At 35.5% G+C, this 57,671-nt stretch carries 59 protein-coding genes and 1 riboswitch (1 of these 60 running past the window's edge); of the genes, 29 read left to right on the plus strand and 30 right to left on the minus strand.

What is annotated here, in order from left to right; all coding sequences use genetic code 11:
* Positions 1-184: 184 nt before the first annotated feature.
* From H6W52_RS09215 to H6W52_RS09245, 7 genes are all read right to left on the minus strand, one after another.
* The gene (locus H6W52_RS09215) at positions 185-1,189 is read right to left on the minus strand and encodes an MvdD family ATP-grasp ribosomal peptide maturase (RefSeq protein ID WP_116097905.1); all 1,005 of its coding nucleotides are present in this window, start codon (positions 1,187-1,189) and stop codon (positions 185-187) included.
* Positions 1,182-2,138: an MvdC/MvdD family ATP grasp protein gene (locus tag H6W52_RS09220; protein ID WP_116097903.1), complete on the minus strand. Its 957-nt coding sequence runs from the start codon at positions 2,136-2,138 to the stop codon at positions 1,182-1,184. Before H6W52_RS09220 ends, H6W52_RS09215 begins: the two co-directional genes overlap by 8 nt.
* 84 nt (positions 2,139-2,222) lie before the next feature.
* Positions 2,223-2,441 carry a microviridin/marinostatin family tricyclic proteinase inhibitor gene (locus H6W52_RS09225; RefSeq protein ID WP_087709517.1) on the minus strand — a complete coding sequence of 73 codons (219 nt, stop codon included), beginning with the start codon at positions 2,439-2,441 and terminating at the stop codon, positions 2,223-2,225.
* Between the two features lie 27 nt (positions 2,442-2,468).
* Complete coding sequence (locus H6W52_RS09230) at positions 2,469-2,687, minus strand: microviridin/marinostatin family tricyclic proteinase inhibitor (protein WP_087709515.1); 219 nt, start codon at positions 2,685-2,687, stop codon at positions 2,469-2,471.
* A gap of 116 nt (positions 2,688-2,803) precedes the next feature.
* Complete coding sequence (locus H6W52_RS09235; protein ID WP_116097901.1) at positions 2,804-3,583, minus strand: alpha/beta fold hydrolase; 780 nt, start codon at positions 3,581-3,583, stop codon at positions 2,804-2,806.
* 96 nt (positions 3,584-3,679) lie between these two features.
* The gene (locus H6W52_RS09240) at positions 3,680-4,399 is read right to left on the minus strand and encodes a pyridoxine 5'-phosphate synthase (protein ID WP_116097899.1); all 720 of its coding nucleotides are present in this window, start codon (positions 4,397-4,399) and stop codon (positions 3,680-3,682) included.
* A 78-nt stretch (positions 4,400-4,477) separates the two neighbouring features.
* Positions 4,478-5,746 carry a mechanosensitive ion channel family protein gene (locus tag H6W52_RS09245; protein ID WP_116097897.1) on the minus strand — a complete coding sequence of 423 codons (1,269 nt, stop codon included), beginning with the start codon at positions 5,744-5,746 and terminating at the stop codon, positions 4,478-4,480.
* Between the two features lie 166 nt (positions 5,747-5,912).
* On the opposite strand from H6W52_RS09245, the gene H6W52_RS09250 reads away from it, so the two are divergent.
* The 3 genes from H6W52_RS09250 (at position 5,913) to H6W52_RS09260 (ending at position 8,157) form a co-directional block, all read left to right on the plus strand.
* Entirely contained in the window at positions 5,913-7,088 is a 1,176-nt protein-coding gene (locus tag H6W52_RS09250) for a carboxypeptidase-like regulatory domain-containing protein (RefSeq protein ID WP_116097895.1), read from the plus strand.
* Positions 7,089-7,166: 78 nt separating this feature from the next.
* Complete coding sequence (locus tag H6W52_RS09255) at positions 7,167-7,658, plus strand: DUF456 domain-containing protein (RefSeq protein ID WP_116097893.1); 492 nt, start codon at positions 7,167-7,169, stop codon at positions 7,656-7,658.
* Positions 7,659-7,665: 7 nt separating this feature from the next.
* A complete protein-coding gene (locus H6W52_RS09260) occupies positions 7,666-8,157 on the plus strand; it encodes a hypothetical protein (RefSeq protein WP_116097891.1) in 492 nt (163 codons plus the stop codon).
* Here H6W52_RS09260 and H6W52_RS09265 read toward each other — a convergent pair.
* Both H6W52_RS09265 and H6W52_RS09270 read right to left on the minus strand, forming a co-directional pair.
* Complete coding sequence (locus tag H6W52_RS09265; RefSeq protein ID WP_116097889.1) at positions 8,144-8,785, minus strand: uracil-DNA glycosylase; 642 nt, start codon at positions 8,783-8,785, stop codon at positions 8,144-8,146. The two genes, H6W52_RS09260 and H6W52_RS09265, sit on opposite strands and share 14 nt — an antisense overlap.
* Before the next feature lie 156 nt (positions 8,786-8,941).
* Positions 8,942-9,445 (minus strand): GNAT family N-acetyltransferase, encoded by a 504-nt coding sequence (locus tag H6W52_RS09270; RefSeq protein WP_116097887.1) that lies wholly within the window; start codon positions 9,443-9,445, stop codon positions 8,942-8,944.
* A 489-nt stretch (positions 9,446-9,934) separates the two neighbouring features.
* Here H6W52_RS09270 and H6W52_RS09275 point away from each other — a divergent pair, with 489 nt between their 5' ends.
* The 4 genes from H6W52_RS09275 to H6W52_RS09290 all read left to right on the plus strand — a co-directional run bounded on the left by H6W52_RS09275 (position 9,935) and on the right by H6W52_RS09290 (position 14,345).
* Positions 9,935-12,082: an endonuclease MutS2 gene (locus H6W52_RS09275; RefSeq protein ID WP_087709499.1), complete on the plus strand. Its 2,148-nt coding sequence runs from the start codon at positions 9,935-9,937 to the stop codon at positions 12,080-12,082.
* On the plus strand, positions 12,083-12,574 hold the full coding sequence (locus tag H6W52_RS09280; protein WP_087709497.1) for a YcxB family protein: 492 nt from the start codon (positions 12,083-12,085) through the stop codon (positions 12,572-12,574).
* Between the two features lie 85 nt (positions 12,575-12,659).
* Complete coding sequence (locus H6W52_RS09285) at positions 12,660-13,271, plus strand: hypothetical protein (RefSeq protein WP_123891956.1); 612 nt, start codon at positions 12,660-12,662, stop codon at positions 13,269-13,271.
* Positions 13,272-13,676: 405 nt separating this feature from the next.
* Positions 13,677-14,345 (plus strand): ATP-binding cassette domain-containing protein, encoded by a 669-nt coding sequence (locus H6W52_RS09290; protein ID WP_116097881.1) that lies wholly within the window; start codon positions 13,677-13,679, stop codon positions 14,343-14,345.
* A gap of 1 nt (position 14,346) precedes the next feature.
* On the opposite strand, the gene H6W52_RS09295 is transcribed toward H6W52_RS09290, so the two are convergent.
* From H6W52_RS09295 to H6W52_RS09305, 3 genes are read right to left on the minus strand one after another with little or no spacing between them, the layout of a single operon-like run.
* The gene (locus H6W52_RS09295; protein WP_116097879.1) at positions 14,347-14,673 is read right to left on the minus strand and encodes a helix-turn-helix domain-containing protein; all 327 of its coding nucleotides are present in this window, start codon (positions 14,671-14,673) and stop codon (positions 14,347-14,349) included.
* A complete protein-coding gene (locus H6W52_RS09300; RefSeq protein WP_087709487.1) occupies positions 14,649-15,077 on the minus strand; it encodes a transposase in 429 nt (142 codons plus the stop codon). The genes H6W52_RS09295 and H6W52_RS09300 overlap by 25 nt, the downstream gene beginning before the upstream one ends.
* Before the next feature lie 25 nt (positions 15,078-15,102).
* Complete coding sequence (locus H6W52_RS09305) at positions 15,103-16,488, minus strand: hypothetical protein (protein ID WP_185216656.1); 1,386 nt, start codon at positions 16,486-16,488, stop codon at positions 15,103-15,105.
* Between the two features lie 229 nt (positions 16,489-16,717).
* Here H6W52_RS09305 and H6W52_RS09310 point away from each other — a divergent pair, with 229 nt between their 5' ends.
* The 3 genes from H6W52_RS09310 to H6W52_RS09320 all read left to right on the plus strand — a co-directional run bounded on the left by H6W52_RS09310 (position 16,718) and on the right by H6W52_RS09320 (position 19,310).
* The gene (locus H6W52_RS09310) at positions 16,718-17,680 is read left to right on the plus strand and encodes a helix-turn-helix domain-containing protein (protein WP_116097877.1); all 963 of its coding nucleotides are present in this window, start codon (positions 16,718-16,720) and stop codon (positions 17,678-17,680) included.
* Positions 17,681-17,777: 97 nt separating this feature from the next.
* Positions 17,778-18,575, plus strand: coding sequence for a hypothetical protein (locus tag H6W52_RS09315; protein WP_228459450.1), 798 nt, complete (start codon positions 17,778-17,780; stop codon positions 18,573-18,575).
* 60 nt (positions 18,576-18,635) lie between these two features.
* A riboswitch (cobalamin riboswitch) is annotated at positions 18,636-18,817 on the plus strand.
* Between the two features lie 109 nt (positions 18,818-18,926).
* Entirely contained in the window at positions 18,927-19,310 is a 384-nt protein-coding gene (locus H6W52_RS09320) for an acyl-CoA thioesterase (protein WP_076392338.1), read from the plus strand.
* A gap of 90 nt (positions 19,311-19,400) precedes the next feature.
* Here H6W52_RS09320 and H6W52_RS09325 read toward each other — a convergent pair whose 3' ends face one another.
* Positions 19,401-19,991, minus strand: coding sequence for an HD domain-containing protein (locus H6W52_RS09325; RefSeq protein ID WP_087709479.1), 591 nt, complete (start codon positions 19,989-19,991; stop codon positions 19,401-19,403).
* A gap of 303 nt (positions 19,992-20,294) precedes the next feature.
* Between H6W52_RS09325 and H6W52_RS09330 the strand changes: the two genes are divergently transcribed.
* The 8 genes from H6W52_RS09330 to H6W52_RS09365 all read left to right on the plus strand — a co-directional run bounded on the left by H6W52_RS09330 (position 20,295) and on the right by H6W52_RS09365 (position 28,813).
* Positions 20,295-21,635: a cytochrome P450 gene (locus tag H6W52_RS09330; RefSeq protein ID WP_116097873.1), complete on the plus strand. Its 1,341-nt coding sequence runs from the start codon at positions 20,295-20,297 to the stop codon at positions 21,633-21,635.
* 213 nt (positions 21,636-21,848) lie between these two features.
* Complete coding sequence (locus H6W52_RS09335; RefSeq protein WP_072952756.1) at positions 21,849-22,178, plus strand: PadR family transcriptional regulator; 330 nt, start codon at positions 21,849-21,851, stop codon at positions 22,176-22,178.
* A 10-nt stretch (positions 22,179-22,188) separates the two neighbouring features.
* A complete protein-coding gene (locus tag H6W52_RS09340) occupies positions 22,189-23,907 on the plus strand; it encodes a PspC domain-containing protein (protein ID WP_116097871.1) in 1,719 nt (572 codons plus the stop codon).
* Between the two features lie 317 nt (positions 23,908-24,224).
* The gene (locus tag H6W52_RS09345) at positions 24,225-24,821 is read left to right on the plus strand and encodes a 1-acyl-sn-glycerol-3-phosphate acyltransferase (RefSeq protein WP_116097869.1); all 597 of its coding nucleotides are present in this window, start codon (positions 24,225-24,227) and stop codon (positions 24,819-24,821) included.
* Between the two features lie 143 nt (positions 24,822-24,964).
* The gene (locus H6W52_RS09350) at positions 24,965-25,399 is read left to right on the plus strand and encodes a PaaI family thioesterase (RefSeq protein WP_194304386.1); all 435 of its coding nucleotides are present in this window, start codon (positions 24,965-24,967) and stop codon (positions 25,397-25,399) included.
* Positions 25,400-25,795: 396 nt separating this feature from the next.
* Positions 25,796-26,911: an RNA polymerase sigma factor gene (locus tag H6W52_RS09355; protein WP_116097867.1), complete on the plus strand. Its 1,116-nt coding sequence runs from the start codon at positions 25,796-25,798 to the stop codon at positions 26,909-26,911.
* A gap of 15 nt (positions 26,912-26,926) precedes the next feature.
* Complete coding sequence (locus H6W52_RS09360) at positions 26,927-27,820, plus strand: hypothetical protein (protein WP_116097865.1); 894 nt, start codon at positions 26,927-26,929, stop codon at positions 27,818-27,820.
* 21 nt (positions 27,821-27,841) lie between these two features.
* Complete coding sequence (locus H6W52_RS09365) at positions 27,842-28,813, plus strand: chorismate-binding protein (RefSeq protein ID WP_116097863.1); 972 nt, start codon at positions 27,842-27,844, stop codon at positions 28,811-28,813.
* A gap of 349 nt (positions 28,814-29,162) precedes the next feature.
* Here H6W52_RS09365 and H6W52_RS09370 read toward each other — a convergent pair whose 3' ends face one another.
* The 11 genes from H6W52_RS09370 to H6W52_RS09420 all read right to left on the minus strand — a co-directional run bounded on the left by H6W52_RS09370 (position 29,163) and on the right by H6W52_RS09420 (position 38,413).
* Positions 29,163-29,357, minus strand: a complete 195-nt coding sequence (locus H6W52_RS09370) for a hypothetical protein (RefSeq protein WP_076392320.1) — start codon at positions 29,355-29,357, stop codon at positions 29,163-29,165.
* 5 nt (positions 29,358-29,362) lie between these two features.
* Complete coding sequence (locus tag H6W52_RS09375; protein WP_087709463.1) at positions 29,363-29,965, minus strand: MarC family protein; 603 nt, start codon at positions 29,963-29,965, stop codon at positions 29,363-29,365.
* Positions 29,966-30,009: 44 nt separating this feature from the next.
* A complete protein-coding gene (locus tag H6W52_RS09380; RefSeq protein WP_228457559.1) occupies positions 30,010-31,716 on the minus strand; it encodes a BatD family protein in 1,707 nt (568 codons plus the stop codon).
* Positions 31,717-31,748: 32 nt separating this feature from the next.
* Complete coding sequence (locus H6W52_RS09385; RefSeq protein WP_116097859.1) at positions 31,749-32,486, minus strand: tetratricopeptide repeat protein; 738 nt, start codon at positions 32,484-32,486, stop codon at positions 31,749-31,751.
* Between the two features lie 100 nt (positions 32,487-32,586).
* The gene (locus H6W52_RS09390; RefSeq protein ID WP_116097857.1) at positions 32,587-33,594 is read right to left on the minus strand and encodes a vWA domain-containing protein; all 1,008 of its coding nucleotides are present in this window, start codon (positions 33,592-33,594) and stop codon (positions 32,587-32,589) included.
* Positions 33,594-34,586 carry a vWA domain-containing protein gene (locus H6W52_RS09395; RefSeq protein WP_087709457.1) on the minus strand — a complete coding sequence of 331 codons (993 nt, stop codon included), beginning with the start codon at positions 34,584-34,586 and terminating at the stop codon, positions 33,594-33,596. Before H6W52_RS09395 ends, H6W52_RS09390 begins: the two co-directional genes overlap by 1 nt.
* The gene (locus H6W52_RS09400; RefSeq protein WP_194304385.1) at positions 34,579-35,475 is read right to left on the minus strand and encodes a BatD family protein; all 897 of its coding nucleotides are present in this window, start codon (positions 35,473-35,475) and stop codon (positions 34,579-34,581) included. Before H6W52_RS09400 ends, H6W52_RS09395 begins: the two co-directional genes overlap by 8 nt.
* Positions 35,476-35,584: 109 nt before the next feature.
* A complete protein-coding gene (locus tag H6W52_RS09405; protein ID WP_116097853.1) occupies positions 35,585-36,448 on the minus strand; it encodes a DUF58 domain-containing protein in 864 nt (287 codons plus the stop codon).
* A gap of 81 nt (positions 36,449-36,529) precedes the next feature.
* Positions 36,530-36,985: a GNAT family N-acetyltransferase gene (locus H6W52_RS09410; protein ID WP_116097851.1), complete on the minus strand. Its 456-nt coding sequence runs from the start codon at positions 36,983-36,985 to the stop codon at positions 36,530-36,532.
* Positions 36,986-37,014: 29 nt separating this feature from the next.
* A complete protein-coding gene (locus tag H6W52_RS09415) occupies positions 37,015-37,398 on the minus strand; it encodes a DUF2750 domain-containing protein (protein ID WP_116097849.1) in 384 nt (127 codons plus the stop codon).
* A 10-nt stretch (positions 37,399-37,408) separates the two neighbouring features.
* A complete protein-coding gene (locus tag H6W52_RS09420) occupies positions 37,409-38,413 on the minus strand; it encodes an AAA family ATPase (protein WP_076392594.1) in 1,005 nt (334 codons plus the stop codon).
* A 251-nt stretch (positions 38,414-38,664) separates the two neighbouring features.
* On the opposite strand from H6W52_RS09420, the gene H6W52_RS09425 reads away from it, so the two are divergent.
* From H6W52_RS09425 to H6W52_RS09460, 8 genes are all read left to right on the plus strand, one after another.
* A complete protein-coding gene (locus H6W52_RS09425) occupies positions 38,665-39,135 on the plus strand; it encodes a DinB family protein (protein ID WP_076392302.1) in 471 nt (156 codons plus the stop codon).
* 51 nt (positions 39,136-39,186) lie between these two features.
* Positions 39,187-39,579 carry a four helix bundle protein gene (locus H6W52_RS09430; RefSeq protein WP_116097847.1) on the plus strand — a complete coding sequence of 131 codons (393 nt, stop codon included), beginning with the start codon at positions 39,187-39,189 and terminating at the stop codon, positions 39,577-39,579.
* A gap of 98 nt (positions 39,580-39,677) precedes the next feature.
* Positions 39,678-40,421, plus strand: a complete 744-nt coding sequence (gene rlmB / locus H6W52_RS09435; RefSeq protein ID WP_116097845.1) for a 23S rRNA (guanosine(2251)-2'-O)-methyltransferase RlmB — start codon at positions 39,678-39,680, stop codon at positions 40,419-40,421.
* Positions 40,422-40,446: 25 nt separating this feature from the next.
* Entirely contained in the window at positions 40,447-41,499 is a 1,053-nt protein-coding gene (locus tag H6W52_RS09440; protein WP_116097843.1) for a DUF6263 family protein, read from the plus strand.
* A gap of 72 nt (positions 41,500-41,571) precedes the next feature.
* Positions 41,572-41,805: a hypothetical protein gene (locus H6W52_RS09445; RefSeq protein WP_116097841.1), complete on the plus strand. Its 234-nt coding sequence runs from the start codon at positions 41,572-41,574 to the stop codon at positions 41,803-41,805.
* A gap of 36 nt (positions 41,806-41,841) precedes the next feature.
* Positions 41,842-44,376 (plus strand): hypothetical protein, encoded by a 2,535-nt coding sequence (locus H6W52_RS09450; RefSeq protein ID WP_185144405.1) that lies wholly within the window; start codon positions 41,842-41,844, stop codon positions 44,374-44,376.
* 31 nt (positions 44,377-44,407) lie between these two features.
* Positions 44,408-44,815: a GxxExxY protein gene (locus H6W52_RS09455; protein WP_116097837.1), complete on the plus strand. Its 408-nt coding sequence runs from the start codon at positions 44,408-44,410 to the stop codon at positions 44,813-44,815.
* 85 nt (positions 44,816-44,900) lie between these two features.
* Positions 44,901-46,196, plus strand: a complete 1,296-nt coding sequence (locus tag H6W52_RS09460; protein ID WP_116097835.1) for a glycosyl transferase family 1 — start codon at positions 44,901-44,903, stop codon at positions 46,194-46,196.
* Positions 46,197-46,651: 455 nt separating this feature from the next.
* Here the strand turns inward: H6W52_RS09460 and H6W52_RS09465 are convergent, their stop codons facing one another.
* The gene (locus H6W52_RS09465) at positions 46,652-47,290 is read right to left on the minus strand and encodes a hypothetical protein (RefSeq protein WP_116097913.1); all 639 of its coding nucleotides are present in this window, start codon (positions 47,288-47,290) and stop codon (positions 46,652-46,654) included.
* A gap of 176 nt (positions 47,291-47,466) precedes the next feature.
* Here H6W52_RS09465 and H6W52_RS09470 point away from each other — a divergent pair, with 176 nt between their 5' ends.
* Entirely contained in the window at positions 47,467-48,429 is a 963-nt protein-coding gene (locus H6W52_RS09470) for a YpdA family putative bacillithiol disulfide reductase (protein WP_116097833.1), read from the plus strand.
* 85 nt (positions 48,430-48,514) lie between these two features.
* Here the strand turns inward: H6W52_RS09470 and H6W52_RS09475 are convergent, their stop codons facing one another.
* From H6W52_RS09475 to H6W52_RS09485, 3 genes are all read right to left on the minus strand, one after another.
* Positions 48,515-50,533, minus strand: a complete 2,019-nt coding sequence (locus H6W52_RS09475; protein WP_185216659.1) for a TonB-dependent receptor — start codon at positions 50,531-50,533, stop codon at positions 48,515-48,517.
* A 446-nt stretch (positions 50,534-50,979) separates the two neighbouring features.
* The gene (locus H6W52_RS09480; protein ID WP_116097829.1) at positions 50,980-52,152 is read right to left on the minus strand and encodes an MFS transporter; all 1,173 of its coding nucleotides are present in this window, start codon (positions 52,150-52,152) and stop codon (positions 50,980-50,982) included.
* Positions 52,153-52,367: 215 nt separating this feature from the next.
* Positions 52,368-54,041 carry a glutamine--tRNA ligase/YqeY domain fusion protein gene (locus H6W52_RS09485; protein ID WP_116097827.1) on the minus strand — a complete coding sequence of 558 codons (1,674 nt, stop codon included), beginning with the start codon at positions 54,039-54,041 and terminating at the stop codon, positions 52,368-52,370.
* Positions 54,042-54,703: 662 nt separating this feature from the next.
* Between H6W52_RS09485 and H6W52_RS09490 the strand changes: the two genes are divergently transcribed.
* A complete protein-coding gene (locus H6W52_RS09490) occupies positions 54,704-54,853 on the plus strand; it encodes a bacteriocin-like protein (protein WP_157967241.1) in 150 nt (49 codons plus the stop codon).
* Here the strand turns inward: H6W52_RS09490 and menC are convergent.
* Both menC and fbp read right to left on the minus strand, forming a co-directional pair.
* Positions 54,850-55,854 carry an o-succinylbenzoate synthase gene (gene menC / locus H6W52_RS09495; protein WP_116097825.1) on the minus strand — a complete coding sequence of 335 codons (1,005 nt, stop codon included), beginning with the start codon at positions 55,852-55,854 and terminating at the stop codon, positions 54,850-54,852. The two genes, H6W52_RS09490 and menC, sit on opposite strands and share 4 nt — an antisense overlap.
* Positions 55,854-56,870 (minus strand): class 1 fructose-bisphosphatase, encoded by a 1,017-nt coding sequence (fbp, locus tag H6W52_RS09500; protein WP_116097823.1) that lies wholly within the window; start codon positions 56,868-56,870, stop codon positions 55,854-55,856. Before fbp ends, menC begins: the two co-directional genes overlap by 1 nt.
* Before the next feature lie 313 nt (positions 56,871-57,183).
* Between fbp and H6W52_RS09505 the strand changes: the two genes are divergently transcribed.
* Positions 57,184-57,671: the beginning of an aspartate kinase gene (locus H6W52_RS09505; protein WP_116097821.1), read on the plus strand. It continues 751 nt past the right edge of the window; 488 of the gene's 1,239 nt are visible here — the first part of the coding sequence; it begins with the start codon at positions 57,184-57,186; its stop codon lies beyond the right edge, outside the window.

Consider the following 57,671-nt stretch of genomic DNA (forward strand, 5'->3'; position numbering starts at 1 on the left):
TTAGTATTTGTTCAATTCTAAAATATTAATTTTAGACATTAAGCACCTCATGTTTTTCTCCGAATTCACGTTAATATAATACTATAAATCAATTACTTAAATTCATTTCTTATCCCGAACTGAAGATAAATAAAAAAAAACGGACTTTCGCCCGTTTTCTGTATTATCATTTGTCAGAAGAATTTTAGACCAAAACCATATTGTTTCTTCTTGGAGCTTTATCGCATAAAATATCAGCAATGCTTTTTGAAATAAGGTTTCCTTCGGTGAGATTATCCAGCCAGAAGAATTCTCCGGCACAATTGATCTCAATGAAATAATATTCGTCTTCGGGCGAAACGATCATATCAATAGCTCCGTAATCGATGTTGTAAACGTCTAAAAGTTCCAGCAATTTTGCTTCGATGTCTGTCGGAAGTTCCGTCGGAATCCATTTATCAATAAGATTTACTCCGTCTTTTCTCCAGTCTATTTTTGCAGCTTCCGACTGTTGAGAATCGATTTCGAAAGCATAAACATCTCTTCCTACAATGGTGATTCTAAGTTCTTTTTTCTTTTCAATTTTTTTCTGGAACTGCATCGGACAGTACAAAAGCGTATCAAGTTCTTTCAGTTTATCTTCCTTTACCACATTGGTGAAGACCACACTTTCTACACCGTCTTCATAAATGGCAAATCCTGTCTGCATTTTGGCAACCACATTTTTATGTTTTACAATGAATTGTTTTGCCTCTTCCGGATTGTTGGTAAGGCAGGATTCCGGAATCCTGAGTCCAATTTTATGAGCTATTTTCAACTGTTCTTCCTTACTGTCTACTCTTCTGTAAACACTTGGTTTTCCGAATGCATAAACATCAATAGACTCTAAAAATCCAAATAGTGTCGTCCTGATCTCTCCCATCGCAGCTCCGTAAAATTTAGAATCCAGTTCTTCTTTCAGACCAGATCCAATATTGTAGGCTCTTCTGTACCAGACTGCGGAAATATCGTCTAAACGATGTTTTTTTTCTGGAGTTTCTAAAATACTGATCCACTTTCCGTCTTCAAAACGGGTAGATAATTTATTTTGCAAAGGGTATAAATCTACATCAAAACGGATGACTTCACAATTGTTCTCAGCAATATATTCTGTTACTTTTTCTATAGAAAAATTATCTCCTGTATGGGTAATTATTAAAATTTTATTCATTGGTATTCATTCTTTTTATAAGGTTATCGGCAATTTTTTCAGCAATCGGGAAATTAAGTTCTTTTTGCAGCATTCCCCATTCTCCCTGCGGATTTACTTCGAGGAAATAATATTTTCCATCTCTACCTTTTATCATGTCGATTGCTCCGATGTACAATCCCATATCTTTCATCATTGAGGTAAGACCGGTCTTCATATGTTCCGGTAAATGGTATTCTGACCAAAAATAATTTTCGTTGGCTATTCTCCAGTCTGCGTTTTCGCTGTTATTGATTTTTCCGGTAAAAAATTCTCCTTCAAGATACAGTATTCTCAATTCATATTCTTTTTCGATGTAGGGCTGAAAAATCATGGGACAGTATTCTATGTCTTCTATATTTTCGAGAGAATTTTCGTCGATGATGTTGGTGGAAAGGAAATTTTCGCCGCTCATTGTTTTTGAAAGCGCACCATGAAGTTTTGCCACCATTTTTCCATTGCATTTCTGATGGAAAAACTCAGTTATTTGTTCTGAATTGTTCGAAAAAATAGTTTCGGGAATAGTAAGGTTGTTTTTTTGGGCGATCTTTAATTGATACATTTTGTTGCTATCAATCTTATTTTCATTTTCAAACGGATTGATCCACGGAATTTCTTCCAGCAAGGTGAAAAGATTGTATCTGAGAGCAGCATATTCTTTCAGAAAAATTTTTGTGTAGGTTTCATCCAGTTCCTCAGGAACAGAAATTCCCCATGATTTTCTATGCCACACCGCTTTAATTTCATTTGAATTAACGGTATTTCCGAGTTCATCGGTTAATTCAAAAAAGTTTTCGCTGATGCTTATTTTCTGATAATGATTTATTTTATCAGAATTTAGTCTGAAAAAAGGAATATTTTTAGATTTTAAATATTCAAAAAAGATATCAATATTGTAAAAATCCTGAGAATGTGTAATGCAAAGAATCATCTGCCATTTTTATTAAAAAAGGAAACTTAGAGTGTAAGTTTCCTTTTAGTATGATTTTTTTAATGTGATCGAGATAAAAATCCATTAAATCGATGGAGAATCATCATCCCCATCAGAAGGATATTTCATTGTCTGCGCCATATCATAGATTGGCTTTGTCACAGTATCTACAGCAGGTTTTGTAACCGTATCCTGCGAAGCAATTGTTACATTTGCTCCTCCTTTAATTTTTTCAGGATCCTGTAATTGTTTCTCTAAAAATGAAGCAAAAAATGGCTTCTTCTTTGAATCTTTGTTTTTCATAGTTGTTTTATTTTGGGTTGTTCGTTTTTAGATTTCTGTACCTCCTTCATCGCCATCGGAAGGATATTTCATGGTAACATTATCATTGGAAGGTTTTGTAATGCTGTCCTGAAGCGCTGTTGTAACATTATCTTTTAACGGAGCTGTGGCAACAGTTTCAGATCCTCCTTTGATTTTTTCCGGTTCTGCGATTTGTTTTTCTAAAAATGATGCGAAGAACGGCTTTTTGTTTTTCTTATTTTCCATGATGTTAATATTTAGTGATTTAGCTTCGACTAAAATATTAAAAAATATCACACAAAGAAGAATAAATTCAAAATTTAAGAAAACTTTAACAATTCAATCAAAATAAACACTTTATGCTATATAATATTCAAAAATTCTTTGACAATTTTAGCAAAATCGACAGGATTTTCAGCCTGAACCCAATGTCCTGCGTTTTTTACCGTTGAAAACTGAGCTTTTGGGAACTGCTGTTTGATGGCAAATTTGTCCTGAGGAAGAATATAATTTGATTTTTCGCCTGCAATAAACAACGTTTCACCATCAAAAACGCCAAATTTAATGGCATTCGAAACAAACTGATTGTATTTTTCAGACAGAGTTTTTAGGTTAAATCTCCAGTTGAGTTTTTTATTATCATCCCAATACAGATTTTTTGTGAGGAATTGTATGGTTGATCTTTCAGGAATATACTGGCTCAAAACAGCTTCCACATCATTTCTGGAATTTACCGTATTGAAGTCTACCGTTTCCAAAGCTTTGATAATTCCTTGATGATGTGGAGGATATGCTTTCGGAGAAATATCCACAACGATGAGCTTTTCCACTTTTTCAGGATATTTAATAACAAACTGCATCACTGCTTTTCCGCCTAAAGAATGCCCCAGAATATGAGCTTTTTCTATTCCGTAATGATCCATATACCGAAGAATATCATCTGCTAAATCGTCGTGAGACATCTCATCGGAATGAAAACTTCTCCCGTGATTGCGGAGATCAATAAGGTGAGTCGGTACAAATTCTCCGAAATCTTTCCCGAAGGTTCCCCAATTATCAAGCATTCCAAATAAACCGTGAAATACCAAAAGCGGTGTAGACGAAAGATTTTCGCCAAATATTTTTGAATTTAAAATTTCCATGCGTTTTGTTTTTAGGATAGAAGTGGGTTCCGGAAGCAGATAGTTCAGACAATACTTATCAAACCTTTGGCTTTACACACCCAACTTCCAGCCTTTTTACCATTTTGCCAGTCTCTTCAGATAAGCCTGAACTGTATTTTCCATCCCCATATATAATGCTTCGGAAACCAAGGCATGACCAATCGAAACTTCAAGCAAATTCGGGATGGTATCTGCAAAATATTTTAAATTTTCTAAACTTAAATCGTGTCCGGCATTAATTCCCAATCCAAAATCTGTAGCAACAATCGCAGTGTCGTAGTAAGGTTTTATGGCAGCTTCTTTATTTAAAGTATAATTTTTAGCGTAAGCTTCGGTGTAGAGTTCAATTCTGTCGGTTCCTGTTTTGGCAGCATATTCTACCAGTTCGGGAGTCGGATCCAAGAAAATTGAAGTACGGATTCCTGCATTTTTAAACTCTGCGATAATTTCCGTCAGAAAATCAAGATGTTTTTTGGTGTCCCAACCGGCGTTTGAAGTAATGGCATCATCTGCATCGGGAACCAGCGTTACCTGTTCCGGTTTTACCTCAAGAACCATATCGATAAAAGAACGGTGAGGATTTCCTTCGATATTGAATTCCGTGGTTACCAAAGGTTTCAGATCATAAACATCTTTTCTTGTGATGTGTCTTTCATCGGGTCTTGGATGGATGGTGATACCCTGTCCTCCAAACTCCTGAATTTTTACGGCTGCCTCCGTTACACTGGGTGTTTCTCCTCCTCTTGCATTTCTCAGCGTCGCAATTTTATTAATGTTTACACTTAGTTTTGTCATACTGCAAAAATAAAAAAACCCAACTTAAAATTGGGTTTATTATTTCATGAAATTTTACATTAACATAATAAGCTTTCATTATACCTTCACACTGATCTGCATCACCTGAAGATCAAATTCCTTTGAAGCTACGAGTAAATGATCAAAAATATCTGCCTGAATCTGCTCAAAATGTTCCCAACGCGAATCATTGGCGAAACAGTAAATTTCTAAAGGCAGACCTTGCGGAGTAATATCCAACTGACGAACCATCATTGCCCCATCCTGATCTACATCGGGATCATTCTGGAGATATTTTTCTGCATAATATCTGAAAACGCCAATATTAGTAAGCTGTCTTCCGTTCACTATTTTATCACTGTGCTTCAAAGTTTCTTTTTCTTTTTTCAGCTCAATGCTTTTTCCTTCAAGATATTCTGAGATCAGATTAATGTCTTTCAGACGATCAATGTCTTCTTCCGTTAAAAATTTAAAGGAATTGATATTAAAGTAGATTGATTTTTTAATTCTTCTGGTGTTGGATTCCGACATCACCTGAAGATTTTTAATCTCAGTAGTTAAAAGATCATAGGTTGGAATTGAAGAAATGGTTTTATCAAAATTCATGATCTTCGTCGTTAAAAGACTAATGTCTGAAATATTTCCTTCGATATTGTATTTAGGAATACTGATCCAGTCTCCTACTTTAAGACTTTTAGAAGTTGAAACATGGATTCCGGTTACAAATCCGAGAATGGTATCGCGGAAAACCAGTACCAGAACTGCTGTAATTGCCCCTAAACTTCCAACAATGGTAGCTCCTTTAATCCCGAAAATAACACAGATTCCTACAATGGAAAAAATGAAGATTCCTAAAATTTTCATTGTTTCAGAAATCGCATTCAAAGCCATAATTTTGTAATAATCCTGTTTAATGGCGAAATAATTTCTGAAAGCAGTAAGACCACGATAGAGCATTCCGGCAAGAATTAATACAAGTCCTAAATTAATGGAACGTATAATAAAGATATTGGTTCTGGGAATTGCTTTTGGCGGAAATATAGAGGTCTGAATTCCCAGTACAATTGCCAAAGCAAAAAGATGTGCAACAGAATTTGTTATTCTTGACTGATAAATTGATTTTATGATGGGATATTTTTCTTCATTATGAAAAAAACGGAAGATAAGATTGATTACCGGTTTTACAAGAAAGTCTATCAGCAAAAATACAATAACAAGAATCGCAAGTTTTGTAAAGGCATGAAAAACCCAATCCAGACCTGCCGGAGAAATTTTGGTAATGTATAAATAAAGCTGTTCGCTTAAATCCTGTATGAAATTTTTGGTTTCCTGTAACTGATCATTCATTCTAACAAATTTAGTAAAAAAATTAAATTCACTCAATATCGATTAAATAAGGATTTTTCATAAAATATTTCAATTTCAATTAACGATTATTTAAAATTATTCTAAAATTAAGATATTTATAATAATAATATTGTTAATTTAGTGATGTAATTAAACGCTAAAACTTATGAAAAAACTAAACCTCATTTTTATTTTTATTATCTTATTGTCTGTGGGTTCCTGTCGCTCAGATGCTCCATCTACAGAAGCTACGGTTGATAATACAGTAAAAACCGGAAAAATCTCCGGAAAAGTAATGTCACAGAACGGAGCCAAAGCCATTGGTGGCGCATCCGTTTTTACTTTCGATGACAAATATAAGATCTACTACACTACTTCCGATGCGGATGGTAATTTTACATTGGACGCTCCGGTCGGTAATCATACCATTCATATTCAGACCGGGAATGGAAGCAATTTCCGGACAGAAGTTACTGCAAATGTAAAAAATAACGAAACTTTAACGCTAGATCTGTCTCAGACCAAACTGAATCAGGTAGCTAAAATTGCTTATGTAAAAGGTTCGTATGATAAAATTGAAGATATTATTCTTTCTTTAGGATATACTGCAACGGAAATCACGAATAATGATCTTGCAAATTTAACGGCTATAGCGCAGTATGATATTATTTTTCTGAACTGCGGCTCCAGAAAATATTCCACCAATCAGGCTCTTTTCCCTGCAATTGATGCTAATCTTGCAATCTTCGTTGCTAATGGCGGAAGTATCTATGCTTCAGATTGGGATGTTTCTTATTTAGTGGGTGGTACAGACAATACTTCAAGCTGCGCTCCAGCGGGAGGATTTGTTCCCGATTCAAAACTTTGTTCTACGAACACAGGAAATTCGGGCATTGTTCCGGCTGTGGTAAGCAACGCAGGATTGTCTTCGGCACTTGGTTTCAACAATCTTAATATTGATTTTGATATGGGAGCATGGCAAAAAATTACAAATTACGATCCTTCTTACTGGGAAGTTTTAGTAAAAGACGGTTCTAATCAGGCTTTAATGCTGAGAACGAATCATTTTACAGCTACAGGAATTCCGGTAACGCCTATTGGAAATGCTCCGAACACAACTTTTGTTCCGGTTTGCATTACTATTCCGGGAAGCAGTATTCAGATCACGATTTCGGTTCCGCAGACTTTGGTTCCTTATCTTGTTGCATTGGGTGCAACTGTAGGTTCTTGCTCTGGTTCTTCAAACAGCGGATATATCTATTATACAAGTTTCCATAATCATGCTGCAGGAAACATCGGAAATGCGGGTGTGATTTTACAGTATGTGATCCTGAATCTTTAATCATATTTTTTTCATTACTATATAAAGTGGCTCTTTTTGGAGTCACTTTTGTTATATATTGCAAATAAATTTCAAATTATGGACACGACATTAATTAATATCCTTTGTCTTATTCTTTTGTTTCTGGGGATTTTAGGAACGTTTCTTCCTGTTTTGCCGGGTTTATTGCTGAGTATCTGCGGACTTTTAATTTATAAATTCGGAACAGATGCAGATCTTCCTATGATTTATGTTTGGGCATTCGGAATTCTGACGGTAGCTTCTGTAGTTTTGAATTATGTAATTCCGGCAAAAACCAATCAGAAATACGGGGGAACGCGTTGGGGAAGCATCGGTTCGATTATCGGAACCATTGTCGGAATATTTTTACCTATTCCTTTGGGTTTTCTGGTGGGAATGTTTGCAGGAGTGTTTATCGGAGAACTCCTTCACGACAGCAAGGATGTGAATAAAGCCCTGAAATCAACAAAAGGGGCTTTTATAGGATTTATTTACGGAACAGGTTTCAGTCTTGTGGTAGGTGTGGCAATGTTTTTGGTGGTATTATTAGATATGCTTAATATTATATAAAAAAATTATGCTACATAAAATGCTTATCCTGAGTTTAGGCTCATTGTTTTTAATGAACTGTAATGCTCAAAAAGAAAATAAATTAAAAGTGAACACGGATAAAACAGGCGTTACAAAAGTAACCAGTAAAGATGGCGGAATGATCTATTTCAACGAGGGTGAAAACAAATTCCTTGAAGAATATCAGATGAATGTAACTTTCAAAGGAATTTCTGAAGACAGCCGTTGCCCAAAAGATGTAAACTGCATTTGGGCAGGTGTTGCCGTGGCACAGGTTGAAGTAATGGGAACTGCAACCCGACCGGTGGTTCTGAATTTAGCTAGTATGGACAATGAAGGCAGAAACTATCATCAGTCGGCTGCATTTAACGGATATACTATTTCTTTAACGGATGTTCAGCCTTATCCTGCTTCGGCAGACGGAGCAAAGGCTTTGAACGGAAAGTACAAAATAGGAATCACCATTAAAAAAGGAGGAGAAAATCCTACCATGAAATAGGCTTTTTCCCTTTTGAAACAAGATATTCATTAATTTTTGAAAAAGGTCTGCTTCCGAAAAATCCCCTGTACACAGAAAACGGAGAAGGATGCGCAGATTTTAAGATAAAATGTTTAGCCGGATCGATGAGTTCGGCTTTTTTTTGTGCAAAAGCGCCCCAAAGAACAAAAACAACGTTTTCTTTTTTATCTGAAATTTCTTTGATGATGAAATTTGTAAATTTTTCCCATCCCAAATCTTTGTGTGAATTCGGAGAATGCGCACGAACGGTTAATGTTGCATTCAACAGTAAAACGCCTTGTTTTCCCCAATCGTCCAATTCTTTTGAAGTTCTTTCAACACCCAAATCATCTTTTAATTCAATAAAAATATTTTTCAGAGAAGGCGGCGCGGCAACCTGTTCAGAAACGGAAAAGCACAGACCATTTGCCTGATAATCATTATGATAAGGATCCTGTCCTATGATCACCACTTCGATATCTTCAAAAGGCGTAATTTCCAACGCTCTGAAAATCTGATTTTTTGGTGGAAAAACTTTAGTGGCTGCATATTCCTGCTTTACTTTTTCCCATAAATTAGTAAAGTATTCTGTATTTTTTATCGGGGCTAATATTTCTGTCCAGGTCATATTTTAAATTTGAAAATTTGAGAATGAATTAATTTAAAAATTCAATTTTTACGCCAACTGTCATTCTGAATGAAGCAAAGCGTAATGAAGAATCTAACGCAAATTTAATGATTAAAATAAAAAAAGATTTCTCCTTCGTCGAAATGACAAAGAAAATTATTTCTTCAAACTAAAAACCAGATTCTCCGGAAAATCTTCATCCTTTCTATCCTCCTGCAATACAAAATCATGTTTCAAAAGAAGTCCTTTTGAATTTTCGTTGAGTTTGTGCGTCATCGCAACAATTTCCTGCAAATGTAAATTTTTAAATGCAAAATCCACGACTGCAGCCAAAGCTTCCGACATGATGCCTTTTCTGTGATACTCCGGTAATAATTCATAACCGACTTCTGCTTCTTTCCGGTCTTCGGAAAAATTCCAGAGACAAATGGTTCCAATCAGATTCGGGTGGTCTTTTAACGAAATTCCCCAATAAAAAGATGTCTGATTTCGGGTATTTTCTTTAATGGTTAAAATAAACTGAAGCGCATCATAATTGTTTTTAGGAGGATTTCGGTGTACGAACTGGTTGATGGTTTCATTGCTTCTGATCTTTAGAATGTCTTCCGTATAACTTTCGTCGATGGGTTTGAGAATTAATCTTTCGGTTTCTAGCTTCATAGTTCAAACTTACATAAATTTAGTAATTAAACTTATTAGTCTCGACCAAAAAAAACACGAAAATTTTATTCGAAAAGTCAACCCAAAGTCCAAAAATTAAATCTAATTGTTAAATAGCGGTAAACCTCACAGGTTTTAAAAGAAATTTAGTAATTAAACTAATCAATTTCTATCACAAAAATTACGAAAAATTTTACTAAAAGAAATTTTAAAATTCAAAAATTCAATTTAGTTGTTAAACAATGCTAAACCTCACAGGTTTCGGAAACCTGTGAGGTTTTAAAATTAAAATCAAACATTTATCTAATTATACAGCACATTAATGATTTGAGAAAAGCTTTACAAAAAGATAACATCCTGAATACAATCTAAGCGTTACAAAATATCAAACTGGACTTGCCGAAGCTTATATTAATAAAAGAGATCAAATCAATAAATCATTTTCAAATTCTCAAATTATTTCATTTTCAAATTAATTATCTTTGCACTGTGTATATAAATAAAGAAGATTTAAACGAATTAGAGTTTCCGCAATTGCTCGCGGAAATTTCTCCCTTTGCGTATTCTCCGAAAACAAGAGAAAAAATTCTTCAACTTCGTCCGATGGAAATAGACGAGGCAGAACTTTCATTGAAAAAAACTTCCGAATATCTTTCGAGTTTTGAAAGTTCAAATGCAATTCCGTTTGATGAATATGAAGATATCGAAAGTGAGCTGAAGCTTATGCTGATCGAAAATTACCGCCTGGAAAACAGCGCTTTCATCAAAATCAAAACCATCACGGAGCAAATCGGGAAACTGCAGAAGTTCTTCCCGACCATGCCGGAAACCTTCCCTACTCTCATGGAAGATGTTTCTGTTCTGGAATTCAGAAAAGAGATTATTGATAAAGTTGATAAAGTGTTCAACCGTTTCGGTGAGGTTAAAAGCGAAGCTTCTCCTGTTTTAAAAGGATTAAGAAGTGAAATTCAGCACGCGAAAAAAGCGATTCAGGAAAACTTCAACCGTGCGTTAACGACTTATGGACAGAGTGATTTTCTGGATGATATCCGCGAAACGATTATTGATGACCAAAGAGTTTTAGCGGTAAAATCGGGATTCAAAAGAAGAGTTCCGGGAAGGGTTTTAGGACTTTCAAAAACAGGTTCCATCACTTATATTCAGCCGGATTCCGTAGTAAAGCATTATTTCAAACTTCGTGAAAGTGAGGAGGAAGAGAAAAAGGAAATTGATAAGATTTTAAGACAGCTTACCGCAGAACTGGCGGAATTCCAACCTCAGCTCTGGAGATATCAGAAGTATATTTTCGATCTTGATTTAACGAGAGCGAAGGCTAAATTTGCAGAACTCATCAATGGTGTTTTACCAAAAATCAACCGCCATAAAACGTTAAGATTAAGAGAAGCATTCCATCCTTTGCTGTTTTTAAGAAATAAAGCGGAAAATAAAACGATCTATCCTCAAACGCTGAGTTTAACGGAACACAACAGAATCATCTGTATTTCCGGACCGAATGCGGGAGGAAAATCCATTACGCTGAAAACAGTTGGTTTGCTTCAACTGATGATCCAGAGCGGAATTCTGGTTCCAACCCATCCAAAATCGGAAATGTTTTTCTTTGATAAGATCATGACCGATATTGGGGATAATCAGTCGATTGAAAATCACCTTTCGACGTATTCATCAAGATTGAAGAAAATGTCGGGAATCATTCGTGAAGCTGAAGCGAATACGCTTTTACTAATCGATGAATTCGGTACAGGTTCCGATCCTGAACTGGGAGGTGCGTTAGCAGAAAGTTTCCTTGAGTTTTTCTATGACAAAAAAAGTTTTGCGATCATTACGACGCACTACACCAATATTAAACTTGTTGTAGAACAGCTTCCGAATGCCCAGAATGCCGCAATGCTATTCAATGAAGAAACGCTGGAACCGATGTACAAACTGGAAGTGGGACAAGCGGGAAGTTCATTTACTTTTGAGGTGGCGGAAAAGAATAAAATCCCGAGATTCATTATTCATTCTGCCAAGAAAAAGGTGGAACATGATATTGTAAATCTGGATAAAACGATTGTAAAACTTCAGCAGGAAAAATATGAAGTGGAAAAGCTTAAAACCGATCTTGCCGAAAGAAAGGAATCTGTAGAAGATAAGCGCGATAACCTTCAGAAACTGAATGAACAGCTTCAGCAGAAGCTATTCAATTTCCAGAAATTATATGAAGAAGAGCACCGTAAACTGCAGTTCGGGAACAAAATTGAGGCTTTTATCGACAGCTATGTAAAAGGAAAATCCAGAAAAGATGTGGTAAAAGATTTTGTAAAAATTCTTGAGCAGGAAAAATTCAGAAAACTGGGTGCGGATAAAGATGAATCTAAACGTCTTCAGGTTGTAAAAAGAAAGATTACCCAACAGCTTAAAAAGGAAGAAGTGATTGAAAAAATTACGGAAACCAATGAAAAACTGGAGGAAAAACGCAAAACCGACCGCGCTCTTTGGATGAAAGTCGGGCAACGTGTCCGTATTTCCGGCAGCACGAGTGTGGGAACGATTGAAAAGATTTCGCGAAATAAAGTGATCGTGAATTACGGAACATTCAAAACTACGATTGACGCAGACGAACTGGAAAGAATTTAAATGATAACGGTAAAAACTCATATCAGTTTTAAGGATTTTCTGATGTTTCATCTCAAAAGTTCTTTAATAAGGCTTATTGCTTTTCCTTTGCTGATTGTGCTTTTCTTTATTGTAAAACTGTTTGCAGATGGCAATTCTGAACAGGAAATTTTGCTTTCAGCTTCAATGTGGCTTGGAATTATGTTTCTGTTTATCGTGATCCGGTCTTTTTTACGGCTGAAATTTGCTTTCAGCTCCAATAAAAAGATTCAGGAAAATATTACATATATTTTTACGGAAGAGAAAATCCGTACAGAAGGAGAAACTTTTGATGCAGAATTTGCATGGAATACGGTTTATAAAGTGAAGGAAAATAAAGAATGGTTTCTGATCTACCAAAGCGCACAGACAATGAATATGGTCCCGAAAAAGTATTTTACGAAGGATGAGATTACCGGATTACGAAGAATGATTACAGAAAACAATGTAAAAGCAAAACTCAGAAAAGAGTAATGTACTTACAAAATATCTCATGAGAGCGTCTGTTCAGGACGCTCTTTTATTTTAAATTTTATATTTTTACCCCAAACAATAATTTATGAAGAACTTAAAAATGCTGTCCGACTTTCTGCCGATACCGAGCTATACTGTAATTATCCTTTGTTTTTTATTTCCCTTTTTCCTTGTGAAATGTGGCAATGTTACTTTGATGTCTGTAAAGGGAACTGATCTGATAACGGGAGTTTCTAAGCAAAAAATGGACGAAAGAATGAGAGAAAGCATTAAAAAAAGTTCTCCTTATGCATCTTCCGTAAGCAATCAGGAAGATCATTCAACGTCATCAGATGATTCTCAGGAAGAAAGTGACAAAGGTGATATTTCGCCAAATCCGTTTGTTATTCTTTCTTTTCTAATGGCGATTGCGGGAATTGCTGTGCAACTGATGAAAACCATACGAAACAAGTATCTTTATCATCTTGGGGTTTCTTTAACCGGACTTCTTGGGTTTTTAGGATTTTATCTGAGTTTTAAAGCTAAAATGGAAGATATGGAACATACCACAGGAATGGGAATGGATGGAAAAATAAATATTGCGTACAGTTTCGGAGATGCTTTTTATATTGCTGCCGCTGTATTTTCAGTTGTTTTTGTTTTCTTTGGAATCTATTCTTATCTGTTTTTGTCAAAAAAAGATCCGGAGAAAATTTAACGATATTTGGTTATCAGTTTCTAAAAAATTTCAGATTTTTATTCTTTTGAGAGCTTAAGATATTTTAGTAAAAGCTTTATAATCAATTGATGTAACTTTGGTTGAATTCAAAATTAGTTTAAACAGATATATGGTTAAAAATATAAGGATTCTATGGATTTTCTATGTAAAATTATTGATTCCTGCTGTTCTATTTTCTTTGTTGATGAATGCCCTACTTGGTTTTACGGCTGACAATTTCGGATTGTGTTTTTTGGTATTTTTTCCGGCTTTTCATTATCTGATTTATGAATTAAGATTTAAAAATGAATATTTTTTCTTTGCCAATTTCGGGTTTTCAAAAGTTTTTCTTTGGATCTTCACTTTTTCAGCAGGGGTAATTGTTAATGTGATTACAAAATTGATATGAGCAAATTGCATGTTGACAGTGTTACAAAATCTTTTAACGAAAAGAAAATTCTGAGAGATACCTACATGGGTTGTGAAACAGGAAAGATTATCGGATTGCTGGGAAGAAACGGTACGGGAAAATCTACTCTTTTAAAAATTATTTTCGGAACAGAGAAAGGCGATTCTCAGTTTGTAAGAGTGGATGATAAAATTTTACAAAACCAAATGGACAGGAAAGGAAGGATTGCTTATTTACCTCAGCATTCTTTTCTTCCAAGGGGTGTAAAAATTAAAAAACTGATCTCACTTTTCTGTAATAAAGAAAATGCAGATCAGCTCATTGGATCAGATTTGTTAAAACCTTTTTTAAATGATACTTCTGGAAGTCTTTCCGGCGGTGAGAAGAAAATTATTGAGGTTCTTTTAATTTTATATTCCGATTCAAAGTTTATTCTTCTGGATGAACCTTTTAACGCTTTATCTCCAAAAATGATTGTTGAAATTCAGAAGATGATTAAGGATCAATCGCGACAGAAAGGAATTATTATTTCAGATCATCGCTATAAGGAAGTTTTAGATGTTTCAGATGAAATTTATCTTCTTTCTGATTGTTATTTAAGTCAGATTAAGGATTTAAGAGAATTACAAGATAAAGGTTATCTTCCGATCTCTTATTCAGATTAATTCAGAAGAATATTTTTTTCCATTTTCCCACTGTATTTCTGCTCATTTTAAACTTAATAGCCAGTTCAGTATTGTTTAAATTATTTTTTTTCTGATAATCCAGAATTTTTAAAATGGTAGATTTATCATATGATTTTAAATTCTGATCTGCCTTATTGGGTTTTAAAATATTATTAACTTCTAAAACATCCAGAAAACCCAGCTCTTCTTTTCTGAGTATATGTTCGCACTGCTGAAGTTTTTCAGGATATTTCATTGTAATAAGATCCTGATATATCTGTTTATAGTCCGGAGTTGTTTTCTTTATTTTTTTCTCTTTGATATCCATTTGTATAGTGTTGTGCTTGGAATTTTATATTTTTCGTAGATTTCATGTCTTGACAGTTTCTTTTCTTCCATCAATTCGAGAATAAAATCAATAATTTCCTGAGTATAAATATTTTTTCTGAAGTTTGATTTCAATACTTTATGTTTAGTCTGTGACTGTGGTTTCAGATTTGAAGACGGAGGCGCGTAAAATATTAAATGCTGAGTATAAAGTCTAAAGAAGTCATAATTAAGAAGTTTACTCCAGTTCAGCAGAACAGTACAGTCTATATGCGACGAGCTGAACATTTTGTATATATCTTCTTCTTTCAAATTAAAATAATTACAGATGTGGGAAATTTCCATCCCACATTCTGTAACCTTAATTTCAATAAACTTACCAATATGGATGTCCTTGAAATTCATTTTTCATCAATGTGTATTATATTTACTATTGTCCTGTAATCTGTTCGATTTTAATAAAAACTTTTTGTTTGGTTACCTCTGTTGCAGTAGCCGAAGGATCCATCCCTGCCATTACAGTTGCAGTGTAAGCTACTTTGGAGGTTGTGGAAGTATCAATCCAGGAATAGTATCGATATTCCGGTCCGCTATTAAATGCGTTATAAATCCCCGGATTTCCCCAAGCGCCTGCATTAGAAGTGGATAATGATCTCCATGTATTTCCGTCTCCACCACCCGGAGTTTGTGACGGAACTACTAAACTTCCTCCGGCATCAGTAATCTGTCCTCCATAAAATGTAGAGTAATTCCACATAATGGTTTTGGATGTACTGGAGTTATTTCGCAACAGTACGTTGTTTTCTGCTCCACTTGCAGTAGAAGTTGTGTTATTGGTAGCAGTAGCGGTAGCATTCTGAATAGAGTGTCTCATAAAAACTTTTACTGTGTAAAGACCATCCGGTGTCTTTGCTTCTACTACAAATCCTTTTACTCCCGTGTCCGGATCTGTTACAAATTTCATATAATCCATAACCGCTACTGTTTTAATATCAGCATTCACCTGAGTTCCTACAGTAACAGAGCTACAGCCTGTAAGTCCGGAATTTGCGGTAATAAAAGGAGTCAGATCAAATGTAATTCCCACCGGTGACGTTTGCGAAGCAATAGGAGTTCCCTGTACTGCAAATGCTAAAGAACCGGATCCAACCTCAAGCTTTCCGCCGGTAATGGTTGCCGTAACTCCCGGATTTCCTACTGAATATAATGTAATTCCACTATACTGACCGCCGTTTGCTCCGGAGTATGGAATTTTCATCACAGTTCCTGAAGTAATTGCAGTAGGCGTATTTCCATCAATTAACTGCGATGGATCCAATGCAGCAGCATTACAGTTTAAAACAGCAACTGCACCTACCGGAGAAGTGTCTTCCATAAGACGCCACTCGCTTCCGTTCCAGTAAACATACCCGGAATAGCTAAATCCTGAATTTGTTCCTAAATTATACACCAATAATCCTGTTGCCGGATTCGGAATTGTTGTAATATCCGTTCTGGATGTTAAAGCCATTCTTGGAATAAGAAGTCCTTTTTTGCTTCCTGAAGAAAGTTGATCCACATTCATATCCAGTATAGCAGAACCATCTGGAGTTACTGTACCAATACCTACACTTCCATTGCTCTTAACAACAAAGTCGTCGGAAGACTGTAAAGCTGTTGGTGCGTTATCCGGATCATTGGTTGTGGCAGAAGAAGATTTTCCGTCTACATGGAATACACCTTGCGATTTTGTGGTATTAATACCAACCTGAGCGAAAGATTTAAATCCCAAAACAGAAATAGCAATGAGAAGAAATAATTTTTTTTTGTTCGTCATAATATATGTTTTTAAAGGGGGTTATCAGATATTTATATTATCAATATTTAAAGATTAAATTTTTATTGTAATTTTGCTAACTGAAAAACAAATTGCAAATATAGAGTCACATTTTTGAGTAGAAAACAAGAGATAAATGATAAATGACTTTTCATTGCAACTAATATAAAAAACTGATAATCAATATATTTTATAAATGATTTTCTGAATTATATTATATTAGAATATTATGGGGAAAAAAAATACTGAAATTGAAGTGCTGGATCTGAAAAGAGAACTCGCTAACCGATATATTTATGTACTGGCTGTAACTTTTATTACATGCATCCTGATTTTTTCATTTTACATGAAAGATCCGATAATGGTTTACTACCTCATCGGAGGTTTTTTTTCATTACTCCTTCCTTTTTACATATTGGGAAATCATTACGACCTTCTTAAAGTCGTGAAGGTTTTCATTCTTGTAATGCCTCTTTACAACTTGTTTATAGTATTCAGGTTCTGGAATATTTCAGTCTGCAGTTTAATATGGATTGTAGCCCTGCCCTTTTGGGCAAATATCTTTTTTTCGAAAAAAGAAGTGGTTATCTTCACGGTATATGCTATTTTTCTCATAAGTTTTTGCTGCATATTTGCCGGAAACGACTATTTCGGGTATCCTTTTAATGATCTTAAGAAGGGAAACCTTACAGACGCTTTTATATTTACTGTTAACCTTATACAGATATTTTTAGGAACATATTATAAAAGCCTGATTCAAAATATAAAGAGTAAAGAGGTAATTATAGAGAAAAAGGTTTCTCAGACTGCTGCTCCTGTTGCTGATAAAGATTTGCAACTTGCTGAAAATATTTTTGAGAAAATAGACAATGAGGTAATTGGCAATAAACTCTTCAGAAATGCAGATTTAACGATTTCCGAGCTCAGTAGTACAATTAAAGTGAATAACAATTATATTTCCAAAGCCATAAAAATCAACGGATTCGATAATTTTAATCATTACATCAACACACATCGTGTGGTATACGTAAAGAATAAACTTCATAGTGATGAACTGAAAACGATGACTTTGATGCACATCTATTCTGAAGCAGGATTTAAGAATCAGTCAACTTTTAATAAAGTATTTAAAAAAATAGAAGGGGTAACTCCAAGTGAATATATACAGAAAACCAGTACAAAGGTTTCATGACGGCTTTTTAAGTTTAAATTAATCAGTTTACTTTTATATTTTTGAAAAGTTTAAACAAATTTTAATTTATATATTTGAAGCGTCAAAAAATTTCATGATGATGTCTCTACGTAAAGCATTTTATCTTTCAGTTTTCAGTGTTTTTTCTTTTGCATTGGCGAAAGGTCAGAATAAAGTTCCTTTCGGTGTTGTAAAAGCTGAGGAAGGTTATGCCATGGTGCGTGTTCATAAAGACGATTACCGAAAAATCGTTGATAAGATCCGTATGAAAACAGGAGATGTTTTTATTTATGAAAAACCTGCTCCGGGAGAAACAGAATGGATCTGGATAAAATATCCTGAAAAAGAGGATACAGAAAAACCTTTCGTACGATACGACAGCATCACCAAAGAAGGTATGGTTAATAAAAACCGTGTGGTTTTTGTAGATAATTTACCAAAATTTACACCTTCAAAATCGAAAAACGGAAAATCTCTGATCTTTACAGACGACACTAATCCTAAAATTCCCGGAAACCAAAGAACAAAGGTTATTATTGACGTTTACCCTTCTTATGCACACATTAAGAAGCAGGAAAAAGATGCCAATGGAAACATTACTAAAGTTGACAAAGTAAAAGCCTGGGGCGTAGGAAAGGAATTGCCTGAAGGTTTAACCGAAATAAAATCTGTACGCGTTCAGCAACCGGGAAGAGGTTCTGTTTTTGTAAGAGATGCTATTAAAAATATGTTTCAGCCAACGATGGATTTCAATAACGTGGGTGTAACCGCCATCGATAACGATCATATTTTTCTTTATATGATAAATGGCTCCGGTGAAAACCGCTATACAACAATCTGGACGATCAAACAGGGAAAAGCTGAAAGCCAGATCATTTATAAAACTCCTGAATAATTCATTAATTATCATTATTTTTGTACCCGAAAAGCATGAGTATGGACTCTTTTCCAGGCTGTGACTTTTCAGGAAACTGGTTTTGCTTAACTGCAGATTAAAAGGGAATCGTGTGAAAATCACGAACTGTCGCGCAACTGTAAGTAACTAAAGTCTTTATAAAAAAAATCCACTGTGTAATTCATGGGAAGGGAATAAAGATGTTACAAGTCAGGAGACCTGCCTTTTTCTTCATAACAAAAAACTTTCGCGATTTGAAGTTTGTTGATCTAATGGATACTCAGAGATTTCTGTCTCTGCTTTTTCTATTGTTCTTCTATTTTTTCATCTCGCTTTAATTAATAATGATATATGACTACAGAAGAAAGAATTGAAGCATCTGAAACCCGAATTTTCAAAGCGGTTTTCCCGAACACAACCAATCATTACGATACGCTTTTCGGAGGTACAGCAATGCAACTGATGGATGAAGTGGCTTTTATTGCTGCCACCAGATTTGCAAGAAAACGTGTGGTAACCGTAAGCAGCGATAAAATTGATTTTAAAAGGTCTATTCCTGCCGGAACCATTGTTGAACTGATTGGAAAAGTGGTTCATGTCGGAAAAACGAGTATGAAAGTAAATGTGGAAATTTTCACGGAACAGATGTATTCGTATGAAAGAGAAAGAGCAATCGTAGGAGATTTTACTTTTGTAGCGATTGATGAATTCAAGAAGCCAATTCAAATATTATAAAAAAGGTTCCGGCGACCTTCGGTCGCCGGAACTCTATATTTTCAATGTTCTTTAAAGCGGTTTCGGCGGGCTTTGCCCGCCGAAACCTTTCTATTTCAATACCTTTTCAGTTTCCAGATTCTTCAGCAGCAGCAACTGAAAAGCCTCTCCCAGTTCATCGGAAGCTCTTACAATGGCATTTTCCAGCATATTTCTTATTTGCTTTTCTGTAACGCCGGCTTCTGTCCAGCTCTTTCCTGAAGTGTGGGAATTTAAGATAAAAGGCATAATACGATCGATTGCGCAGGCAAAAATTGCATCAGGAGTCTGCTCTTCCTCAAATTCCAGCCAAAGATTAAAAAATTCAGAGCGCAGCGGTTCATCTAAAATTCCGAAAATTTTCTGAGCTGAAACTTTCTCTCTTTCAAATTTACCTGCCATTGCCGCTTCATCAAATAAGAAAGTATCTCCTGCTTCAATTTCTACCAGATCATGAATAGACAACATTCTGATTACTCTTAATAAATCGATATCTGCTCTGTTCTTTGCATATGGGAAAAGGATCTGCGCCAGAATAATAATCTGCCATGAATGTTCCGCCGTATTTTCTCTTCGTGAATCGTCTGCATTGTAATTTCTTCTTTGTACGTTTTTCAGGGCATCAACAGCCAGAATAAAATCGATTTCTTTTTGTATTTTCATTGTATATAATTATTTCGAGACCATCTATTTCTCAATCACTTAAAAAAAGTTTTGACAATTTTTCATTTAAAAGATTCACATTTCTAAAAAAATATCAATTAAAAAGATCCCAGACTTTTATGCTTACGAGAATAATGTTTATTTTGATAATGAGTTTATGATAAATCTTTCGTCTGCTTTATGGTTAAAATTTAAAAAAGCATAAAATTAAAGCGAGTAAAATGGCAATACAAAAATAAGACTTTTAGCTTTAAACCTATTCTAATTCACAGATTAGTATTACTTTTATTATAAATATTCTACATGACTCCAAATTACAATTATCCTACAGAAATTAAAGGAAAAAGAAAACTGTACTCTCTTTTTTATGGTGTAAATAATCCCTTAAAAGTCATCAGCGGAAATCATAACATTGCCGGAGACACTTTCCATCTAAAAGCCAGTGTAACAAATACTGATTTTATCTTTTCTCAGGATAAGGAATTTATTGAATATGTTCTAAAACAAAACCATAAAAACTATTCTAAATCTGATATACAATCGGTTGTGTTAGGAAAATATCTCGGGAAAGGACTGCTTACCAATAACGGAAAAGACTGGCTGAAACAGAGACGCCTCATCCAGCCGGGATTCAGTAAGATCAAAATCTCCGGTTTAATCGGCATTATGGAGGATGAAATTGATAAAGCATTTCAGAATTTTCCTCAGGAGCCGGAAACTGATTTATATGATTTTTTTCACACACTCGCTTTCAACATTGTTGCGAAAACACTTTTCAGTTCGGATATTGATGAGGAAAGTGTGAAAGAGCTGGGAAAAATCATTACCGAAGTTCAGGAAGTCTTTGCCAAAGAAGTAAGAATACCTTTGTATACGCAAGTGATAAAAAGTCTTGGAATAATGGATAAAATAATGAAAAAAAATAATGAAGGGAAAAATATCATTAAAAATGTTCTGGATAAAAGAAGAAGCTCAGGTGAAGAAAAAAATGATTTGCTGGATATGCTTATTCAGGCACGTTATGAAGACACACAGCTTCCAATGTCTGATGAACAGCTAATTGATGAAATGCTCATTCTTTTCATTGCAGGACACGAAACCACTGCCAATGCTTTAAGTTTTATCTTTTTCGAGATCAGCCAAAATCCTGAGGCCGAAGAAAAACTAAGAGCTGAAATTGCAGCAGAAGGTGAAAATGCTTTTGGAACAGAAAGCTTAATGAAAAAATCTTACACCACAAATATCATTAAAGAAGCAATGAGACTGCATTCTCCGGCATGGGCAATCGACCGGCAGGCTCTGGAAGACGACAGTTTTAAAAACTATTCATGGAAAAAAGGAACTTTAATAATCCTTTATATTACGGGTCTGCACAGAAATCCGAAGTACTGGAATGATCCCGATTCTTTTATTCCTGAACGTTTTGATGATGAAAATGCCAAGAACTTCCCTTACTACCCTTTCGGAGCTGGTCCCAGACTTTGCATCGGAGAACACTTTGCTATGATGGAAATGGCACTTATCGTCCGTAGATTCTACAAAAACTACAGTTTCGTATCATATCAGAAAGAATTAAAGAAAAAAGCTTTGGTTACTTTAAGAACATTGAGCCTAAAAGGTAAAATTGTTAAAAATATGATCTGATTTTCATAAAATTCTCATTATATAAAATTTCTCATTAAAAATAACTAAACTGATTATCAATTAGTTAACCTATTTATTTGTATTTTTTCACTACTTTGTATTGCATAATACCATTTTAATTACATATCTTTGTAATGTAAAATCGAAACAGGTACAACTAGCTAGGTTCCGGGTTTCGAAAATTATGTAACTAATTAACAAAACTTATTAAAGATGAATACTGAAAATACCAAAGCGCAAATGCGAAAAGGGATTCTGGAATTCTGTATTTTAAGTCTCATCAATCATCGCGAAATGTACGTTTCCGACTTAATCGATGAACTGAAAAAAGGAAAACTGGATGTTGTAGAAGGAACACTCTACCCTCTTTTAACAAGATTAAAAAATGGAGAGTTTCTTTCATACAGATGGGAAGAATCTACAGGAGGACCTCCGAGAAAATATTACCAGATTACCGAAAAAGGTAAATTATTTTTAGATGAACTTCAAAACACCTGGAACGAATTAACCAATTCAGTTAACCAAATCACTCAAAAAAATTAAAAACAAAGCTATGAACAAGACACTCTCAATAGGACTCGCAGGTTTTTCTTTTACCATAGAAGAACACGCATACATAAAACTTAGCGATTACCTGAATGCTCTGAGAAGCTCTCTGGATGCTTCGGAAGCAGATGAGGTAATGCATGACATAGAAATCAGAATGGTAGAAATCTTCAAAGATTCTATGGCAAAACGTGAGGTAATTAACGACTCGGATGTAGAAAGAGTAATTGCACAGATCGGAAGCCCTGAAAAAATCGAAGAGCAGGAAGAAGCTTATTATTCTGAAAAAAATACCAAAAGAACAAACACTTCAGGAACCGAATATTCTGATAAAAAACAATTGTTCCGTGATCCTGAAAGACAAAAAATTGCCGGTGTTTGCGCAGGTTTAGCTGCATACTCTGGTATGGACATTACTTGGATGAGATTAATTTGGGTGGGTGCATTTCTTTTTCTTTGGGTTGCCCCTGGATCTTCGTTTTTAATTGTCCTTTTATATTTTATTCTTTGGGCAGTTTTACCTAAAGCAGAGACTGCATCAGATTTTTTGAAAATGAAGGGAAAACCATTAAACTTTGACAATTTAAAGGAAGAATCTAGCAAAATTGTACAATTCGCTAATGAGACAACAACAAGAGCAGGTGAAATCTACACTGAAAACAAGCCTTACATCAGCAATGCAGGAAGCGGAATCTGGAATGTTTTAAAATATATTATTGGAATCTTCTTCGCTTTTATGGCTGTAAGTAGTATTATAGGTGTATTTGTAGTCTTTGGACTTTTTGGAATTGATTCAAACTTTCCTGGAGCTGATGAAATGAAATTTCTTCTTGATAATGATGGACTGTACAATGTATTCTTAGCATTAATTATTGTTGGATCTTTGATTCCTGCTGTCCTTTTCAGTTTACTTAGTATTAAAATCTTTTCGCCAAAAACAAAGTTGCGAAATATCGGTTGGGTCTTAGGCGCTTTATTCTTGACAGAAATATGTCTCGGAACATTTTTTGGAATTGGAATGGCAAAAAAAGAAATGTTCCTGAAAGGTCATAAAGAAGATACAGAAGAAATTGCGATCAACACACAGTCAGACAGTATCTATGTAGATTTCAAGCAGGTTTCTATTCCTCAGAACTTTAAAGGATACGATGATGATCTTTATTCAGACAAAGTTTCTGTATACGAAAGAGACTGGATGCATGTGGATGTAACGAGAAAAGCAGACATCAAAACGCCTTATTTAATCATCAAAAAAGAAGCTAAAGGATACAATCTTCCGTTAAATGTAAGCGTTCCTGTAGAAGTGGTAAATAACAGAATTGTTCTTCCGAACTACATCAAATATCCTTACGAACACCGTTTCAGAGATTACAGCATCGATTATGAACTGGTACTTCCTTTGAAAACCGTAGTGGTCCCTGTAAAAAAAGACGGAATCAGCTTCAACGGAGATCTTAACGCAGACGGAATTAATGATGACGATCAGGAAAGAGACGAAGACGGAAACATCAAAATCGAAAAAAATAAAATTACCGTAAACGGTTCTACTATTGAATACAACTCTGATGATGAAGACAGCATTATCGTTAACGGAAAAAAAGTTCCGAGCAATAAGGCAGATCAGGTAATCGATTCCATGAAAAGCAGCATCAAAAAGATGAAGGGAGCCAACATCGACTTCAAGGTAGACGAAGGTAAAAACGAAATTTCCATACAAACCAAATAACTAAACTGCAGAGAGTGGCAGAAGGTGTGAATGAATAACACAACCGTTTGAAATTCACACTCTTCTTCTCTCACTGAAAACGAAAAAATATAAAGATTTTGTTCGCTATGTTAATAAAAATCTTTACATTTGTGTAGTAAAAAATTAAAACCAAAACACTCAATAAAAATTCAATAATCATGGTACAACTGGCACTAGAAATTGTAATGAAAATTGTTGATTTAATCAGCAGTCTGTTTTAAGAGCGATAATATTTCAATATATTTGTAAAGTATAACCACTTTGGTTATACTTTTTTGTTTTTAATCTAAAACTATATGAGAAAGCTGATCGGCAAACTGCTGCTAAAATTAATGGGCTGGAAAGTCGTTCTTCAGGGCGACGAAAACGTTCTGAACAGATGTATTCTTGTAGTCGCGCCACACACGCACAACATGGAATATATTTTAGGAAATCTTTCCTACTGGTCTCTGAAAAAACCATTAAAAATCATCATCAAAGATGCACACACCAAAGCTTGGTACGGAAGCGTTGTAAAAGGTCTGGGCGGAATCGGGATCGACAGAAGCCAGAAGAATGATCTGGTGAATTTCGTAGCCAAACAGTTTGAAAAAGACGATTTTAGTCTGGTCATCACTCCCGAAGGAACAAGAAGCTGGGTTCCGAAATGGAGAAAAGGTTTTTATCACATGGCTTTAGCGGCTAAAGTTCCTATCGTTCTCGCGGCCGGAGATTTTAAAAGAAAAATCATTTATCTTGGCTATACCATTCCCTACGAAAGAATTGCATCTGCACCGTTTACAGAAATTATGCAGGAAATTCAGGATTATTACATAAAAAATGATATTGTTCCTAAAATCCCGGAAAACTGGAACCCGAATATCATGGGAAATGATACTGAGGCGAAAGTTTAGGAGATGGAAGCTAGATGCTGGAAGATGGAAGTTAGAAACCAGAGGCTAGAAGCCAGAAGCTAGAAGCCAGAAGCTAGAAGCTAGAAGCTAGAAGCTATCAAAATTACTCATTACCAATTACTTATTATTCATTATTAAAAAATATGTTCATAAAAGATAAAAGCAAGAAAGAAATATTAGAATTCATCAATAACTGGGGCGGAGAAACATTTGCAAAAACTCTGGATATCAAATTCACGGATATTGATGTTGACAATGAAACATTAACTGCAACCATGCCTGTTTCACCAAAAATTCATCAGCCTTTCGGAATTATGCACGGTGGCGCAAGCTGTGTTTTGGCAGAAACCATGGGTTCAAGCCTGTCTAATATTTTTATTGATGGTACAAAATATTTCGGAGTGGGAACCAACATCAATTCCAACCATTTAAGAAGCAAAAAAGACGGAATCGTAACAGCCGTTGCAAGATTTATCCGAAAAGGAAAAACGATGCATGTTTCAGAAATTGAGATCCGCGATGAAAAAGGTCAGCTCATCAATCATACCACGATGACGAACAATATCATCAACCGATAAGATTTAATTTTCACTAAAAAATACCAAGCTCAAAAAAAATTTGAGCTTTTTTTATTTTCCTGCTGCAACCTTTTATTTTCTCTGCATCTTATAAGAAAATAATAACCATGAAAACTTTAAATTTATTTTTTAATGACCTTGTTCATTTATATAAAGATTTAACTTTATCTTGAAAAGATCAAAATTTTATATATTGCCCGTAATTGGTCATAATTGAAAATCTTTGAGTTCTTTGCTGAGTGAAACGCCTTTGCGAACTTGAAAACAGTTAGTATATAAAAGAATCTTAGCGATCCTTTGCATAAAAATTAAGCATTATGATTAATAACGGATAATCAAAAAATTTTAATAATACTTCCGGTAAATAAAAACCTACTATTTGCCGCGAATTAAATTATGAAGCAAAACAGCAACTTCAACTGGCAGAAAATCTATCTCGATTATTCCCCGAAACTTCTGGGAATATGCAGAAGATATATTGATGATATTTACACGGCAGAAGACATCGTGCAGGACAGCTTTATTACCGCAATCCAGAAAAACGATCAGTTGAATGACGAAAAGGCTCTCTTTGCCTGGCTGAAAAAAATTGTGGTAAATAATGCACTGCAACACATCCGCAAACACAGCAAAGATGCTTTTGTAACTACAGAACCTTCGGAAATCCCAGATACCTATTCAGAAATGGACCATCATTTATCAGAAGAAAAAAACGTTTTCGTTTACGACTTCACCAGTGAAGAACTGCTGTCTTCTATCGACAGTCTTCCATCCCATCACAAATCCGTTTTCAATCTGTATTTTATTGAAAATCATTCTCATGCAGAAATTTCCGGTTTATTGGGAATTACCGTAAACACATCAAAATCTCACCTTTTAAGAGCTAAAAAAGCGGTTCAGAATTATCTGATGAAGAATTTCGTCAAAAAAAATACTCCAAAGAAAAAAATGGCGCAACTGCTTGTTGTTTTCGGACTTGGCGGATTGCTTTGGGCGCAGACTTTTAAAAGCAAATTTGCTGATTTTACCATTCAGCCATCAAAAAAATTGCAGATTCCTTCCGATCTTAAAATTGATAATGCTGCATTTTCATCATCCGGTAAAAGCCTGAAAAAGAAAATAATAATTGGAGGAACGTTTTTAATCATCATCATTCTGTCCGTTTTTTTTATAAATCCGAAGAATTCTTTTTTCTCAAACAATCATGATTCAGTTTCATCAACTTTTAAAAACAAAGGTCAAATAAAAAATAAAGAGACTAAAGAATATTTAGAAACTATCAATTTCGATAAAAAAGAAAAATCAGACAATGATGCTGTAAATCAGTCAGCAACAAATATAATTGAAGAGAAAAACACTTCAAAAACAAAAATAAACGACGATGAAACAGGATTGAAAAGCAAACCGGTTTTAAAAAAAACGGCTGCAAACGACACCATTGAAGAAATTCCGCAGAAAATAATTGTCGTTAAAAAAATCATTAAAAGAGACACCGTATTTATTGAAAAATAAATTGAAAAGCAGAATATGTCCTTCCAAAAAATAATACTTCTTTTTCTCATCGCTTGTGTTAACTTTTCGTTTGCACAGAAAATCAGGAAAAAGAAAATTGATACGGTTTACGTCTACGAAAAAGTAGTCGTTTATGATACCGTATATCTTATGAAGCCTTTAAAATTCAAGTTGAATGATGTTGTGATGAAAACACCGACCGTTCAGGAAACGAAATTTGTGACGGATGTATACAAACAGGAAATAGACAAACAGAGGGCTTCAAGAAGAGCAAGATTACGAAAACCGGTGACCTTTCAGTACGGAATTGAAGGCGGATTGGGTATAAAAAGTGCAAACTGGTCTTTAGAAAATAAACCGCAGTTCGGGGAAAATCTCGGAATCTGGGCTTTCAAAAGTTTCTTCGATTCTCAGTTTTTAGTCTGGCTTTCTGCCAATGCGTATTACTGGAATTCATCCTTCGATCTTGATGCCAACAAAGAAGACACCTTTCTGAACGGATATTATTTTACAAAAGATAATCAGGCACTTTTATTTCGACGATTTAACAATGAACATTTTGAATTTGCTCTTCAGTGTAAACTGATGTATAACTGGAAAAACTTCCGTCCGTTTGCAGGAATTTTACTAAATAATCAGACTTATAAAATGCAGTTTCTGACTCCTGAAAATGACGCTTTAACCAAACTGGAGGATTTTAAAAGCACACAGACCAATCTCGGATTTTCTTTGGGGCTTCAGTACAGATTGCTGCGACGTTTCATCATTTCTGCGGAATATCAGCATTACAGCATCAAAAATATTTCCTTAAAAAACCCTGACTTTGATTTTGAGATTTTTAAGACTAATAATACCTTTGCAGAAAGAAAAATCAATGTTGGAATTTCTTATATTATTTCCCGACTCTGATTTTCTAAAAAGCTTCAAACAATGATTTATTTCAAATTTCCATTCGACGAAAAACTGTATTCCACAGATGAAAATTCCGGCGAAAACCCTATCAGTTTTTATTCTTTTGATGGATTGGAAAGATTGGATTTTGGAGGAAAAATTATTGAATTAAACCTCGAAAATTTTAATCAGACAGCAATTTCAAGTAAGATTTTATCTGAAGATAAAAGTGGATTTGAAGCCGAAACCAAGGAAGAATATTTAAAAAATCTTGAAAAAGTAATTGCGGTTATCAAAGAAAATCAGCTTCCTAAACTGGTCTATTCAAGAAGAAAAATTTTCACAGATTTTGAAGAAATTAATCTGAACGAAAGCTTTAATCATCTTTGTCAATCCTATCCGAATGCATTCCGATATATTTTTATCAATAACGGAAATTCATGGATGGGTGCTTTTTCAGAAGTTTTAGGAAAATTCAGTAAAAGAACGTACGAATTTGAAACGATGAGTCTCGCAGGAACGCTTCCCGTTTCTGAAAACTGGTCGGAAAAGGAAATTGAAGAACAGAAACCTGTAACGTCCTACATCAGAAATATTTTAAATCAGTATTCTGAAAACGTAACGGAATCTGAAACCTACGATCATATTTCGGGAAACATCAAGCATCTCCGAACCGATTTTAAAGCCCAAATTAAGCCTGAAAACTTAGATCAGATTATTCAGGAATTACACCCCACTCCTGCTGTTTGCGGAATTCCGAAAGATTTCTGTAAAGAAGAAATTCAGAAGATTGAAAAATTTCCGCGCGAACTATACGCAGGATATATTAAAATTGAGACTGATGAAACGGTACAGTATTTTGTTAATCTTCGCTGTTCAAAACTGTATAAAAATGCGGTTCATTTATTTGTAGGCGGCGGAATTACCGCACAAAGCAATCCCGAAAAAGAATGGAAAGAAACGGAGCTGAAATCGGAAGCTGTTCTGAAAAATCTGGTGATTTTAAAATAATAAACTTCTTTAAATTTTATTTGACCGAAGAAGAGGCAAAAGATTCAACAATTTGTTTAAAGTAAAATGCTAGAAAACTCTATAGAGTTTTATCTGTGTAGAAATCATATTCGAAAGACGTTCGGTGTTCCGTAGGAACGCTATCTTTATAAAATGTATCGTATCATGGATATCAATCCTACGGATTGATTAATAGACTTATTCTTATTTCTACACAGATTCTGCTCCTAAAGGAACAAAACTCTTTACTTTAGATTTTTATTATTTTGAAAGCTAAAATTAAATAAGAAGCAGAAATAAAAAAGCCTCCTTCAGACTAAAAGAGGCTTTATATAAGATTGTATTTCAATTATTTTCTTACTCCAATTTTGCTCCATGTATTCATTACAAAAAGCAAAATAAGACCTATTGCCGCTGAAGCTATTGAGAAAACAAACTTCAGGTTATCCTCAGACAAAATATCCGATTGCCAGTCTAAAGCATAAAGATTAATTGCGATAAACACGATAAACAGTACCAAAAATACTTTATAAAACTTCTGCATAACTCTTAAAAATTAATGTAATTCTGCACCAATTGCGCAAAATTCGCGGTGAATAATTTAATTGAAATCGCCAACAGGATAATTCCGAAAACTTTCTGTAAAATAGCGAGTGTTGCATCGCCCATTTTCTTCTCCAGCCACGTTGCAGATTTCAGCACCAAATATACGAAAATTGTGTTGAGAATAATTCCAAAAATAATGTTAATATCATGAAACTCGGCTTTCAGAGACAGTGTAGTTGTTAGAGTTCCGGCTCCTGCAACCAGCGGAAACGCGATGGGAACGATGGATGCAGCCTTTGCTTCGGAAGTTTTATTGATCTCAATCCCCAGAATCATTTCCAGGGCTATGATAAATATCACAAAAGCTCCCGCAATGGCAAAAGAATTAACATCTACACCTATGAATTTCAGAATTTTGTTTCCCACGAAAAGGAAAACAAGCATAATCGCTCCTGCGGTAATCGTTGCTTTTTCAGCTTCTATCTGTCCGAATTTCTGCTGTAAACTTACCACGATCGGGATAGAACCGATGATATCAATTACTGCGAAAAGAACCATAAAACAGGTAACAATCTCTTTAATCGAAAAATCATTAAATATTTCCATTTCCTTGCAATTAATAATTTCGCAAAAATATGAAAATAAATTAATTATTTGCTAATCTTAGAATACAAATTAACGATTGCTGATAAAAGTTCGTCCATTCCTTCGGAAGATTTTATCGGGGCATACTTTTCAACCTGCACTTTTTGAATAAGATTCCTGTATTCTTCGGCAATTGACGAGCCTTTTTCTTTTTCCAGCAGCTCAGCGAAATGATCAGCCGGATTTACAGAATATTGTTTTTTAACTTCCTCATCAAGCTCATCGAAGGTTTGAAAAAACTTTTGATAATCTTCATTATCCTTAAGATTTTCCAAATAGCCAAAATAATCGTTGATATCTGTTTTAAACTTTTCACGGATTTCATTTTCTGTTTCAGCAACAGAACCTAAAGCCATCGGAGTCTTCGTTTCTTTAGATAATCTGTTTTTTTTCTGCCACGTTTTAAACAGAAGATACATCCCGAATAACGAAAGTAAAATCGCAATATTGATGAAAAGAACATTCCAGTGAAATTTCTTTTTTTCTTTTACTTTAAATGAAGTTGTTTTTAAAACCGGCGTATTTACCGTTTCTAAAAAAGTATTGGTATACTCATTCACTTTCTCAACCGCAGTGCGGGATTCAAGGATCTGATCATGAGAAAAAGCATTTACTGCTAAAGACTGTTCTCCAAGATCTACATATTCCTTGTTCGAAGGATCGAAAAATGCGAAATGCTCTGTTTTAATCGTAATTTCTCCCGCTTTTTTAGGAATAACAAGATAATTTGCCAAAACCTCCCCTTTCATTCCTTCCGTTCCCACCGTGACACGCGAAGTAATTTTGGGTGCAAAAACTTCATAATCCGGAGATTCCGCAATTTTGGGAAGCTCCATGCTTTTAAGATTCCCTTCTCCGCTTACTTTTATAAGAACATTCATTGGTTTTTTAACCTCAACTTTTTCTTTTGAAGTATTGGCAACCGTTACATTGAAATTTCCTACCGCATTTTTAAAGCATTCCGGAGAACCTTCAGGAAGTTTTTTAACGTTAATTTTTACTTTATTGGAAACGAGTTTGTTTTTGTGCGCGTAGGAATTCAGCGAAGCCGAAACTCCCGGAATATCTACATAACCGGCTTCATTTGGGAATACCATGAATACAGCCAGAATCTGCGATGCCATATTTCCTGTGTCTGAAGGATCAATCTCAGATTTGGTAAAGCTTACCGGAAAAACATCCAGATTGTCCTGTTCGGGAAGATGAATATTTCTTACTCTTCTGAAGTTATCCATGTTTTTTGAATAGACTTTCAGAACGGCAATGGTAGGCTGATCCTGATACACTTCACGGTCGTTAATCTCCATATTGAGATAAACATCTTTTGAAGCATTATTGGCTGCAACCGGTTTCTTTTCTACATCCTTAATAAAAATGTCAAAAGGTTCGGTTTTATAAATTTTATTATTAATGGTAATCAGGAAAGATCCGATCTTTACTTTTCCTTTCTGTTTGGGTTCAAGAGCAAGTCTTGTGATGGTCTGTGAAACGGCAACGTTACTTTCAGGATCTATAAATCCATTGCTCAGTGAACCGGTACCAATAAGATTGAATTTAGAAAAATCCGGGAGACGAAGTTTTGTCTGCTGATTGTATTCAGCCCCTTCTACCTCAAGAACAATACTGAGATTGACAATTTCTTTGGAGCTGTAAGTCGTTTTATCCGGAGTTACAGAAAGATTTACCTGTCCGTAAGAAATTACGGAAGACATTAAAAGTAATATGTAAATAATTCGGTTCTGCATCACCAATCTTTCTCGTTGCTCTCGGGCATCGAATAAGAATTTTTATTCAAAATTCTTCTGGCGGTTTCTTTTTCCTTGTCGCTTACTTTGTTGAGTATTTGATTTTCGAGACCTTTAGGGATTTTGCCTTCATTATTCTGGTTCCGGTTGGGATCATTTCCCTGTCCATTTCCTTTATTCTGCTGACCTTGTCCCTGATCCTGCTTTTGATCTTTTCCTTTTTGATCATCATTTTGCTGTTGGTCTTTACCACCGCTTCCTTTACCGGAGTTATTTTGCTGTTGTTTTTTCTGTTGGTTTTCCTTATCCTTCAGCTTGGCAATTTCGTAATTTTTTCTTGTTACTTCGCTGTAAGGATTTTGTTTCAGGGACTGTCTGTAAAATTCTGCCGCTTTTTCCGGCTTGTTCATCTGCATGTAAGTATTCCCCAAATTATGAAGAGCGGCTGCTTTATCCGGAAGCGTCTGAGAAAGTTTCTGAGCCGTTTCAAATTCTGCTTTTGCCTCTTCGTATTTTTTGCTTTTATATAATGCGTTTCCTAAATTGTAGTGCGCCGTAAAATCTTTGCTGTTGGTTCTTATCGCTTCCAGATATTTTACAGACGCTCCATCATAATCTTTACCGTTGAATTTTTCGTTGCCTTCATAGACTAAAGTCCTGTAATTTTTCTGCCCGAAAAGATTTCCCGGAAAGATGAAAGCAATTATAAACGATAAAAAAATGATTTTAGTATTCATTATGTGCAAAATTATTCCTTTAAATGTTAATAAACAGTGTCTTATTTGTTAAAATTGGGTTAAAGTAATGGTCTGGTTATGAGACAATGTATCCGGATTATTATAAATTAAAATCTCTTTTAGGATTAAATAAATAAATCAGAAAGAAAAAAAACAGAGAAACTGCCAGAAAATACTGGTAATAATGATTGGCATTTTGTGATTTCACCATCGTTTCAGATGAACCGGTTTTCTTTCTTAATGCGTCTAAAATTCTGTCCGGTGCTTCGTTGATGTTATTACCATCGATGTAACTTCCTCCTGTTGCATCAGCCATTTTTTTAAGTGCTTCCGTCTGTCTTTTCGAGATAACAGTCTGTCCATTGATATCACTTTTATATCCCATTAACTGCCCGAAAACATATTCCGGAACCGGAGCTCCCTCTTCTGTTCCTATTCCGACAGACGTAATCATAATTCCCTCTTTTTTAGCCAGTCGTATCGCTGCTTCGTCATTTCCTTCGTTGTCTTCCCCATCACTCAGCAAAACAACTTTTCTTCCGTCTTTGCTTACATTTTTGAATTTTTCGGCAGCAATTTTCATCCCGTTCAGAAAATCTGTCCCCTGAATCTGCATGGAGTTTGTTTCGATTCCGCTGATGTAGGTTTCTGCCGAGCTGTAATCTGTGGTTAAAGGCATGATGGAGGTTGCCTGTCCTGCAAAAATCACCATTCCTACCTTATCACTTTTCATCTTCTGCATCGTCTGAAGCATGAGATTCTTTGCTTCCGTTAAACGGCTCGGGTTAATATCTTCAGCATTCATCGAGTTGGAAACATCCAGCATGAAAATGACATTATTTAATTTCTGACTGGTTTTAATTTCTTCTGAACCGCTTAACAAATCGATAATCGAAAATATTAAAAACAATGTTCCGAAAAGATACAGAGCTGGAAAAAACTTGGTAAAGCCGGATTTTTTCTCGAATAACTGCTCATGGAACTGGCTGTCTGCAAAAATTTCTCTTTTCTTTTTTTTCCATTTCAGAAAACGGATCAAAAAGGAAGCTAACAGCGGCAAAAGCAACAGCAATAATAAAAACCAATAATTTCCTAAATACCAATCCATTAACTTAAAATTTTATAAAACACCCATCTCAGTAAAGCGTCTAAAAACAGCATACCCAAAGCAATCCACAGGAAAATTTTAAAATATTCCTGATAATTGAAAAGTTTGGCAACTTTTACATCAGATTTTTCCAGTTGGTTAATTTCGTCATACACCTCTTCAAGACTTGTATTTGATGTGGCTCTGAAATATTTTCCACCCGTCATTTGTGCGACTTCTTTTAAAACAGGCTCATCAATCTTCACCTCGGTTTCCGTAAAAACAAGATCTCCGAAAATATCGGTCTGTGTAGGCATTAAAGCGTATCCGTTCGTTCCGATTCCGATGGAATATACTTTAATTCCATTATTTTTAGCCAGTTCCGCAGCAATTGCAGGAGGCATTGCATTTTCAATGGTATTCACACCATCCGTCATCAGAATGATGATTTTACTTTTCGCCTTGCTGTTTTTCAAATGGTTAACCGCAACGGAAAGTCCTTCTCCGATGGCTGTTCCCGGCTGTAATTCCAGAGGATTCAGATTGTTCAGTTCATCCACAACAACCTGATGATCGGAAGTTACCGGAACTTTGGTAAATGCTTCTCCGGAATAGGCAACCAGACCAATTCTGTCATTCGGTCTTTTATTAACGAATTTAATCGCAATATCTTTCAATGCCGTTAAACGGTCGGGCGTTAAATCTTTTGCCAGCATACTCAGGGAAACATCCACAGAAAGCATGATATCGATCCCTTTTGTATCGTCTCTGTCCTGAGAAACCGTAAAAGTTCTCGGTCTTGCCATCGCAATTATGAGTGCAGAAAGAATAATGTACTTCGATATTCTCAGGATAAACATAATGAAATGAATTCCACCGCTTTCCCCCATATTTTTTACCGTAGGAACTTTTATTCCTTTTCTTTTCTGCCGGCTCGCATCTCTGAATAACAAAGGGATAAACAGCGCGAAAAGCAACAGAAACCACGGACTGTAAAATTCAAAATCAGGCATCCTTTCTCAAGTTTTCAAATTCAAGATCTTTTGAGGATCTTTTTACAAAATCTCTGATGTCGGCAAAATCTTTTTCCATGGTTGTCTGATCCGGGAATGTTTTCGCAAATTTCACCAAATCACCTCTTAAAAATACGTCTTCCACTATTTTTTCATTTTCCTGAGAAATGGTATTGTTCTTCTTCATCACATCAATAAGGTCATCCGTTAGTAAAACATCTGCCGGAACGCGGTATTGTTTTGCGATGAATTTTCGGGAAATATCGATCAGTTCAACATAAAATGAACGATAATTTCCACTTTCCACATATTTTTTCTTTTTGAGAGAATCCAGTTCCTTCAAGGTCTGATTTGTGGCGACAACCGGCGAATCTTTTGGTTTTCGTCCGTATTTTATGAACATGATGACCGCAATGATGAGACAGATGACCGCAATGGCGGCTAATATGTAAAATTTATACAGCTCCCAGTAATCGGTGGCTTCAAGTTTTACCTCTTTGTTGTTCATAATGTCATTAATCTGGTCGGTCTTCTGAGCCGTATTAATAACATCAATTTCGTAAGGAATTGTTTTCAGAACTTTTCCGTTGACTTTGAATTCCAGTTCGGGAATGGTAAATTTTCCTTCATCAAAAACAGCAAATTCAATTCTTCTGTAATAAACATCCTGAGTCTGTGCGATACTGTCTTTAATTTCTTCGAAATGAAAAGGCAGCAACTCATTTTCGCGAGCTGCCGAAACTTTTTCATTGTTCAGGTTATTAATGGTGATCACGATGTGGTTCACTTCTCCCAAAGCAATGGTTTTCTTCTCAACACTGGAAGAAAGGATCTGCGAAAAGGCATTTGCACAGATTAAAAAACAAAATATAAATAAAAGTTTTTTCAATTTTATTATTAAATTTTAACGTCGTTTTTGTCATTCGGTCGAAGGAAGAATCTGTATTAAAAAAGATGGCTTCGTCGTTCCTCCTCGCAATGACAAAAAGTGTCTATTTTTATTTTTTCTGAAAATAGTTATACAGCAATCTCGAATAATCCGAACCTGTATTAATATTCATAAAACTCGCTGAACTGTTGGCAAAATCTTCTTCTAAAGATTTAAGTTTCTGCTTTTTGGCTTCGGCAAAATTATATCTCCATCTTGCACTTGAAGTATTTACCCAAACCTGCTTTCCGGTTTCCGCATCATATAATAAGGTATAGCCCACATCCGGAATTTCATTGTCTTTTTCGTCATAAATTCTCATTCCCAACAACTGATGTTTTTTGGAAGCTACTCTCAGCATTTTAGAGTCATATTCATCTTCAAAATCCGAAAACAGAAAGACCAAAGATTTTCGTTTGAAAATTCCCATCATGTATTCCATCGCTTTATCAATTTTTGAAATGGCAGGAACATAATCTGCTGTTAAAATGGTACTGATTATCGATAAAATATGTTTTCTTCCTTTTTGAGGCGGAATGACTTTGTACACTTTATCCGCAAACAGAATTAAACCTACTTTATCATTATTTCCGGCTGCTGAAAAACCTAAACTTGCTGCAATTTCTGCAACGTATTCTCTTTTCAATTGATTTTTAGTTCCATAATCCATCGAAGCGGAAATATCGACAACTAACATCATCGTCAGTTCGCGCTCCTCCTCCATTACTTTCACGAAAGGTTCCCGGAAACGAGCTGTTTTGTTCCAGTCGATCCTGCGGATTTCATCTCCAAACTGATAGGGACGAACTTCCGAAAACGTCATTCCCTGTCCTTTAAAAGCACTGTGATATTGCCCCATTAAAGTAGCTTCCGTCTTCTTTCGGGTCCGGATTTCTATCTGCTTAACTTTTTTTACAATATCTTTTATCTGCATTTCCTTTGTCTGAGTGTTTTAGTGTATAAGCGTTTTTTTGAGGTTTTGTAAACTTCCATCATCATGCTTCCAACTCCTATCCTATTTAAATTCAATAGATACATTCAGCCATTCGTCATCAAATTTCGGGCTGTATTTTTTGTAGAAATTAATCGCAGGTTCGTTCCAGTTCAGCACCTGAAAAACCATTCCGCTGTATTGGTTAGATTTTCCGTATTCCATGGTGGCTTCAAATAATTTCTTGCCGATCTGTTTTCCTCTCAGATTTTCCGTCACCACAAGATCTTCCAAATACAATCTTCTTCCCTTCCAGGTCGAATATCTGTCGTAATACAAAGAGATCCCGACAATTTCACCATTGAATTCTGCTACAAAAGCACCCCAAACAGGAGATTTTCCGAATCCGTCTTCAATAAACTGATCTAAAGTTAAGGTAACTTCATGCAAAGCCTTTTCATAATCCGCCAGTTCTTTAATTAATTCCAGCATCGGTTCACAATCTTCCTGAGCTGCCTTTCTAATGATAATTTGTTCCATTTTAAAATTAAAGAGCTGATATTTTAATTCTATTCATAATTTTTCAATTCTTCCGATAAGTCTCTTTCAAACTCTTCAAGGCTTACAACAAAGCCTGTTTTGTTATTCATTGGAAAGACATTTATCAGATAATTATTTTCCAAAATAAAAGGATAAATCTTCTCTGATAATTCTTCTAAAGAAATTTCTATAATTTTAAAATTAAGCCATTCTTTATTCAGATTCAGTTTTGCAAACTCCTGATGAGACCACACAGGAAACATAAGATAGTTATCTGTCTCAGAAATAGCAAAGTTTCCTTCTAAACTTTTTATGGTATATAATACTTCAAAATCAGCAATCTTTTTGATAAAATATTTATACCGGTCAAATGGTTTTAAATTTGAAACAGTTTCAATTTCTTTTGGATGCATAATTTTAATATTATGGAGCCTGAATTTTTGCCAGAATTCTGTTGATGATCTCTTCTGAAGAAATTTCCTCCGCTTCAGCCTCGAAAGTTAATCCGATTCTGTGTCTCAGAACATCTTTTGCCAAAGATTTTACATCTTCCGGAATTACAAATGCTCTTCCTTTTAAGAAAGCATACGCTCTGGAAGCAATCGCAAGATTTATTGATGCTCTCGGAGAAGCCCCGAAACTGATGTAATTTTTAAGTTCCGAAAGTCCGTAATCTTCAGGGAAACGGGTGGCAAAAACCATATCCAGAATATATTTTTCAATCTTTTCATCAAGATAGATCTGATTGATCAATTCTTTCGCCGCAACAATATGTTCAAGTGAAATCACAGGTTTTACAGTTGGCTGATGTGAAGTGGAAACCATTCTCATTACGGTTCTTTCGTCTTCCAGTTTTGGATAATCAATCGTGCATTTCAGCATAAAACGGTCGCTCTGTGCTTCTGGTAAAAGATAAGTACCTTCCTGATCGATCGGGTTTTGCGTTGCCAATACCAAAAACGGTTTTGGAAGCTTCATGGTTTCGTCTCCGATGGTTACCTGCTTTTCCTGCATCACCTCCAAAAGAGCCGACTGTACTTTTGCTGGCGCACGGTTGATCTCATCCGCCAAAACGAAATTCGCGAAAACAGGCCCTTTTTTTATGGAGAAATCATTATCTTTTACATTGTAGATCATTGTTCCCACAACATCCGCAGGAAGAAGATCCGGCGTAAACTGAATTCTGGAAAACTCTCCGTGAACCGCTTCAGCCAGAGTTTTTATTGCCAGAGTTTTTGCTAGTCCCGGAACACCTTCCAAAAGAACGTGTCCGTTACCTAAAAGACCGATCAAAAGGCGGTCTATCATATATTCCTGCCCAATAATAACCTTGTTGATTTCCTGTCTCAAAAGAGAAAAAAAGTAGTTTGCTTCTTTTACCTGCTCCGTCAGTTGACGGATATCTTCAGCTTGATTGATCTCTGACATATCTTGATTTAAAATAATGGGTAAATTTCCAATAAATACTTGCATTAATCAACACAAAAAATGCCATTTTTGAGTTAAAGTTTGTTAAATATTCCGGCATTAATGCAGGATCCTGAATAGATGAAGGCTTAAAACTCAATACAATCAATACTATTTTTCTTAAAAATATATAAATTTTGCTTTAATCCACCGCTCAAAAATTGTCATTTCCAGTTTATTAAACTATTTTTGGAGATTAAAATTTTTGCAAAATGAATTATCATTTTCAAGCGCACAGACAAGTAAGAAAAAACCTTCTGGATATTCTGCAAAACACTTCTCATGAAGATCTTTTACTGATTCCGGACGGTTTCAACAATAATCTTTACTGGAACATTGCTCATACGGTTGCTACACAGCAGTTGCTGCACTATTATCTAAGCGGAAATCCTTTCAGAATTGATAAATACTGGATCGAAACTTATAAAAAAGGAACGCTTCCGAATCTGGATGTGCAGAAATCTGAAGTGGAAGATCTGGAGTTTTTATTAACCGAAACTTCAAAAATCCTGATGAAAGATTACGACAGCGATTTCTTTTCAGATTATACGCCTTACACCACAAGTTTTGGGCTGGATCTGAAAAGCATTCAGGATGCCATTATTTTTAACAATATGCATGAAGGTCTGCATTATGGCTATGCTTTGGCGCAGAAGAGAGCTATTTTAGGGGAAAAATATTAGTTGTTCAAAGTTTTTTGTTTTGAGTGTAAGGTTCATAGATTAAGATCAATTATGGCAAGTGTTAAAAGATTTGAAGATTTAGAAATTTGGCAGCTGTCTCGTGCTTTATGCAAGGATATTTATGATGTAATTGAATCTACTAATCTTAAAAATAATTTTAAACTCTCCAATCAGATTGATAGTTCTTCAGATTCAGTAATGGATAATATCGCTGAAGGTTTTGAAAGAAACGGGAACAGAGAATTTATTCAGTTTCTTTCAATAGCTAAGGCTTCTTGTGGCGAAACAAGATCACAGTTATACCGGGTTTTTGACAGAAATTTTATCTCTGAGGAAAAATTTGAAACACTAAAAGAACAGACTGAAGTATTAAGCCGAAAGATTGGCTCATTTATTAAATATTTAAATATAACAGATTTAAAAGGAACAAAGTACAAAACATGAAATTCTGGTTTTGAGTTTAAGGTTTATTGTTTTTAGCCCTTCACCGAACTCAAAACTTTAAACATAGAACTTTGAACCTTTAACATAAAATTTATTCAATGAAAGACGATTTTATTTTCGGGCTACGTCCCGTAATTGAAGCTATAGAAGCGGGAAAAACAATTGACAAGGTTTTTGTGCAGAATGCATTGCAGGGACCTATTTATGCTGAACTTAAAGCCATTCTGGCGAAAAATAAAATCCGTCCCAATTACGTTCCGGTAGAAAAGCTGAATCGTTTTACGAGAAAAAATCATCAGGGAGTGGTTGCTTTTATTTCGGATGTTCCTTTTCATAAAGTGGAAGATGTGGTTCCTCAATTGTTTGAGGACGGAAAAACTCCTTTTTTATTGATTCTGGACAGATTAACAGACGTCAGAAACTTTGGCGCCATCTGCAGAACCGCAGAATGTGTGGGAATAGATGCGGTGATTATTCCCGAAAAAGGAGCAGCGCCGATTAATTCCGATGCGATAAAAACTTCAGCAGGAGCTCTTTATAATGTAAAAATCTGTAAAGCTCCGAATCTTGCTCATGTGGTAGATTTTCTTCAGCAAAGCGGCATTTCCGTATTTGCAGCAAGCGAAAAGGCTGAAAAATTAATTTATGATATTGATTTTACAGAACCCTGCGCAATCGTTATGGGAAATGAAGAAACAGGAATTTCCAAAGAAGTTCTTCACCATTCTGATGAAAAAATAAAACTTCCGATCGAGGGAAAAACACAGTCTTTAAATGTTTCTGTTGCGTGTGGAGCAATTTTATATGAAGCGGTGAGACAGAAATTTATGAAAGCCAATTAATTCCATTAACATTTAAAAATTTACAATGAAAAACATAGCAGCGTTAGCGCTCATTTCAACCATAGCCATTGTTTCGTGCAACAAAAAAGAAACGGCAAAAATTACAAAAGTAGATCCTAAAACCGGAAAAACGATTACGGTGGAAGTTCCGGCAGATTCTGTAGCGAAAGTAGAGGAAAATCCGGCGATTAAAGATTCAGCGGGAGTGTATACGCAGACTTTTAAACTGGAAAAAGGAAAAACTTATCCTTTAACAACGTATCAGAGAGATACGAAAACAATGACTGATCCTCAAGGGAAAACTCTGAACGGAACGAGCGAATCTACCGATGAAATGTCTTTTACTGTGAATGATATTAAAGGAAATGTTTATGATATTACCTTAAATCTAATCGCAAAAAGAAGCTCTCAGACGGCACAAGGAAAAACAATTGTAGTAGATACGAAACTTCCGATCCCGAAAGAGGATGATCTGAAGATGATCTGGAATATCAACAGAGCATTGACCGGAAATAAGCTGAACATGAAGATGGACACCAAAGGAAATGTAATTTCGATTACAGGTTTTGATGCTGTTTACAGTAAAGTTGCCAATTCTGTAGGATCACTGATTAAAGATAAAAACCAGAAAGAAAGCGTAGTTGCAAGTCTTAAGGAATCTTTCAACGAAAAAGTTCTTAGAGATCAGTTCAACAAAAATTTGACGATTATCCCTAAAAAAGGTGCAAAAATCGGCGAAAAATGGACGAACAGCGAAAATGCTGATGCACAGGGAAGAATTAAAGTGACGTCTAACTATATTCTGAAAAGTGTAGGAAACGGAGTGGCTGAAATTTCTGTAACCGGAGGAATTCCTAAGAAAGTTAATAAGGAAAATCAGGGTGATGTTACGCACAGCTTAAGCACGGAACTTACACAAAACGGAACGATTACGTTTGACCAGAATACAGGATGGATCAAAAACCAGAATATTTCTGTAAAAACGACACAGATTGAAAGTATTTCCAGAGGAAAAGAATCTCAGTCTATGACGAGTGTTTCCAATTCTTCTGTAATGGTAAATCCTTCTGCGAAATAAAGCAGATCGTTTAAAGTTGAAATGCCAAAGCATAATAAAAGCTTTGAGCATTAAACCTTAAATATTTTTATTATGATGAAACATATTTTTGAGTTTGTACTCGCAACCATTATTATCTATTTTGTGTGGAATATCCTGAAGAGAATCTTTTTCAAAAAATTTCACAGCTATCTGTTTAACCAGAACAGAAACGAAAACAGAAAGGAGCAGGACATCAGAAACTCAGACAATACGAAGAAAAAAATCAACTGGGATGCAGAAACCGTTGATTATGAAGAGGTAAAAGAAAACAACAGCAAAAGGTAACAATTCCGAAAAAATATATAGATAATAACCATCAACATGGCGAAAAATAAAAACCTGATTTATATTGCAATTTCATTAGTTGTATTTATCGTTTTAGCATTTTTATACTCCACTCCTGTTTTCACGGGAAAGCAGCTTTTCCAGCATGATATCGTGCAGTATCGGGGCGGTGCAAAAGAGCTTCTCGATTACAGAGCCGATACCGGAAAAGAAACCTACTGGAGCGATTCCATGTTCGGAGGAATGCCGACGTATCAGATGGGAAGTCAGTTTAACGGAGACATCATCAAAAAAATCGATTCCAAACTGAATTTTCTGCCAAGACCGGTTAATTATCTTTTTCTTCTTTCCGCAGGATTTTTCCTTTTGGGAATGGTTGTGGTAAGAAACTGGAAATACGCCCTTTTGGGAGCTACTTTTTTCGGACTTTCCACCTATTTTTATATTGCTATTGCAGCGGGACACAACGGAAAAATCAATACCATTGAATATTTCGCGCCGCTTTTAGCCGGAATTTTACTCGTTTACATCCGGAAACAGTACGTTTGGGGATTCATCGTCACTACCCTATTTATGGGGCTTCAGATTGCTGCCAATCACCCACAGATGACGTATTATCTCTTTCTGGCTCTAGGATTTTTATTCCTTTCTGAGCTGATAAGAGGTATTCTGAAAAAAACACCAATGAAACACTTCCTGATTTCGTCCGGAATTGTTGCCGCTTCATGCTTAATCGGAGTCGGAATGAATTCTCAGAGAATCATGGCGAATTCAGAGTACATCAAAGAAACCGTTCGTGGAAAACAGATCCTTACGAACAGTAGCAATACAGGCGGAGATTCCGGAATGGATAAAGAAAGCATGCTGATGTGGAGCTACGGAAAACTGGAAACTTTAAACCTTTTCATCCCGAGATTGATGGGAGGCGGAAGTCAGGAACCGGAAGGAAAAGAAATGATGGCTAAAATTCAGGAATTGGTTCAGGAAAACGTAAGCTCACAAGCTGAATATGACAGAATTTCCAAAGGTTTCGGAAATCTAACCTATTGGGGAGATCAGCCGGGAACTTCAGGACCTGCTTATCAGGGAGCTATTGTTTGTTTTCTTGCGCTTTTAGGATTCTTCATCGCATGGAAAAAATACCGCTACTGGATTTTAGGAGCATCTATTCTTACCGTATTTTTAGCCTGGGGAAGTAATTTCATGGCACTTTCCGACTTTTTCATCGATTTTGTGCCTTTTTATAATAAATTCAGAGCACCTTCTTCTATTTTGGTGGTTGTAGAATTATTATTTCCTTTAATTGCGATCATTGGATTATACAGATTCTTCACAGATAAAACACTCACACAGGAATACAAACAAAAAACACTTCTTTACGTAGGAGGCGGAACTTTAGGATTTGTATTGATTTTACTGGTTTTCGGAAAATCTTTATTAGGATTTCATACCGATAATGAAAAGACCTATCTTCCTCCTTTCTTACTGGATTATCTTACAGACGAAAGATTTAAATTATTCAGAATCGATGCTATCAAAGCATTTATTTATGTTGCTATCGCAGTTGCTGCTTTATTCCTTGTCTTAAAGCAAAAGCTGAATCAGAACATTGCTTTGGTAATTATTGGAGTAGTAAGTTTATTCGATCTTTGGACAGTTAACAAACGTTACCTGAATGATGACAATTATGTTGATAAAATCTTTGCCGAAAATCCCTTCCAGACGGAAAGCTCAGATCTGATGGCTGAAAAAGTTCAGGGAAATCCAAATCTGGAACCTATTTTAGCGAATGTAAATGTGAACAAAACATTAGAAACCATCGCCGAAAAAGACAAAACGCATTACAGAATTTTCAATAATATTTTAGGAACATTCAGCGAAACAAACACTTCTTACTTCAAATCTTCTATCGGAGGTTATCACGCGGTAAAACTGAGAAGATACGATGATGTAATCAACGAATATTTCCAGATCATGGATTCCGTAAAAGTTCCGAATATCCTGAATCTTCTGAATGCAAAATATTTGGTTTTAGGAGGTCCGGAACAGCCTCAGGCAATGCCGAATCCAAAAGCCAACGGAAACGCATGGTTTGTAAGCGATCTTAAATTCGTAGAATCTCCCAATCAGGAAATCAAAGCAATCGGAACCATCAACAGCAAAAGAACCGCTGTTATTTCCGCAGATGATAAGAAGTATTTTGACGGAAAACCTGTTCAGGCAGACTCAACAGCCTTCATCAATCTAACGAAATATCAACCCAACGAACTGGAATTTAAATCGCAGTCTAAAACTCCGCAATTGGCAGTTTTTTCTGAAATTTACTATCCTCACGGCTGGAAATTCTTCATCGATGAAAAAGAAGTTCCTTATATCAAAGCCGATTATCTTCTTCGTGCCGTTCACGTTCCTGCGGGAAATCACAATGTGAGAATGGTCTTCGAACCGGAAGTTATCGAAAAAGGAAAATGGATTTCGCTTATCTGTTTTGGTTTGTTTATTGTTTTGAGTGGCGCCGGAATTTATTTTCTTTACCGCAAAAGAGACAAAAGACAAACGGAAAAGATTTAGAAATTCAAAAGTTTGAAAAAGCGTTGTGCTTATGATTACTCAAAAATACATTACAGATCTTACCTATAGAATTAATGGAGCCTGTATAGAAGTTCACAAGATTTTAGGCGCAGGTTTGGCAGAAATTGTATATCATAAAGCTTTAGAAAAAGAGTTTAAATTAAGGAATATCGAGTACAAATCTGAGTTTCAAATTCCTGTAATTTATAAAGATGAGTATTTAAATTGTGATTTCAAATGCGACTTCCTGATTGAAGATTTAATTGTTTTGGAAATAAAAGCTGTATCTTCTCTTTTGGAAATTCACAAATCTCAAATTCTAAATTATATGAATCTACTAAAAGTACCAAAAGGTGTTTTAGTAAATTTTAATGTAAAAAATATTTATCACTTTGGTCAAGAGACATTTATTAATAAATATTTTGATCAATACGATTAAAATAGTGAAGTACATTTTGTCACCTTTTGAATATCTAAAAAAGCATCATCATCTTTTGCCCCTTTTGCGGTTAAAATAATTATCAATGAATTCTCAAAAAAAAATACTCATCATCACCTATTACTGGCCTCCTGCAGGAGGTCCCGGTGTGCAGAGATGGCTGAAATTTGCAAAATATTTACCAGAATTCGGATGGAAACCTGTGATTTATACACCGGAAAACCCGAGTTATCCTTTGCTGGATGAAAGTTTGATGAAAGATGTTCCGAAAGATTTAGACATTGTAAAAACAAAAATCTGGGAACCTTATCAACTGGCTGAAAAACTGAACAAAAGCAATAAAAAATTTAAAGCTGGGCAGTTTGATGTCGGCAAAAATCAAAGCTGGAAATCTAAGCTTTCGATTTGGGTAAGAGGCAATTTTTTCATTCCCGATGCGAGAGTTTTCTGGGTAAAACCTTCCGTAAAATTTCTGGAACAATATTTAAAAGAAAATCAGATTGAGGTTGTGGTAACTTCGGGACCGCCTCATTCTTTACATTTAATTGGTTTGAATTTAAAAAAGAAACTTCCCAACCTGAAATGGATTGCCGATTTCCGTGATCCGTGGACAGAAATCTCTTATTACAAACACCTAAAACTGACCAAAAGTTCCGATCAAAAGCACCGTCAACTGGAAAGCGAAGTTTTCAGAAATGCAGATATTACGTTAGCAACAAGTTACACCGATGCTGAAAATTTCCGTAAAAACGGAGCCAATGCAATTTGTATTACGAATGGTTTTGACGAGTCAGACTCAAACAATCAAACACTTAAATCCTCCAACACTCAAACAAAATTCACATTAAGTTACATCGGAGTTCTGGAACAGTTGAGAAACCCTGAAAATCTCTGGAAAGCTCTGAATGATCTGGTTACAGAAAATGAAGAATTCGCTGAAAAGTTTACTTTGAAATTTGCAGGAAGGATTGATGATAAAATTCTGAATTCAATAGAACATTCAAACCTGAAAAATCATATTCTGAATTTAGGATATCTTTCTCATGACAAAGCGATTGAAGAAATGCAGATTTCTGAAATACTGCTCATCACCAACTTTCCGAACGATTCTTCCAAAGGGATCATCCCCGGAAAAATATTTGAATATCTGGCAACAGGAAAACAAATCATTTCTTTTGGGCCTAAAGATGCGGATGTTTCTAAAATTTTAAATGAAACACAAGCCGGAAAACATTTCAGTTATAATGATTCCGGGAAAATTAAAGAATTTATTTTAGAAAAATTTGAACTTTGGAAAGACGGAAATCTTTCGGAAAACACTCAGAATATTGAACAGTTTTCAAGAAAAAATTTAACTAAAAAATTAGTGGAAATTTTATAATCACGAAGATTTTACATATTAACGCTACTGTATAGACATCATATTATGTTAGTATTAGAGATGTCACGCTGAGCTTGTCGAAGGATCTTTACCGAAATATAGTTATTAACAATTCGGTTACTTATAAAACAAATATTTATGAGATTCTTTCTTCGTCAGAATGACATAGGATCGTAGAACTTCTTTATGAATGAAAATTACATTTAACAATTATACATTGTTTAAATATTGCAGTTAGTATTATAGATGTCACCCTGAGCTTGTCGAAGGGTCTCTGCCGGAATAAGTTATTAACAATTCAGTTACTTATAAAACAAATATTTATAAGATTCTTCCTTCGTCAGAATGACATAGGATCGTTGAACTTCTTTATGAATGAAAATTACATTTAACAATTGTACATTGTTTAAATATTACACTGAGCATTCGCAACATTGCAATTTTTTAAATTTATTCTAAATCGTCCACTGATCGTTAACAACACCAATAAGATAATACGTTCCCTGAAATTCTTCAAAAATCAGACGAAGACATTTCCAGTCCATTCCTGAGTTGGCTTCTGAGCCTTTCATGAAATTTTCCGTAAAATCTGCATTTGGATAAATTTCCTTTACATTATTCAGAGAATTGCCTTTTCCCTGAAACTCATTTAAAGAAACCTGCGCTGTCGCAAAATCTTTGGAGTACACCCAGTCTGCTAAATAATCACGGATAGTCGCTCTGTACAGATCTCCGGAACCGTCCATTGTTCCCCAAGTGAAAAGTGTTTTGGTAGGTTGATATCTGATAAAATCTGCTTTTGAAAATTTCTTGTCTTCTTTTGGATTCACAAAAGCGTACATCGAAAAACGGACTCCTTTTTCAGGGTGAATAAATTCCGCAAACTTCTTAAAATCTTGATCTTTTAAGGTCTGTATAATATCCTCATTGACCTTTTTTAAAGCCTGATCTTTGGTAATTTTCGTTCTACTGATGACTGTACTATCCGTAATGGTTTTGCCTTTAGCATTAACCTCATCATTAACGAATTTTTCAGGGCTCTTCTTACACGCAACCGCAGATAAAACCAGCAAGGAAATGATTATTTTTTTCATATATCTTAATGTCTGATTATCATTTACCAAAATAAATGCCATGCTTTTAGAATCGTTTTGAAAGTTTACTGTTGAAGCAATTTCATATTTTTCGAATAGATGGTCATTATGAAAAGAATAGTTTTTTGCTTTTACTGAAAAAGCCTTTGTTGATGGGTTTTCCTTACATTTGTTGTATGGAAATTTTAGATATTCTTATCATCGGAGGCGGACCGATCGGGCTGAACTGTGCACTGGAAGCGCAGAAAAACAATCTTTCTTATCGGGTTATCGAAAAAGGAACCATCGTTAATTCTCTGTACAATTATCCTTTGTATATGCGTTTTTTCTCGACAGCCGAAAAACTGGAAATTGATGGAATTCCTTTTATTTCAACGGCTCCAAAACCGGGAAGACAGGAAGCATTGGAATATTATCAGGGAATTGCAAGACAGCGGAATATCAACATCAATTTATATGAAAAGGTAGAAAAAGTTTCCAAAGAGAATGAAATTTTCACCATTGAAACCTCGAAAGGAAAATATTTAGCGAAAAACGTCATTATTTCAACGGGATTCTATGATATTCCGAATCTGATGAATATTCCCGGAGAAGAATTACCCAAAGTAAGACATTATTATACAGAACCTTATCCTTACGCAAAACAGAAAATCGTTGTGGTCGGTTCGAGCAATTCGGCGGTCGATGCTGCTTTGGAAACTTACAGAAAAGGCGCGGAAGTCACCATGATTATCCGACATTCCGAGATTTCAAAAAGTGTAAAATACTGGGTGAAACCGGACATTGAAAACAGAATTGCGGAAGGAAGTATTGCTGCTTATTTCAATGCCGAATTAATGGAAATTAAACAACATTCCGTTGTTTTTAAAGATGAAAAAGGTGAATTGCAGGAAATTGAAAATGATTTTGTTCTTGCAATGACCGGCTATCTTCCTGATTTTGATTTTTTAAAAAATTCCGGAATCGAATTGCAGGGCGATTGTCTGAACCCGCTTTATCATCCTGAAACCATGGAAACCAATGTTCCGAATCTGTATTTGGCGGGTGTGGTTTGCGGAGGAAAAGATACACATCTCTGGTTTATTGAAAATTCAAGAATTCATGCGGAAATGATTGTGAAAAACATTCTTTCGGAATAATTAATTACATCTCGCAGATTTAGCTGATAAAGCAGATTTTCACGTTTAAAAATCTGCGTAATTTGCATAATTTGCGTGAGCCAGATTAAAAATAAACCTTCATCCCCAACACAAAATTTCTCTTTGTAGCCGGATTGTAATAACGGTTTCCGAAAGCATTAATATCAAAACCTAAAACATATTCTGTGTTGTAAAGATTCTGAATCTGAAGATACAAACTGACTCTCGTTTTTTCAAAATGTACAGGAAATCTGAACTGAATATTCCCAACTAAACTTGGTTCCGACCATACTGAATTGGCATCATTCAAAGGAATTTTTGACGTGTAAAAATGGGAATAATCTACCGAAAGTTTTCTGAAAAACGTAAAATTCAGCAAACTGTTGATTGTTGTTTTGGGAACTCCGGTAATTTCATTTCCTGAAAAATTATTTCCGCTCTGCTGATAATTTTTAAATGTAAAATCGTAAAAAATTCCCGAAAATCTGAATTTAAAATGGCTTAAAAAGTTGTTTTTCAGATTGAAATTCTTCGATTCCATTAAAATTTCAACCCCTTTTTGAACGGTTTCTCCGGAATTGACGAAGTATTCCTGTCCGGCTTCGTTCTGCCTTCTCACAATTGCATCTTTCATCCGGAAATCAAAATAACTTCCTTCCACAAAAATATAGTTGCCGAATTGTTTTCGAATCCCGATTTCCTTGTTCCAGCCGAATTCGGGTTTTAAATTTGTATTAAACTGCTGATTCGAAGAGCGGATTTCTTCATTCGTTGGTGCAGAATTCCCCTTTCCTATTTTTCCGCGCACAGAAAAACCTTTTCCCAAAAGATAGGTGAAACCAAAATTGGGCAACCATTGATTTTTAAAATGAATTTTTCCTTCTTCATTTCGGGGATATATCCGGTTCCAGTCGTAAGAATTTGAATTTAAACTGATGGAAATATCGGTGAATAATTTTTCGCTGACATTCAGTTTTTGAGAAAGAAAGAAAAATCCTGAAGTATTTTTAATCTGATCAAAATTCTGTGGGTTTCCTTCTGTTCCTCTGTTATTATCGTAATTTCTGACCAAAATATCATTAATTCCGCCTTCAAATCCCAACCGGTAGGCTAATGAAATGGTATTCCCGTTTTTTTCGTAATTGAGATGCGTTCTTAATGCAAAATTCTTTTCAAAACGGTTTTCATAATTGGTGATAAACGGATTTTCAAAATCGACATAAGAACCCTGAATTAAAATGAAATGGGAGAAATCCGGACTGAAGTTATAATCATTTGAAACTCCTGCCAAAATCATTTTATTACGGATTCCGGCATCCTGTTCTTTTGCACCCGGAACTGTTTTGGTTGCCGGTCTTGCCTGTTTCCGGTTGATTTGCATCTGTTCTAACGTGAGTCCTCCCGGAGTCTGATAACCGAGATCAGCGTATAAAATCATGGCTTTGAGCAATCCATTTTCTGAATATTGAAAATGGTCTTTTACAAAAATCTGCTTTCGCTGAACCTTCGACTGTTCCCGATAAGAATCGGTCTGATAATAGTTCTGAAAAACCTGAAAAAAGTGCTTCCCAATGTATTTGGAAAGATCAAAACTCTGGTTAAAAGTTCCATAACTTCCAATTGCCAGATTTGCGGAAATCTGGTCTGATTTTCTGGTCTGAAACAAAACAGTTCCGCCCGTTACAGCTCCGTAATCGCCGCTTTCAGGACCTTTATATATTTCCATCCGGTTGATGAGTTCAGGAGAAACAACATTAAAATAGGTGTTTCCCGAAGCATCGGACAGAATAAAATCATCAAGATAAACTTTCACATTCCGAACGCCAAAAGGGGATCGCAAAGTGCTTCCGCGAAGGGAAATCCTGTAACTTCCAGGAGAACGCTCTTCCATTCTGGCTCCTGCAATCTGATTGATGGATTCGAGCATTCTTTCGGGTGTATTCTGGTTAAGCAGATTTTCTGAAACTACAGCAACCGATTTTGTGGACGAAATAAAAGTTGTGGGTTTCTTGTAGGCATCGATTCTGACTTCTGAAATCAGTGCTGCAGAATCTTTTTCTTGAGAAAACAGCAGGGAAACGGAACATAATGAAATAGAAAGCAGAGTTTTGTCATCGAATGAAGGGAAGCAAAAACTGTACTTTTCTGTGTGGAAAATATAAATTCGCAGAAGATTTGTTTAAAATAATGTGAGTTGAGTTTACGCCAAATCTGATCTATACATTTTGGTTAAAGCCAAATTTTTCTCTTGCTCATTATAATAGTTAAATACCATTTCTATTGATATTTTACATTGTTGTTACGCGAAATTCACGCTACAATAAAAATTCCGTCAACATTTTTGTGACGGACTGAATTTCTTAGGGTGTGTTTTCCTTCGCGTGAGGGATGCGGCGGGCGGCGACGAAGGCGCCGGTGCGAGTGAGGAACGAACGAGTACGGAAGCGAAGCGGACCCCAAAGCAGCCCGACCCGAATTGTAGGGGGAAACCTCATAGGTTTTAAAAACCTATGAGGTTTAGCTCCGGAATGAGGGACACGCCCAAAACATTTAAGATTCTGCGTGTTTTCTGTCGCCAATCATCCAGGGAACAATGTAATAAAACGCAATGGCAATGATTGTGGCTAAAACTCCGGTTCCGATCCATAATATGGTGAATCCGAATCTTTCGGCGATGAACGTTCCCAAAGTAGGTGTTACAATAAAGGCGATGGAGAATGAAATTCCGTTCAAGCCCATGTAAGCTCCTTTATTGTTTTTTCCGGAGCGTAATGCCGTGATGGTTGACATAAACGGCAAAGCCCAGATTTCTCCTACGCAGAGAAGGCTCATGGATACAACCAAAGTCACGATACTGTAATCGAAACCAAGCATGGCATAAGCAAATCCGCAAATGAACGTTCCCAATAACATGGTTACTGCAAGACTGAAATATTTTTCGGCAACCTGTACCAATCCCATTTCGAGTAAAACGACTAAAAAGCCGCTGTACCCCAAAATATATCCTATACTTTGCTGACTTAAATGCGCCGTGTCTTTGTAAAAAATAGTCAGCGTACTGAACAACTGAAAAAAACAGATTGAAAAAAGCATACAGAAGAAACAATAAACCAGAAATTTACCATCGCGGTAAGGGGAATTTTCTTTTTTAATTTCTATGGCTTCCTGTACTTTTCGGGCTTTTAATTTTGCCAGAATGTTTCGTTTTTTGAAAAAGACAATGTATAAAATTCCGGCAATTAAAGCCGTGAAAGCATTGCTGAAAAATAAAAATTCGTAGGAAATTGCCGATAAAATACCGCCCAAAGCGGGACCGATGGAAAAGCCTAAATTTATTGCCATCCGGTTTAAGGAAAATGCTCTGGTTATGTTTTCGGGTTTTGCATATTTTGTAATGGCAACCGAGTTTGCAGGACGGAAGGAATCGCTTACAATGCTTTGCAGCAAAATAATGGTCGCCACTCCTATTTCTGTTTTGAATAGAGGAATTATACAAAATAAAGGCACACTGAGCAATAAACTGAGATACTGAACTCTGTATTCTCCGATTCTGTCTGTAATAAATCCGCCCAGCCAAGAACCAATTACCGAACCGATTCCGAAAAAGCTGAGTACAATTCCTGTATTTTCGATACTGAATTTTAAATGATCGGTCATGTAAACTCCCAGAAAAGGAAGCACCATGGAACCTGCACGATTGATGAGCATGACCAAAGCAAGCATCCAGCTTTCTTTGGAAAGCCCTTTGAATGAGTTGGTATATAAGTGTATAAGTTTCACAATTTTTAATTTTAATTAATGTTTTTAACCCCGAATGACACAAATGCTTTTCACGGATAACCTTATTTTTTGGTTATCGTTTTTGTTTCGCTAGGGTTAAAAACAAAAAACAGGGCTTAAAAATTAAGCCCTGTTTTATTTATATGCATAATAAATTTTTACTCCGGCTTATAAGAGTCTTTTAACGTCACAGTTCTGTTGAATACAAAGTTTGTATCCGTAGAATCCTGATCTTTCGTGAAATAGCCAATTCTCTGGAATTGAAGAGGTTCTCCAACTGCCACATCTTTTAAGCTTGGTTCAGCAAATCCCTGAATGGTAGTTACAGAATCCGGATTGATAAAGTTTAGGAAATCGACATCTTTCTCTGCATCTGGCTGTTCCACAGTGAATAATTTGTCGTAATTTCTTACTTCCACAGGAATTGCGTGTTTCGCAGACACCCAATGAATGGTTCCTTTTACTTTTCTTAAGCTTTCTTCTGTCCCGCTTCCTGACTTGGATTTTTCGTCGTAGGTTGCGTAAATGGTCGTAATGTTTCCGTTTTCATCCTTCTCTACTCTTTCACCTTTAATGATGTAAGCAGATTTCAGACGAACTTCTCCGCCTAACTTTAGTCTGAAGAATTTGTTGTTTGCTTCTTCTTTAAAGTCTTCACGCTCAATATATAATTCTCTGGAGAACGGAATTTCTCTTGTTCCTGCATTTTCCTGTTCAGGATTGTTTTCTGTTTCCAGCCATTCTTCTTTTCCTTCCGGATAGTTTTCAATGACTAATTTGACAGGATCCACAACCGTCATTACACGTTTTGCGACTTTATTAAGGTCTTCACGAACGCAGAATTCCAGTAATTGAAGCTCAATAAGATTTTCTCTTTTGGCAACACCTACTTTTTCAATAAAATTTCTGATGGAAGCAGGCGTAAATCCTTTTCTTCTCATTCCGGAAATCGTAGGCATTCTCGGATCATCCCAACCGTTTACTACATTTTCGGCAATCAGCCTCTGTAGTTTTCTTTTGGAAGTAATCATGTAAGAAACGTTCATTCTCGCAAATTCTCTCTGCTTGTTTTTCACTTTTCCTTCTTCGTACACCTGATCCAAATACCAATTATATAAAGGTCTGTGGTTTTCAAACTCTAAAGAACACAGCGAGTGAGAAATTTGTTCAATATAATCACACTCACCATGCGCCCAGTCGTACATTGGGTAAATTTTCCAATCGGTTCCTGTTCTGTGGTGAGGTTTGTTCAGAATTCTGTACATCACAGGATCACGCATGTTCATATTCGGTGAAGTCATATCAATTTTTGCACGAAGAGACATAGAACCGCTTTCGAACTCACCGTTTTTCATTCTTTCGAATAAATCTAATGATTCTTCAACAGGACGGTTTCTGAACGGAGATTCCACACCCGGCTCTGCAGGATTTTTTCTCTGTTCGGTAATCACTTCAGAAGGCTGCTCATCTACGTAAGCTTTTCCTTCTTTTATTAACTGAACTGCCCAATCGTAAAGCTGCTGGAAGTAATCGGAGGCGTACAAAACTTTATCCCATTTGAAACCCAACCATTCAACGTCTTTCATAATAGAATCTACAAATTCCTGTTCTTCTTTTTCAGGGTTCGTATCGTCGAAACGAAGGTTTACGGGAGCATTGTATTTTTCACCCAAACCGAAGTTGATGCAGATCGCTTTTGTATGACCTACATGCAGATAACCGTTTGGTTCAGGCGGAAAACGGAAACGGAGCTGATCTTTTCCCAGACCGTTTGCCAAATCATCTTCGATAATTTGCTCAATAAAATTGAGTGATTTTTTTTCTTCTTCCATTAAATTTCGCTTTTAATTGCTGTATAATACGGCAATTTGCAAATTTATGAAATTTTGAGGGTTTATGGAAATAATAATGCAAAAGAGTAATAGTGGATTTGCATTTCTTTTGGGTTATATTTTTTGCAGATATTAAAATTTCAAATAAAAATAACATCAATACTTTCTAAGAATTAACAAAATAAAAGAAATTTATACCTGTAAAAGTAAAAATAAAAGAAAAAAAACTCCAAACAGCTATTATACAACAGTTTACAATTTATTAAAGAAAAATGTTAAAAAAATAAAAATTATGCATTGACTTTTGGCATAAAGATTGTAAATTTATTACCACAAAAATATTAACATTTTATATTATGAAAAAGGTTAAAAGTAAGTTTTCTTTATTTTTGGAATACATTAAGAAAGCGATTTTTGTAAAAGATGTTATCTAATCGCCAATCACCTAATTTATAAACACTAAGATTATACGACTGAAAACTACAAATTAAAAATCTCAAAACAATTTCCGAAAGTTACACAAAGTTCTGATGTACTTTGGATGTATTCTATATACTTTAACTTATATTATTCACTTTAACGTGTGTTAATATAAGTTAAAGTTGTTGTACATTAAAAAAAAGAAATTCATATTTACATTACAAAACCAAAAAAATGTTTCTATGAAAAATCTAAAAAAACTTAAGAAGAGTGATTTAAAAACAATCAAAGGAGGTATTGTTCCCATCGGCTGTCTTAACTGGAATCCTAAATTAAGATGCTGCAGAACATGGGATGAAGAACATTACAACAATCCTGTTTGTGAAATCTAATTTTTAAACCACAGTAATTCTCCTTTCAGATCCAGATTTGAATCGAAATTATTAACGAATAAAGCTCCGGTTCCCAATCCTTGCGGCATCGGGCTTTTTTTTGTAAAAGTATACTGAGCAATCGCATTCAGACCAATATTGCTTTCCAGAGCAGATGTAATCCACCACCCAATATTCATACTTTCCGCGAGAGAAATCCATTCATCAGATCCTGAAAAACCTCCTACTAAAGCGGGTTTTAAAATGATATACTGAGGATTTACGGTTTCTAGTAATTTTCTTTTTTCATTAAAATCTGTAATCCCGATCAGTTCTTCATCCAAAGCAATCGGAGTAGGCGTTTCAAGACATAATTCTGATATATCGTTCCAGTTTCCTGCTTTTATCGGCTGCTCGATGGAATGAATATGTAGATCGGCTAATTGCTGCAAAACGACTTTTGCTTCTTCTTTATTAAAACCTCCGTTCGCATCCACGCGAAGCTCAAGCCTGTCTTTTGAGAACTTCTGTCTCAGTTTCTGAAGAATATCATGTTCGGATTTCCAGTCGACTCCTATTTTGAGCTTGATGCAGTGAAAACCTTTTTCCAGCTTATCCTGAATCTGCTCTTCCATATAATTGATGTCGCCCATCCAGATCAGACCATTAATGACGATCGGATTCTTTCCTTCTGTAAAATCACTTGGGAAATACAGGTTTTCACCATTTTTTAAATTCAGAACAGCCTGTTCGTATCCGAACCAAATGGAAGGAAATTCTTTCAGTTCCTCTTTTAAAAACTCAGTTTCCTGCTGAATATTTTCACAAAGCCATTTTAATTTACCTTCATAATCCGGTCTGTCGTCAAAACTTAATCCTCTGAAAATTGCACACTCTCCTGTTCCTTCTTTTCCGTTTTCTGAAATTTTGAGAATAAAGGTCTCTTTTTCAAGCAAAACGCCGCGAGATGTTCCACTCGGGCGTTTGAATTCTAATAAATATCTTGAATATTCTGCTTTCATTATTTTACACTGTCAATTCGCATAAATTCTTCCGCTTTCTCCACCATATCGACACTTCCGCAGAAAAACGGAATTCTCTGATGCAATTCTGTCGGTTCAATTTCAAGGATTCTTCTGAAGCCGTCTGTTGCTTTTCCTCCTGCCTGTTCTGCAAGGAAAGCCATCGGATTACACTCGTACAGCAATCTCAGTTTTCCGTTCGGAGCCTGCGAATACGAAGGATAGATATAGATTCCGCCTTTCAGCATATTTCTGTGAAAATCTGCCACCAACGAACCGATATATCTTGAAGTATATGGTCTGTCTCCTTCTTCCATCTGGCAATATTTAAGATAATTTTTTACGCCCTGAGGAAATTTGATATAGTTTCCTTCGTTAATGGAATAAATTTTTCCTGTTTTTGGGAAAGTCATATTCGGATGAGACAGATAATAGGTTCCCAAAGAAGGATCTAATGTAAATCCGTTCACTCCGTTTCCTGTTGTATACACGATCATTGTGGAAGATCCGTAGATAACATATCCTGCTGCGATCTGGTTAACTCCTTTCTGTAAAAAGTCTTCCAACTGAACCGGAGTTCCGGGCTCTGTAACTCTTCTGTAGATTGAGAAAATGGTTCCTACCGAAACATTTACATCAATATTTGAAGAACCGTCAAGAGGATCAATCAGCACCACATATTTGCTTAAATGTCCGTTTTCGCCACATTTAATATCGATGAAATCGTCGTTTTCTTCGGAAGCAATTCCACAGACAACCTCTCTCTGAGACAAAGCGGTAATAAAAATTTCATTGGCAATTACATCCAGTTTCTGTTGCTCTTCTCCCTGTACATTCTGGTTTCCTGCAGCGCCTGCGATGTCTACAATTCCTGCTTTATTTACTTCTCTGTTTACAACTTTTGAAGCCAGTCTTATTGCACTCAAGAGACGGGAAAACTCTCCCGTGGAATACTGAAAATCATCCTGTCTATCAATAAGAAATTCTCCTAAAGTCTGTAATGGTTGCTCTGACATATTTTGCTTTTTACGTTTTCTCCAAATTTCGTAAAATTTATTACAATTTAAAAGAATAATTAATAAAAGACCTTAATTACTGTCTATCAATACAATAAACCAATATAAATCTATTTAAAAAAATCTTAAGCTGGATTTAGCATTCCCTTTTTATTGTGGCAATCGGAATAATTTCTGCTTATTGATAATTTTAATAAAATCTTAAGCCTGCAGCGATATTCTGCTCTTTCATATCTCGTTGTAAATGTATAATTTTGTCACCCGTAAAATATTCCCACAAATTTTATCTAACAATTTTATTATTAACAATTTAATGAAAATTTTCAAGTTTGGTGGAGCATCGGTAAAGGATGCCGAAAGTGTAAAAAATGTAGCCATGGTTTTAAAAAGCCAGGGATTTGCCAAATGTCTGCTGGTAATTTCGGCGATGGGCAAAACGACAAATGAGTTGGAAAAGGTTGTAGAACTTTATTTCAAGAAGGATAACTATCAAACTGAAATTGAAAAGATAAAACGAAAACACATTGAGATTGCGGAAGGATTATTTCCTGAAAATCATGCGGTGTTTGCGGAAATCAATTTATTTTTTGACGATATTGATTCTTTTTTAAGAAGAAACAAATCTCCGAACTACGATTTTGTTTATGATCAGGTGGTAAGCTGCGGAGAAATGATTTCTACGAAAATTGTGAGCGAATATTTGAATGAAATTCAGTTTAACAATCAGTGGCTGGATGCAAGAGATTATGTAAAAACCGACAATTCTTACAGAGAAGGTGTGGTAGACTGGGCAAAGACGGA

Source organism: Chryseobacterium sp. C2(2020), assembly GCF_014218915.1.
Taxonomy (GTDB): Bacteria; Bacteroidota; Bacteroidia; order Flavobacteriales; family Weeksellaceae; genus Chryseobacterium; species Chryseobacterium mucoviscidosis.

Excerpts from the sequence above, each read along its gene's own strand:
- H6W52_RS09385 (WP_116097859.1), bottom strand. The coding sequence starts at position 32,486 with ATGAATACTAAAATCATTTTTTTATCGTTTATAATTGCTTTCATCTTT.
- fbp (WP_116097823.1), bottom strand. The coding sequence starts at position 56,870 with ATGTCAGAGCAACCATTACAGACTTTAGGAGAATTTCTTATTGATAGA.
- H6W52_RS09445 (WP_116097841.1), top strand. The coding sequence starts at position 41,572 with ATGATGAAACATATTTTTGAGTTTGTACTCGCAACCATTATTATCTAT.
- H6W52_RS09410 (WP_116097851.1), bottom strand. The coding sequence starts at position 36,985 with ATGGAACAAATTATCATTAGAAAGGCAGCTCAGGAAGATTGTGAACCG.
- H6W52_RS09225 (WP_087709517.1), bottom strand. The coding sequence starts at position 2,441 with ATGAAAAACAAAGATTCAAAGAAGAAGCCATTTTTTGCTTCATTTTTA.
- H6W52_RS09325 (WP_087709479.1), bottom strand. The coding sequence starts at position 19,991 with ATGAAAATACAAAAAGAAATCGATTTTATTCTGGCTGTTGATGCCCTG.
- H6W52_RS09245 (WP_116097897.1), bottom strand. The coding sequence starts at position 5,746 with ATGAATGATCAGTTACAGGAAACCAAAAATTTCATACAGGATTTAAGC.
- H6W52_RS09405 (WP_116097853.1), bottom strand. The coding sequence starts at position 36,448 with ATGCAGATAAAAGATATTGTAAAAAAAGTTAAGCAGATAGAAATCCGG.
- H6W52_RS09265 (WP_116097889.1), bottom strand. The coding sequence starts at position 8,785 with ATGACCTGGACAGAAATATTAGCCCCGATAAAAAATACAGAATACTTT.
- H6W52_RS09255 (WP_116097893.1), top strand. The coding sequence starts at position 7,167 with ATGGACACGACATTAATTAATATCCTTTGTCTTATTCTTTTGTTTCTG.
- H6W52_RS09350 (WP_194304386.1), top strand. The coding sequence starts at position 24,965 with ATGTTCATAAAAGATAAAAGCAAGAAAGAAATATTAGAATTCATCAAT.
- H6W52_RS09415 (WP_116097849.1), bottom strand. The coding sequence starts at position 37,398 with ATGCATCCAAAAGAAATTGAAACTGTTTCAAATTTAAAACCATTTGAC.
- H6W52_RS09470 (WP_116097833.1), top strand. The coding sequence starts at position 47,467 with ATGGAAATTTTAGATATTCTTATCATCGGAGGCGGACCGATCGGGCTG.
- H6W52_RS09360 (WP_116097865.1), top strand. The coding sequence starts at position 26,927 with ATGTCCTTCCAAAAAATAATACTTCTTTTTCTCATCGCTTGTGTTAAC.
- H6W52_RS09440 (WP_116097843.1), top strand. The coding sequence starts at position 40,447 with ATGAAAAACATAGCAGCGTTAGCGCTCATTTCAACCATAGCCATTGTT.
- H6W52_RS09450 (WP_185144405.1), top strand. The coding sequence starts at position 41,842 with ATGGCGAAAAATAAAAACCTGATTTATATTGCAATTTCATTAGTTGTA.
- H6W52_RS09220 (WP_116097903.1), bottom strand. The coding sequence starts at position 2,138 with ATGATTCTTTGCATTACACATTCTCAGGATTTTTACAATATTGATATC.
- H6W52_RS09315 (WP_228459450.1), top strand. The coding sequence starts at position 17,778 with ATGATGTCTCTACGTAAAGCATTTTATCTTTCAGTTTTCAGTGTTTTT.
- H6W52_RS09375 (WP_087709463.1), bottom strand. The coding sequence starts at position 29,965 with ATGGAAATATTTAATGATTTTTCGATTAAAGAGATTGTTACCTGTTTT.
- H6W52_RS09430 (WP_116097847.1), top strand. The coding sequence starts at position 39,187 with ATGGCAAGTGTTAAAAGATTTGAAGATTTAGAAATTTGGCAGCTGTCT.
- H6W52_RS09480 (WP_116097829.1), bottom strand. The coding sequence starts at position 52,152 with ATGCTTGCTTTGGTCATGCTCATCAATCGTGCAGGTTCCATGGTGCTT.
- H6W52_RS09270 (WP_116097887.1), bottom strand. The coding sequence starts at position 9,445 with ATGAAGCTAGAAACCGAAAGATTAATTCTCAAACCCATCGACGAAAGT.
- H6W52_RS09290 (WP_116097881.1), top strand. The coding sequence starts at position 13,677 with ATGAGCAAATTGCATGTTGACAGTGTTACAAAATCTTTTAACGAAAAG.
- H6W52_RS09485 (WP_116097827.1), bottom strand. The coding sequence starts at position 54,041 with ATGGAAGAAGAAAAAAAATCACTCAATTTTATTGAGCAAATTATCGAA.
- H6W52_RS09380 (WP_228457559.1), bottom strand. The coding sequence starts at position 31,716 with ATGTCTTCCGTAATTTCTTACGGACAGGTAAATCTTTCTGTAACTCCG.
- H6W52_RS09390 (WP_116097857.1), bottom strand. The coding sequence starts at position 33,594 with ATGGATTGGTATTTAGGAAATTATTGGTTTTTATTATTGCTGTTGCTT.
- H6W52_RS09490 (WP_157967241.1), top strand. The coding sequence starts at position 54,704 with ATGAAAAATCTAAAAAAACTTAAGAAGAGTGATTTAAAAACAATCAAA.
- H6W52_RS09335 (WP_072952756.1), top strand. The coding sequence starts at position 21,849 with ATGAATACTGAAAATACCAAAGCGCAAATGCGAAAAGGGATTCTGGAA.
- H6W52_RS09465 (WP_116097913.1), bottom strand. The coding sequence starts at position 47,290 with ATGAAAAAAATAATCATTTCCTTGCTGGTTTTATCTGCGGTTGCGTGT.
- H6W52_RS09250 (WP_116097895.1), top strand. The coding sequence starts at position 5,913 with ATGAAAAAACTAAACCTCATTTTTATTTTTATTATCTTATTGTCTGTG.
- H6W52_RS09425 (WP_076392302.1), top strand. The coding sequence starts at position 38,665 with ATGAATTATCATTTTCAAGCGCACAGACAAGTAAGAAAAAACCTTCTG.
- H6W52_RS09215 (WP_116097905.1), bottom strand. The coding sequence starts at position 1,189 with ATGAATAAAATTTTAATAATTACCCATACAGGAGATAATTTTTCTATA.
- H6W52_RS09365 (WP_116097863.1), top strand. The coding sequence starts at position 27,842 with ATGATTTATTTCAAATTTCCATTCGACGAAAAACTGTATTCCACAGAT.
- H6W52_RS09235 (WP_116097901.1), bottom strand. The coding sequence starts at position 3,583 with ATGGAAATTTTAAATTCAAAAATATTTGGCGAAAATCTTTCGTCTACA.
- H6W52_RS09310 (WP_116097877.1), top strand. The coding sequence starts at position 16,718 with ATGGGGAAAAAAAATACTGAAATTGAAGTGCTGGATCTGAAAAGAGAA.
- H6W52_RS09285 (WP_123891956.1), top strand. The coding sequence starts at position 12,660 with ATGAAGAACTTAAAAATGCTGTCCGACTTTCTGCCGATACCGAGCTAT.
- menC (WP_116097825.1), bottom strand. The coding sequence starts at position 55,854 with ATGAAAGCAGAATATTCAAGATATTTATTAGAATTCAAACGCCCGAGT.
- H6W52_RS09340 (WP_116097871.1), top strand. The coding sequence starts at position 22,189 with ATGAACAAGACACTCTCAATAGGACTCGCAGGTTTTTCTTTTACCATA.
- H6W52_RS09280 (WP_087709497.1), top strand. The coding sequence starts at position 12,083 with ATGATAACGGTAAAAACTCATATCAGTTTTAAGGATTTTCTGATGTTT.
- H6W52_RS09420 (WP_076392594.1), bottom strand. The coding sequence starts at position 38,413 with ATGTCAGAGATCAATCAAGCTGAAGATATCCGTCAACTGACGGAGCAG.
- H6W52_RS09460 (WP_116097835.1), top strand. The coding sequence starts at position 44,901 with ATGAATTCTCAAAAAAAAATACTCATCATCACCTATTACTGGCCTCCT.
- H6W52_RS09305 (WP_185216656.1), bottom strand. The coding sequence starts at position 16,488 with ATGACGAACAAAAAAAAATTATTTCTTCTCATTGCTATTTCTGTTTTG.
- H6W52_RS09300 (WP_087709487.1), bottom strand. The coding sequence starts at position 15,077 with ATGAATTTCAAGGACATCCATATTGGTAAGTTTATTGAAATTAAGGTT.
- H6W52_RS09395 (WP_087709457.1), bottom strand. The coding sequence starts at position 34,586 with ATGCCTGATTTTGAATTTTACAGTCCGTGGTTTCTGTTGCTTTTCGCG.
- H6W52_RS09330 (WP_116097873.1), top strand. The coding sequence starts at position 20,295 with ATGACTCCAAATTACAATTATCCTACAGAAATTAAAGGAAAAAGAAAA.
- H6W52_RS09355 (WP_116097867.1), top strand. The coding sequence starts at position 25,796 with ATGAAGCAAAACAGCAACTTCAACTGGCAGAAAATCTATCTCGATTAT.
- H6W52_RS09320 (WP_076392338.1), top strand. The coding sequence starts at position 18,927 with ATGACTACAGAAGAAAGAATTGAAGCATCTGAAACCCGAATTTTCAAA.
- H6W52_RS09240 (WP_116097899.1), bottom strand. The coding sequence starts at position 4,399 with ATGACAAAACTAAGTGTAAACATTAATAAAATTGCGACGCTGAGAAAT.
- H6W52_RS09260 (WP_116097891.1), top strand. The coding sequence starts at position 7,666 with ATGCTACATAAAATGCTTATCCTGAGTTTAGGCTCATTGTTTTTAATG.
- H6W52_RS09230 (WP_087709515.1), bottom strand. The coding sequence starts at position 2,687 with ATGGAAAATAAGAAAAACAAAAAGCCGTTCTTCGCATCATTTTTAGAA.
- H6W52_RS09345 (WP_116097869.1), top strand. The coding sequence starts at position 24,225 with ATGAGAAAGCTGATCGGCAAACTGCTGCTAAAATTAATGGGCTGGAAA.
- H6W52_RS09295 (WP_116097879.1), bottom strand. The coding sequence starts at position 14,673 with ATGGATATCAAAGAGAAAAAAATAAAGAAAACAACTCCGGACTATAAA.
- rlmB (WP_116097845.1), top strand. The coding sequence starts at position 39,678 with ATGAAAGACGATTTTATTTTCGGGCTACGTCCCGTAATTGAAGCTATA.
- H6W52_RS09370 (WP_076392320.1), bottom strand. The coding sequence starts at position 29,357 with ATGCAGAAGTTTTATAAAGTATTTTTGGTACTGTTTATCGTGTTTATC.
- H6W52_RS09455 (WP_116097837.1), top strand. The coding sequence starts at position 44,408 with ATGATTACTCAAAAATACATTACAGATCTTACCTATAGAATTAATGGA.